The organism is Chloroflexus islandicus (genome assembly GCF_001650695.1).
Taxonomy (GTDB): Bacteria; Chloroflexota; Chloroflexia; order Chloroflexales; family Chloroflexaceae; genus Chloroflexus; species Chloroflexus islandicus.
Genome location: NZ_LWQS01000031.1, coordinates 1 through 57,671 on the forward strand (window position 1 = coordinate 1; position 57,671 = coordinate 57,671).

Consider the following 57,671-nt stretch of genomic DNA (forward strand, 5'->3'; position numbering starts at 1 on the left):
TGCCTGAGCACACCGCTCCCGTGCTCGCAGGGGATTGCTTCGCCGCCGCTGGCGGCTCGCAATGACATGAGGAGAGCGGACTCGTGCCTGAGCACACCGCTCCCGTGCTCGCAGGGGATTGCTTCGCCGCCGCTGGCGGCTCGCAATGACATGAGGAGAGCAGGGGCGCACCCCAATTGTCATTGCGAGGGGGCGCAGCCCCCGAAGCAATCTCCCGCGTCAGCGAGAACCATGCCTGAGCACACCGCTCCCGTGCTCGCGGGGGATTGCTTCGCCGCCGCTGGCGGCTCGCAATGACATGAGGAGAGCAGGGGCGCACCCCAATTGTCATTGCGAGGGGGCGCAGCCCCCGAAGCAATCTCCCGCGTCAGCGAGAACCATGCCTCAAGCTACCGCTCCCGTGCTCGCGGGAGATTGCTTCGCCGCGCATAGCGCGGCTCGCAATGACATGAGGAGCACGGCGGGCGTAGCCCGTTTGTCATTGCGAGAGGGCGCACCCCGTTTGTCATTGCGAGGGAGCGCACCCCGTTTGTCATTGCGAGAGGGCGAAGCCCCCGAAGCAATCTCCCGCTTCAGCGAGAACGATGCCTGAGAACACCTGTCCCGCTCTCGCGGGGGATTGCTTCGCCGCCGCTGGCGGCTCGCAATGACATGAGGAGAGCGGACTCGTGCCTGAGCACACCGCTCCCGTGCTCGCAGGGGATTGCTTCGCCGCCGCTGGCGGCTCGCAATGACATGAGGAGAGCAGGGGCGCACCCCAATTGTCATTGCGAGGGGGCGCAGCCCCCGAAGCAATCTCCCGCGTCAGCGAGAACGATGCCTGAGCACACCGCTCCCGTGCTCGCGGGAGATTGCTTCGCCGCGCATAGCGCGGCTCGCAATGAAGGCGAAATATGCCCCGCTCGTAACCCCCAGACCCATGGTATAGTACAAAAGACAAGCTCTTTACCAAGCCATGCCCCGGTTGCAGCGCCGGGGCATGGATGTTCAAGGGAACGACATCGGCTCAGGTGCGAGGGCATTCTGGCACGTTTGCACCATGACTAGCGATACACCATGAGGGAGAACAGTATATGCAACATATGCAAGGCAAAACGGTCATTGTGACCGGCGCCAATTCGGGGATCGGGTACGTTACGGCGCGCGAACTCGCCAACATGGGGGCGCGGGTGATGATGGTCTGCCGTTCGCAGAGCAAAGGCGAAGCGGCGCGCCAGCAGATGATGAAAGAAGCGCCCAATGCGCCGCCGCCAGAGCTGGTGCTGGCCGATTTCGCCTCGCTGGCTTCGGTGCGCCGCGCTGCCGGCGAGTTGCTCGATCGCTGCCCGCGGATTGATGTCTTGGTCAACAATGCCGGTCTGTTCGTCTCTGAGCCGCTGGCTAGCGCCGACGGCTACGAACTCACCTTTGCCGTTAACCATCTCGCGCCGTTCTTGCTCACCAACCTGCTGCTGGAACGAATCATCGCTAGCGCGCCGGCCCGCATTGTCAATGTCTCATCGTATGCGCACGTCGCCGGCAATGTGAAGATTCCGCAGATCGCCTCGCCGCAGCGTGGGAATATCTCGCAGGCATACGGTGACTCGAAGCTGTGCAACATTCTCTTTACCAACGAACTGGCCCGTCGCTTACAGGGCACCGGCGTCACCGCCAATAGTCTCCATCCGGGAGCAGTGGCCACCAACTTCGCCGCCGATGCGCGGGGTGCATTTGCGTTCTTCTTCCGGCTTATCCGTCCCTTTATGCTCACGCCCGAACAAGGCGCAGCCACGTCGATCTATCTCGCCTCGTCGCCAGAGGTGGAGGGGATGAGTGGGTTGTACTTCGTGCGGAAAAAGCCAGCCAAGACCTCGGCGCGGGCCCAAGATGCGGCGCTGGCGCGCAAGTTGTGGGAGTTCAGCGAGCAATTGGTGCGCGAAAAAGTGGCGGTGGCGTAGGCGCAACGAATTTTACACGCAAAGACGCAGAGGATTTTACACGCAAAGGCGCGAAGGCGCAGAGGGTTGTTTTTGGGAAAAAGCCTCAAGTGCCCATCTGCCTTATCTCACCATGGCGTTTCGGCATTGCACCGGCTCGTGGCGGTTCGGCGAGGCGCTGATGATAGCAAAGGTGCAGAGGATCCTACACGCAAAGACGCAAAGGCGCAGAGGATTTTACACGCAAAGGCGCGAAGGCGCAGAGGGTTGTTTTGGGGAAAGGGTCGCAAGCGCGCTATCAATCCCACGTGGCATTCCATTATCGCTCTTGTTCCAACAACCACCCTTTGCGCCGCTGCGTTCACGGATCTCCTCGTTGCAACGGCAACGCGACCTTCACCGTCGTGCCACGGCCCGGCTCGCTCTGAAAATGCAGGTGGCCGCCGTGGCGGGTCACAATCTCGCGCGAGATGGCCAACCCCAAGCCGGTGCCGCCGCCATCCGGCCACGTGGTAAAGAACGGCTCGCCGAGGCGGGCGATGGTCGCCGCCTCCATGCCAATACCTGTATCGCTGATCGTTACTGTGATAGCGTTGCCATCACTCGCCGTCTGCACCGTCACCGTACCGGCGCCGCGACAGGCATGGACGGCGTTCATTAACAGGTTGAGAAAGACCTGATTCAGTTCACCGGGATGGCAGAGCAACGGCGGCACATCACTGTACTCTTCGCGAATCACAATCCGCGGCCCGCTCACGGCGCGCACCATACGCACCGTGCTGGCGAGACCTTCGTTAACATCAGCGGGAACGAGCTGCGCCTCGTCGGGACGGGCAAACGCGCGCAAGGCGCGCACAATCGCGGCAATCCGCTCGATCCCGATCTGGCTCTCGTGGATGGCGTCGGCCACATCGCGCCAGCTAAGCTCATCGGTGGGAGCAGTGCGCAGCGCGGGCAGCCGTTCGGCCAGAAAGGCGAGGTTGTTTGCAACATAACCTAACGGCGTATTGATCTCGTGGGCCACGCCGGCCACCAACTGGCCGAGCGAGCGCATCTTTTCCGATTGCACCAACTGGGTCTGGGCCGCTTTCAGATCGGCGTGAGCGCGTTCCAGTTGCTTGAGCGCCGATTCGAGCCGTTGGTTCGTTTCAGCGAGCTGAGCCGTCAGCGCCACGGTGGGACCAAGATCGAGACCGAGCGCCACGATACCGGTGATCGCCCCGTCTGCGTCGCGGATCGGCCATGTGGTATAGCCGAGCAACAGCGGCGCAGCGCCGCCGCGGCGGTGAACAAGTTCCCAGTGCTGTACCCCGCCATTATGGATCGTCTGCGCCAGCATCGTCTGCGCTTTGGCAATGCTGAACGGATCGAGCAGTGTAACAAACTGCCGCCCGCACAGTTCGGCAGGAGCCATCCCGAACAACGCCGCGGCAGCAGCATTACAATCGGCGATCCGACCGCTTGGTTCCAACAGGAAAGCGGCATACGGCGCTTGGGTTACGATTGCAGGCAACTCATTCATGGCTCTGCGCAGCCAGCCGGATCCGGTAGAAATTGACGAGATGGCCCATTAATTCGAGCAACATCAGCCGGCCCTCTTCCATATACACCGCGATCCGCTGCGGCGTTTGGCCGCGGCAAAGCTGGCGCAGGGCTTGGGTGTGAATTTCGATCAGATCACGCGGGCCGGCCCACAACAAACCGAGCCGCTCGCTCAAGACCCGCAACCGGTCAGGCATCGAACGTTGGTCGTGCAAACCTCGCTGCTCGGCAGCCAAATCGAGCAGACTGCGATAGGCGGCCACCAAATCGTCGAACGTTTCAGGCGCACTCTGGGCTAGCGGACTGCCGATCGATGAGGTACTGATCGGCGGCGCCTCGCTCTCCCAACTGACCAGCTCGAGCGTCGTCAGGTAATCGGTTTGCAATTGGTCGAGCATCTGGCGTAGCATTGCCATCTGCGCTTGCGCTTCGCGGGCGGCGCGCCGCTCGTTCACCGCCGTCTGATACTCTTGCGCCAACTGCTCAAGCTTCCGGCGCAGGGCGGCAATATCCCATGGCTTGGCCATAAAGCCATGCACCGAACCGAGATTGAGAGCTTCGGCCAGCGCCGCCGGATCAGTGTAGCCGGAAATGATAAAACCGCGCGCATCAGGTTGCAATTCACGCGCCCGCGCCAGCAACTCGACCCCCGACATCGCCGGCATCCGCTGATCGGTGAGAATCACGGCAACTGGCTGCTGCTTGAGAATCTGCAACGCCGTTTCAGCATCGGTGGCCGTGAAGACGGTGAAGCGATCGCGCAATGAACGGGCCAGTGAACTGGTCACATTCGGATCGTCATCGACAATGAGCACTGCCGGGCGGTGTTCGTCACTAGCTTCAGTCATAGCGCGGCTCCTTGTCTATCCGATCGCGTCATACCTTCGTTAATGAGTAAAACATTTCCCCATCAAACGGATGGTAATACAATGGTAATCACAACGGTGTAAGACTAATAAGCGATTTGCATCAAAAGCGAACAATCATAGCCTATTATGCGCAACGCAGGAGCCTTGCTATGAACTGCATTGCTCACAATCGTGATGACGTTCATACTACAGCCGAATCATAGATCCCACCAGAGGATCGGTCAAGCGCACGGGCCCTGCAGATACCATTATCCCATGATAGAATACAGCCGTGCGGATGGTTACACGCACCGGAAAGCCCGATCAATATGCAAAACCACCCCTACAGCGTACTCGTCATTGATGATGATCCAAATGTTCGCGATATTCTCAGCGATTTGCTCAGACGCGAACGGTGTGTGGTACGTACCGCCGCATCAGGGATGAGCGGCATTGCCGCCGCGCACGAAGCTCTGCCTGATCTCATCCTGCTCGATGTGATGATGCCCGATCTCGATGGGTTTTCGGTCTGCCGGATGCTGCGCGACGATCCGCAGACGGCTGAAGTGCCGATTATTATGATTACGGCGCTCGATGATCGGGCCTCACGGCTCGAGGGAGTCAAAGCCGGCGCCGATGAATGCCTCTCGAAACCGGTTGAGCTGAGCGAGTTGCGCTTGCGGGTGCGCACGATGCAGCGCATCAACCGCTACCGGCGCCTGATCGAGGAGCGCGAACGGGCAGCGGCGCACGAGCGCCAGCTTACCGAGCAAGCTAAGCAAGCGGCGCAGGCGATTGCTGAAGCGTATGACCAGACCCTGATCGGCTGGTCGCGCGCGCTCGATTTACGCGATAAAGAGACCGAGGGCCACTCACAACGAGTCGCGCAACTCACGATTGAGATAGCCAAGGCGCTGAATATTCCCCCTGAAGAGCAGATCAACATGTGGCGCGGCGCGATGCTGCACGATATTGGCAAAATTGGCGTGCCCGACTCCATTCTCCATAAACCCGGCCCGCTTACCGCCGAAGAATGGGAGATTATGCGCCGCCATACGACGTATGCGTATGAGTTGCTCTCGCCAATCGCCTATCTCCGTCCGGCTCTCGATATTCCCTATTGCCATCATGAAAAGTGGGACGGCACCGGTTACCCGCGCGGCTTGCGCGGCGAGCAGATTCCACTAGCGGCGCGAATCTTCGCGTTGGTCGATGTGTGGGATGCACTCACAAACGACCGGCCCTACCGTAAGGCGTGGACGCGCGAACAAGCCTGCCACTATATTCGCGAGCAGGCCGGCAAGCATTTTGATCCGAATCTGGTTGATCTCTTCCTCTCGATCGCTGCACCGGACTTAGTCGCTGCTCGTGAGCGGTAGCAGCGGCAATCTATGAGTAAGGGTCGTGATGAGCAACGGGCGGGTTTGGCTCCGCCCGTGCGTGCCTCTCGCCTACTGCTCTGGGGCCAGAAAATCAACCGCTACGTACCCTTCAAGACCGTCGGGCGTGCGCACCGGTCGCCAGAGCCGATCCTCACCGGGGACATCATCACCGATCTGTTCGAGGCGGGTGCCGTCAGGCAAGGTTGCGATCGGTGGGTTAGTACGATTGGGTTGCGGTCGCAGGAACAGCCCTTGCCCGCCGGTATTCACCACGACAAAGAAACGCGGCGCCGGGGGTGGCGCAGGTTGCGGCGCAGCATTGGCGCCCTCATTGCCAAGCAACAGGGTTGATTCACTGGTCGGCTGAGTGATCGCGGTTGGCTGCGGCGCGCCTATCGGCGCTTCCCGCCGATCACCGCGCAACAGCGAGAGCGTCAGCATAAAAATCGCAACAATGAGTACAAAGAGGACAAGGAGATAGATCCACCCACGTGCTTGCAACCACCGCGGCAGATCGTGCCAGACGTTGGTAGTAGTCACGATAGAACCACGACCACCTGCCCGTGGCGGACGCCAGTGCGGATTAGGGGCAGACGCATCTAACCGCTCGGTGCGCGACGTCTCGCGCTGGGATGGCCCTATCTCTGACCGGCGCTCGACTTGGGTAGCGCGCCGTTCGCGCTCTTGACTCATGCCCGTTTCCTCCATCAACCCTGTCTTTACGCCATGATAGCACATCTTGCCGCTGGCATGCGGCAGTTTAACTGCCGCACTCCACAGACGCAACGTGGCTAATGCACTGCGCGCAAATAGGCCAGCAATGGTTGCACATAGGGCAGAATCCCTTTATACGCCAGTATCGACGGTTCGACCTGCTGCAACAGGTTGGCGAGCGCCGCTGCCCATTGCGGATCGGCGGCGAGCTGCGCCAACGGCGCGACATAGGTGCGCACCGTAAACAACACCGCTGGGTGACGGGCAAGGCGTACCAGCGTTTGCCGTTCGACCCGATAGAAGACGCGCTCGCCAGCATTTTCGGCGGTAATCGCCGCCTTTTCGCGATCGAGCGGGCCAAGCCGCGGCGAGAGGTCGAGATCGGGCAACACCACCAATGACCAGTTACGCCGCCAAACCGGACGCGACGGCTGGAGGCGCGCGATCAGTTGGTTAGTTGAATCGGCTAAGCGCTCGCTAAATCGCGGTACTGGGCCGTGGATCGCGGCCATCGGCAATCCCATCTTCTCATCAAGACACCAGCGGTTGGGGAAGCAGAGCTGGCCGGCGATGAGCGGATGGCCGGCGGCTTCGTCAACTGCCAGCAAGAGCAGGTCTTCTTGCACCTGCCGGCCTAGCCAATCGATCGGCCACAGATCGAGTTCGCCGCCGAGCCGGATCGTCGCCGTTTGCCCCAGCAGCCGGTTTTCCCAATACACGTCAGCACCGTGGCGCTGTACCACAAACCACTGCGGATAACTGCGCACCAGTTCGGCCATCCCCCATTCCAATAGCTCCCACTGGGCCGGCAAGCTTTCTGGATACGCTTGCATGTAATAGCGGTGATCGGCCTTCAACAACGCCTGTTTTAACGACAACTCGGCGTGATAGTGGGCAGGATCGACGTGAAACACTGGTGCGCCGTGCAGCGGGTAGGCGTTGACCCGCAAGACCTGCGGCGAGGGTATCACGAATGGATCAAACGGCCATGCTTCAACCATGCATCACCTCGCTCGCCGCCCATGCCGCCAGCGCCCGAATGTGATCAGGTGTTGTCCGGCAACAACCGCCGATCAAGCGCGCCCCAGCATCGTACCACTGGCGGGCCTGCGCCGCGAAATCGTCCACTTCGGCGAGGCCGATCCAGCATTGGCAAACGGGATCATACGCCTCGCCAGAGTTGGGGTAGACAACCACCGGCTTATCAGTGACCGAGCGAATGGCGCGGATCAAATCAGCGATAAAGCGCGGCGCCGTGCAGTTGATGCCAATTGCTGCCACTTGCGGATGGGCAGCGATCTCGGCGGCCACTTCAGTGATCGGCTCGCCGCGCGAGGTGTGTACACCATCGCGGGCGCTGAAGCTGATCCATGCCGTCAACTGGGGAAATTCGGGCAACAATGCCACTAACGCCCGTGCTTCATCCCAGCACGGGATCGTCTCGCAGGCGAAGAGATCGGGTTCGGCATCGGCCAGCGCAGCCATGCGCGGACGATGAAAATCGATCAAGTCGGCCACCGATAAGCCATACTCGCCGCGATATTCCGAACCATCGTGCAGATACGCGCCATACGGGCCAATCGATGCCGCCACCAGTGGGCGGATGCGTCCAATCTGGTTGGCCGGTTCGGCCCAGAAGGCATCGCGAGCGGCGCGGGCCAGCGCCACCGAACGCTGCAAAAGGGCAATCGCCTCGGCTTCGCTTAGGCCGCGCGCCATAAAACCGGGGATGGTTGCTTGATAGCTGGCCGTAATCGCCACATCAGCGCCGGCGGCGAAGTAATCGGCATGCACGGCTTGGATCAAGGCCGGGTTTTCGATCAACACCTTCGCCGACCAGAGCGGATCGGCTAGATCGCAACCGCGCCGTTCGAGTTCGGTCGCCAGCGCGCCGTCGAGGATCAGCAGCGGACGCTGCGCTAACGCATCAGCAATTGGGTTCATAACGGTATCCTTTGTGGATATAAACACGCAAAGACGCGCAGGCGCAGAGATATGTATTCCTATATGCTTTGCGGCTTAGCGCCTTTGCGTTAGCATCCCTTTGCGCCTTGGCGTTCCTGCAACCCGCGCAGCATACAAAACTTCACCACTTCGTGCCACGCCAGCGTCGCACAGAGGAACACCCCCAGCCAGCCATCGCGCCAGCCGCCGAGCTGGATGTAACGGCGGGTAAACTCGCGGGCCGGCGCGCCGATCAGGTTGCGCCAGCGCATGCGCCTGCCGGCGCGGTAGAGCATGGTCGCTTCGGCGAAGGCGTAGCGGGCCTGCTTTTGCCACAACTCATCGAGCCGTTCGATGTTGAGATGCAGCAGATGGCCGCGCAGCGCACCGGTTTCGCCGCGCAGCGTCGCGACTTCGTGGACGGCGACGCGCTCATCGAAATGCGCGGCCTCGCGGCGGAGCAGGCGCAGTTGGTAGTCGGGGTACCAGCCGCCGCCACGCAAACGCTGGCCAAAGAAGAGGTTATAACGCGGGATGCGGTAGCCGGCAATGTGGGCCGGCGGGCCGCGCCGCAGCAGCGTCGCCAACTCAACAAACAATTCTGGCGTCAGCCGTTCATCGGCGTCGATGAAGAGTACCCACTCGCCGCGACAGCGTTGCAGGGCGAAGTTGCGTTGGGCGCTAAAGCCGCGCCATGGCTCGATCAGCACCTGCGCACCGTGCTCAGCGGCGATCGCCGCGGTCGCATCGCGGGTCTGCGCATCGACGATGACCACCACGTCGTCGCTGAGACCGGCGACACTGCGCAGACAGCCGGCGATATGCCGCGCTTCATCGCGGGCGATGATCGCAATTGATAGGCAAGCCATATCAGAATAACGTCCCTTGCTGCGGCCCGCTCTCGTCATCGGGAGGCAGCGCGCGCTCCGGGTAGGGCAACCCGAGATGCTCGTAGGCGCGGCGAGTGGCGACTCGCCCGCGCGGCGTGCGCTGCAAGAAGCCGAGCTGTAACAAGAACGGCTCGTACACGTCTTCGATCGCGTCAACCTCTTCGGCCAGCGCCGCCGCCAGCGTGCTCAGACCGACCGGCCCGCCGTTGAACAACTCGATAATGGCGCGCAGCAGCCGGCGGTCATTCTCATCCAACCCCAACTCGTCGATCTCAAGCTGGGCCAGCGCCGCCCGCGCCACCTCCAGCGTAATCGCGCCGCCGGCCACCACCTGCGCATAATCGCGCACCCGGCGCAAAATCCGGTTCGCGATGCGCGGCGTCCCGCGCGCCCGCCGGCCAATCTCGCGCGCGCCTTCGGGACTGATCGGCACGCCTAAAATCCGCGCCGAACGGCTGACAATCTCGGCCATCGCTTCATCAGAATAGAATACCAAGCGATGCACCGAGACAAACCGGTCGCGCAATGGCGAGGTCAGCAGGGCCAGCCGGGTGGTCGCGCCGATCACGGTGAAGCGGGGCAGGCTAAGGCGCAAACTGCGCGCTCCCGGCCCCTTGCCCACCACCAGATCGAGGGCGAAATCCTCCATCGCCGGGTAGAGCACCTCTTCCACGGCCCGATTCAAGCGATGCACTTCATCAATAAACAGCACATCATGAGCCTGCAAGCTCGTCAAGATCGCCGCCAAATCACCGGCCCGCTCGATCGCCGGCCCGCTGGTAATCTTGATCTTGGCCCCCATCTCGTTGGCGATCACATTGGCCAGCGAGGTCTTGCCCAAGCCCGGCGGCCCGTAGAAGAGGGTATGGTCGAGCGACTCGTTGCGCCCGCGAGCGGCGGCAATTGCAATCCGCAACTGCTCGACGACCTTCTCTTGGCCGATAAACTCGCTCAGCGTGCGCGGGCGCAAGCTCTTCTCGACCTGCTGGTCGTCGCTGTCCGAATGAGGATTCACCAGCCGCTCGGCGCTCATGCCCATCCTTTCACCGCATTGTCGCACAGGTGTACGTATCTGGGCTGATTATACCATTGATTGAAAAAGGTGAATAGGACAGGATAAACCCGGACATATCCCATGAGCCGCTCGCCGATCAGGAATTCTCGTATAATGAGAATAGTTTGTCTTTGCCCAGAGCACCTTACCTGATCGCCTATGCTGATTCACTGGTTCCGGCGCGATCTGCGCCTGCGCGACAATACAGCTCTGCGAGCGGCGGCGGCGCAATCCGGCGGCGCGGTGATCCCGGTCTTTATCTTTGACGACGCGATCATCCGCGGGCGCTTTGCCAGCCCGGCCCGCACCCAATTCTTGCTCGACAGCCTCGCCGCGCTCGACGCCGAACTGCGCGAGTTAGGGTTGCGGTTGGTGCTGCGACGCGGCGAGCCGCTCCCCACCCTGATGGCGCTTTTGCGCGAGAGCGGCGCGCGTGGGGTGACGTGGAACCGCGACTATACGCCTTACGCTATCCAGCGTGACAGCGCGATCAAGCGCGAGCTGCGCGCCGCCGGTTATCTGGCCGAGAGCTACAAAGATGCGGTGATCTTTGAGATGAACGAGGTGGTGACGGCTGCCGGCCAGCCGTACACGGTCTACACGCCCTACGCCAAACGCTGGCGCGCCCGGCTTGAGAGCGAACCGGTGCAGGTGCAAGGCATGCCGGCGCTGGCCGCCATCCCGTTGCCGGCGAGCGACCAACTACCGGCGCTGAACGAACTCTTGCCCGACGCGCCAGCTCGCGTGCCCCGCTTCGCTGCAGGCGAGACGGCAGCCCTCGCTGCCCTCGAACACTTCATCCAACATACCATTGCCAACTACGCCACCGCACGTGACCTCATGGCCGCCGCCGGCACCTCGCGCCTCTCGCCCTACCTGCGCTTTGGCGTCCTCTCACCGCGCCAATGTGTGGTTGCGGCGCGTGCCGCGCCGCCCGGGCCGGGGTCAGAGAGTTGGATCGGCGAGTTGATCTGGCGCGATTTCTACGTGCAGGTGCTCTACCATTTTCCGCACGCGCTGCGCGGCAGCTTTAAGCCGGTCTACGACCAGATTGCGTGGCCGAACGATCCAGACCTCTTTGCCGCATGGAAAGAGGGCCAAACTGGCTACCCGATTGTCGATGCGGCGATGCGCCAGTTGCAACAGGAAGGCTGGATGCACAACCGCGCCCGCATGATTGTGGCGTCGTTCTTGACCAAAGACCTGCTGATCGATTGGCGGTGGGGCGAACGGCACTTCATGCACCTGCTGATCGACGGCGACCCGGCGGCCAATAACGGCGGCTGGCAATGGGCCGCCGGCACCGGCACCGACGCCCAACCCTACTTCCGCATCTTCAACCCGGTCAGCCAAGGGCAAAAATTCGACCCCGACGGCGCGTATGTGCGGCGCTACGTCCCCGAATTGGCCCGCGTACCGGCGCGCTTCATCCACGAACCGCACAAACTGCCGGCAGCCGACCAGATCCGGGCCGGAGTGCGGATCGGGAGCGACTACCCGGCCCCGATCGTCGATCACGCCACCCAGCGCATGCGCGCGCTCGAACTCTACCGCGCCGCCACCCGTCACGACGGCGCCGCTACGGAACAGTATGCTTGACGATCAGACCCGGCTCGAATTTCCGGCCAGTGGTCTGACCGACGTACCGCTGGTCTGGCAACCGCAAGTCGTGCGCTGCGGCGCCGCCGGCCCCGGCGGACGCCCGCTGATGGTGTTGATCGACACCGGCACCGATCCTTCGGCCATCGACCTCACGCTGGCCCGCCGGCTCGATCTCCGCATCGGCGATTTTGCCCTCGGCTCCGACGCCGCCTCTGACGCAGTGCCCTTTACCGAGACGGTGCTGCCGTGGCTGCGCATCGGCGAATTGACGCTGCGCAACCTCTACCTGATGGCGGTTGACCTCAGCCATGCCCCATTCCCGGTGGACATCGTGCTCGGCTACAACGTCCTCCACCAGCTCAACCTAACCATCAACTACGCCACCCAGACCTTGCGCCTCTGCCACCCCGACCTCACCCCGCCGCCACCCGGCTCCAACGGCGCTACCTTGCCGCTGCGCTTCTTCGAGCACTTCCCGGCGATTAGCGCGCGCGTCACCGCGCCGCACCCCGCTGACCTGCTGCTCACCATCGATACCGGCTCGAACAGCGCCCTCACCCTCAGCTATGATCTGGCTGTCGCGCTTGGCCTCAACGCGCCCGCCACTCCCGCTGCCACTGGTCACGGCTTCGCCGCCACCGCGCCAGTCGCGCTCGGTATGGCGGTCGATCTGCAACTCGGGCCATTCCACCTGAGCAACATTGAGGTTGACGTGCCGGCCACCAGTCACGGCGACCTTGGCCGGCGGGGGAGGGCCAACGCTGGCAACCGGCTGCTCAGCCGCTTCCGGCGCGTCACCCTCGACTACCGGCGCGAAGTGTGCATCGTGGACGCTTAAGACGGCGCGAAGGACGCCAAGAACGCAAAGTCTTCAAACGCAAAGCTGCAAAGGACGCCAAGCACGCAAAGTTTTCCAACGCAAAGGCGCGAAGGGAGCAGAGGCACAAAGCGGTTAACGCAAAGCCGCAAAGGACGCCAAGCACGCAAAGTTTTCCAACGCAAAGGCGCAAAGACGCCAAGAACTAGGAGACCAGTTCAAGAGTAGGAAAACGGTACCATTGATAGAGCGTATCAGGAACCGTGATAATAACAAAAGAAACCAAAACCTTTATTTAAGCCTAGCCAATGCTAAGCGTGACATTCCTCACGCCGAGCATCTCGCTGTATGCGAAGCAAGGAAGAATGATTCCACAAGTTATTGCATAGGACAAGCGTAGCTGCGGATACAATCAAGGAATTGCTTATGAACAAACCTTGCTCCGACCCGCGAAAACGCGCTCGAGTGCTGGTCATAAATGACCAGAGTGATATATCGCACTTGATCCAATTTCTTCTTAAACAAGCTCGTGAAGATGAAGTAACAATTGCTTTTAGTGCTCAAGAGGGTATCGACATTGTTCAAACAGAAATTCCCGATCTGATTTTGATCGATATTACGATGCCCAAATTGAGTGGCTTTGACACATGTTCGATGCTTAGGGCAATTCCGGCATTACAACAGACACCCATCCTACTGTTCGACTGCTTGACTATCGAGAGCGTTTATCCTAGCGCCAAACAGGTAGGGGCAACGGGGTTTCTCTCTTTACCATTTGATTACGCTGAATTGCTAGCTGCACGCGATGCCCTCCTGCGCGGGGAAACGTACTATCCGTTGGATGATGCGCGTTAATGGAGGAGTTTTCAATAAAAGCTCATTTCAACAGACAACGATTTGACTTCCCATGCAACACGCGGCTGTTTTTCCGATAATCCCGCCACTATCTTACCAAAACGTCCAAACTCTGTCTCGACCGTCGTAGCCATCATTGCACTACACAAATAAGAGATGAACGTTATGAAGAAAACCCCTCGTACCGGCTGGCTAGCGATCATCGGATGGCTGGTGATGATCGTAGCGGCAGCCTACCCGCTCACCCCAGCCCGCGGCGCAACCGGATATTACGTATCACCCACTGGCAATGACGCCAATCCCGGCACCTTCGCCCAACCGTTCCGCACGATCCAGAAATGCGCCGAGGTTGCGACTGCCGGTGATACATGCTACATCCGCGCCGGCGTGTACCGCGAGACCGTCCGCCCGGCCAACAGCGGCGCAAGCGGCGCGCCGATCACCTTCACCCCGTACAACGGCGAGCGGGTCGTCATCAGCGGCGCCGATCTCTTGACCGGCCCGTGGACGCTACACAGCGGCGCGATTTACCGCACCACGATGCCATGGAACGTCAGCACACGCACGCTGGAAGCTGCTGCCGATAATCAAATCTGGGTTGATGGCGTGATGCTCCCCGAAGCGCGCTGGCCAAACATCCCGGTGGCGCGCGTCACCCGGCTCACCACTCAAGACAACGCCCAAGCCGACACGGCCACGATCAACGGCGAATCTGCCGCAACCTATCACGACACTGATCTATCGGCGTTTGGCGATAACTTTTGGGCCGGCGGGCAAATTACCTTCGGGCCGGGGTATAATAGCATTTACACGACCTGCGATGTCACCACCTCGACCCGCACCTCGGTCTCGTTCCAATGCAACCCCGACCCGGCAGCCAATAACAATGTTGTCAAGTGGGACGACGGGATGCTGCGGCCTAGCACCAAGAATTACTACTATCTGTGGGGTAAACTAGCGGCGCTCGACGCCCCCGGCGAGTGGTTTCGCGCTAGCGATGGCGCCTTGTACCTGTGGCTGCCGAACAACGGCAATCCTAGCCAGCACACCATCGAAGCCAAACGTCGCTTGTGGGCCTTTGATTTGACCGGTCGCTCGCACATTACGCTGGACGGGTTGCAGATCTTTGGCGCAACCATCCGCACCGACACCCAATCACATCACCTTGTGCTACAGAATCTAGAGGTACGCTTCCCGTGGCACGTGCAAAAAGTACCAACTCTGTTTTGGACATCCGGCACGCCGGGGATTGATTTGCGCGGCAATGATAACGTGTTGCGCGATAGCCTGCTGGCGTACAGCGCCGGACGGATGGTGTCGGTATCGGGGTTGCGCAATCTGGTCTCCAACAACGTGATATTCGATGCCAGCTATGCGGCTGGCGATGTGGCAGTCAGCGGGCAGGCATGGCGGCAACAAAATCCCGGCGGCGCCGATAGCAACAACTTCCGGCAGAATACGGTGTTTAACACTGGCCGGATTGCGGTGCAAGCCGACCCCGGCTTGAATATTACGTATAACGACCTCTACAACTCGCACTTGCAAATTGCCGATCTCGGCACCATCTACACGTGGGGCACCGATGGCAAAAACGCGCAGATTGCGTACAACTGGGTACATGACAACTGGGCCGAACTGGACGTAAGCCTGAACTACTTTGGCGGGCACGGCATCTATCTTGATGATGACTCCTACAACTATCTCATCTATCGCAATATTGTCTGGAACACGACCTCGCCGGGCATTTTTACCTTTGGCATCAACGGCACGGTGGTCAGAGAACTTGCCGGCGCGCCGGGCAACCGCTTTATCTACAACAACACGGTAGACGGCGAAATCAAGTCGGCGGCGAAGAGCAACTATAACGGCCAGCCGCAAGTCCTCACCGGTACGGTGTACGTCAATAATATCGGCACGATCCTATCGCTCGATCACCCGCAGCTCACCACCCGCAACAACTTTGAAGGCGATGCGGTGTACATTAATCGCAGCCAGCGGAATTATGCGCTGCGCGCCTCCTCGCCGGCGGTGGATGCCGGCGAGAACCTCGGCAGCCCAGTGATGGATGCGCCGATGCAGCCGGTGAATGCGCCTGATTTAGGAGCGATCGAGTACGGACGCACGCCGTGGGTGGCTGGCGCATTGATCCGCCCGCAAGATCTGGCGGCGCTGCGGGTAGAGTGCTTACCCCAAGCCGATGGCAACACTCGCTGCACAGTGAGCAACCTGCCGATCGGGCGCAAGCTACCGCTCGACTTTGCGATCCGGATTGGCGATGGCGCACCGGTTGCGTGCGCCAACCGCCCCAACTACACCACCCATACCGCCACTGGCGAGTGTATCGTCAGCACCGCTGGGCAAACCGGTACCCAGCCGGTCGCGATCCGGCTCGGCAGTGGCGAGTGGCGTACCGTAACCACCGTTGACCTCCGACCGCTCGATCTCACCCAGATCAACCCGTGGTGGAGCTTCACCGGCGGCGGCGCGCAAGTCGCATTGCGCGGCTGGCGTTTCGCCACCGGCGAGACCGGCTACGCCCGCCCGATTACCATCACCAACACCACCACTGCCCCGCTGTACAACTACCCGGTGCAGGTCACGCTCGACACCGCCGCCTTGATCGCTGCCGGCAAACTGCGTCCCGATTGCGGCGACCTGCGCTTTGCCGACGCATTCGGCTCGCTCGACTATTGGCTTGAAAGCGGCTGCAATACTGCTACCACGCGGGTGTGGGTGAAAGTGCCGCACCTGCCGGTTGGCACGAGTGCGATCACCGTGACCTACGGCAACGCGCTGCGCACCAGCGCCAGCAGCGGCGCCGACACCTTCTTATTCTTCGATGACTTCCAAGACGGTGTGATCAGTCCTTTCTGGAACATTCCGAGCGGCTCATTCTACACCATCGCCGAAACCGGCGGGCAACTGCGCCTGACCGGCCAAACCACCACCGCCAACCAATACAATATCGCCGGCTTCTCGCTCCACACGTGGAAACTGACCCTCCCGCAGGACATAGCGATCGACACCGAGCTGAGCATTGTCGCTGGCCCAGACGGATTTAAGGCGGGGTTAGGAACGATGCTCAACCTGCAAGGATCGGCTAGCGGCGGTAAGAACATCGCCTTCTGGCAAAGCGGCTGGCAAATCGTCGGGAAGAGCACCGTCACCAGCGGCGTCTTCAACCGGCGCACCTTCAGCATTGGACTGACCGGCGCAACCACGCGGACGCTGCGCTGGCGCGAAGAGGGCAATCTGAACACGGTGCTGGCCACGACAACCACGCTAACGCCAACGCTCGGCTTCTTTAGCTACGGGCCAGACACTGTCGCCAGCTTTGACGTGCGGTTCGACAACGTGCGCATCCGGCCCTTCGCCTTCCCTGAACCGCAGGCGACCGCCGGCCCAGAACAGGTGATCGGCGTGCGCGTGCTGATCGGCGACACCCCCTGCCGGGACATCGTGCCAGTCGATGAGACGCTGCTGTACTGCACGGCCCCGCCGCACGCACCGGGATGGGTGGACGTGACGGTCATCAACCCCGACGGCGAACGCGATACCTTGGTCGAGAGTTTTTGGTACGGCGACCAACCGCCCCCCGGCGTTCACCTGTTGTACGTACCGGCAGTGCAGCGCTAGGTCAGCGCCGGCCCAACGCATGTGGAATAGCCGCAAAAAGACGCAACAGGCACAAAACGATCTGGTGTTTTTGGTGGCTATTCCTCATTAAGCCTCCCCCGTTGGGGGTGGGGGTAAGTTTTACCGCAGAGGGCGCTGAGGACGCAGAGGGGTAAGCATCCTGTCATTGAGCGGGCGCGCATCGCCCGCAGCAATCTCCCGCTTCAGCGGAACAGCCTACCTGAAGGGTGTCACTTCCCCTCCCCCAGCGGGGGAGGGGCTAGGGGTGGGGGCAAATTTTACCGCAGAGAGCGCTGAGGCCGCGGAGGGGAGAAGTATCCTGTCATTGCGAGGGCGCGCAGCGCCCGCAGCAATCTCCCGCTTCAGCGGAACAGCCTACCTGAAGGGTGTCACTTCCCCTCCCCCGCTGGGGGAGGGGCTAGGGGTGGGGGCAAATTTTACCGCAGAGAGCACTGAGGCCGCGGAGGGGAGAAGTATCCTGTCATTGCGAGGGCGCGCATCGCCCGCAGCAATCTCCCGCTTCAGCGGAACAGCCTACCTGAAGGGTGTCACTTCCCCTCCCCCAGCGGGGGAGGGGCTAGGGGTGGGGGCAAATTTTACCGCAGAGGGCGCAGAGGACGCAGAGGTGGGAAGCATCCTGTCATTGAGCGGGCGCGCAGCGCCCGCAGCAATCTCCCGCTTCAGCGGAACAGCCTACCTGAAGGGTGTCACTTCCCCTCCCCCAGCGGGGGAGGGGCTAGGGGTGGGGGCAAATTTTACCGCAGAGGGCGCAGAGGACGCAGAGGTGGGAAGCATCCTGTCATTGAGTGGGCGCGCAGCGCCCGCAGCAATCTCCCGCTTCAGCGCAGTACATGCCTGAGGGGATTCCTCGCGCTCTTGGGGGGGATTGCTTCGCCGCCGCTGGCGGCTCGCAATGACAATAGGGGAGTGGGAGATTGCTTCGCCTCGCTGCGCGAGGCTCGCAATATAGATTTAGGATTTTCAGCTATTATGATATATATCAGGTTGGCTACAGAAAGGTTCCTCCATGCCACCATTCCGTTGGCGCTGGCCTTGGCGCTGGCTCCTGTTCTTGCTCACGGGGTGCGGCGGTCTGACACCTCTGCCAACCACCACACCGCCATTACCCCCACGACCGCCGATCGTTTCGCTCGACCGGCTCGCCGGGCAGCCCCTAGCCGGCCCGGCGCCACTGCTGACCCCCGCCAACGCCGCTCAGGCCGTCACACTAGCCACGCTCGGCGGGATTGGCCGGCTGCAGGCGGCTTTCTGGCTCGATGACGGGCGCATCGCCCTTTCCACCAATCTGGGACTGGCCCTCGTTGATCCGGCTACCGGCCAGACCGGCCCGCTCTTTGGTCCAGAACCGCCAGTGCTGGCGATCGGCGCCTTGCCGGGACAACGCCTTCTGCTGCGGAGCCTCGATTCTCAGGCGCCGCTAAAGGAACTGCTGATCTGGGACGTAGCCGCGAATCGGGCCACGTCCGTGCCCATTCCGCTCGCGACGCGCCTGACCATAGCGCCTGACGGTACGCTCTTTGCCCTCCACACTGCCCGCATCGAACAGGTTGGGAGCAACTCGAACGTTAGCGAGGATGGGCGTCTGGTCATCACCGATGCCCAAGGCCGCGAGGTCCGCACGCTGACCGACCGCTCCGCTGGGGCCATCGCTTTCTCGCCTGACGGGCGCCTCCTAGCCATCGGAAGGGCCGACTTCGCCACCCTGCCGCCGAAGCTCAGCATCGCCCTGATTGACCTAGCTTCGGGCGCCACCCGCCAGACCCTCACCGGTATCTCCTATCAGGTCGAACGGCTATGCTTTGTACCCGGCACGCCGCTGCTCATCGTGCAGGAGAATGGCGGCGGAACCAGCCTGTGGGACGTGGAGAGCGGCCAGAAGCTCCGCGATCTGGGAACGCTGGCGGAAATCGCCGTTGCCCCCGATGGAGCGCAGGCAGCGGCGATCAAGGACGCGATCGTGCGCCGCTGGAGCCTGCCAGAGTGGCGCGAGTTACCGCCGCTCTCCGTGCCCGCCGAGGTCGCGCCCGGTCTTGCGGGCGCGTCACTGGCCTTTGCCCCCAATAGCGCGCATCTCATGGCGATTGGCGCCGAGCGACTGGCGGTCTGGGACACAACCGTGCCCGGTGCACCGCCCCTCACGCTCGCCTTTACCGCCGCGTTGCAGCAGGTGACGATTGCCCCCGACGGGGCGACCCTAGCGACGGCGGGTGGCCAAGAAAGCATCCTCTGGGATCTCGCCAGCGGCGAGGCGAGCTGGCGCATCTGGGCCGACCAGCCAGCGTTCGCCTTCACGCCCGATGGCAGCCAGATCCTCGTGCGCGTGCGACCGGCAGCCGAGCCGGGCGATCGTCTTGGCCTGCGCGATATGGCCGGCGACACGCTCAGATTGCTTTCCCTGCCTGCCAACTCGCCTGCGTTTGCGGTATCTCCCACTGGAACCAGTGTCGTCATGGCCGCCTCACAGAGCCTGTTCCTGTATGATCTGACTACCGGCGGGCCAATCTGGGCGATTGACACCCCGCCAACCCTAGGGGGCGCCTTGAGCGGCATGCCGAGTTTTTCGGACCCCATCTTTTCACCCGACGGGCGCTTTGTGGCGATGGGCGCGGATGCCGAAATCCGCGTTTGGGACGCTGCCAATGGAACTCAGCTACGGGTCTTTACCCACAAGAGCGCCTTATCAGGGGTGAATCACGTGGCCTTCGCACCCGACAGCGTCATACTGGCCTCCCTAACCCTCGACAGCGTGATCGTCTGGGACGTGGCGCGTGGCAAGGCCATCCGCACCCTGAAGCTCGACGACCCCGAGCGCCTGCTTCGCCATCTCGCCTTTAGCCCCGACGGAGCGCTGCTGGCCGTAGCCACGAAGCGGAACGCGAGCGTACCGGAGAGCCACGTGCTCCTGTGGGAGATGGCAACCGGCCAAGTGGCGGCAACGCTGACCGGCCATCTTGGTGCGGTCACGTCTGTGGCGTTTGCCCCGGACGGAACGCTCTTAGCCACGGCAGCAACTGATGGCACAGTGCGCCTGTGGGGGGTGCGCCCCTGAACCGCGGTGCTGTGCCGGCGTATGAATATTAAACACATGTAAGGATCGCCCTTGTGGAGAACTACGTAACGTTGCTGCACCGCCACATCTGGAATACCTCGGCGGCATAGGCACCGCGGCATGGGCCGGTTGAAGGTTAGCTATGCAAATCAGATCAGGGCGCAGCCTCTGGCGAGGCGACATAATCTCCCACACTGAGCGGGTGACGAGATACGCGGATGGGTACAGAGAGTATGCTCGCCAGTCGCTGCTAGCGTTCCTAGTTGGGCAGTAGCACGTTCCTATCCAGCCGTAGCGGTACCGAGCGTGATGGTTATTACGGCGTAGCAACGTTTCCAATCTAGCTGGGAATACCTATACCGGAGGAAGACTATGACAAACCGTCGCACGAGTACTTGCCCGGAGCTTGGAGGTAATCGTACCCGCAAATATTCAGTGGATCTAGGGCGTTATACTGCTCTTCATAGTGAAGGACGGCATCTGATTTCCACATGGTTTCAGCGCGCTTGGCAAAAAAGAGATTGCCATAAGGACGAAGCTTTTGAACCTTTTATCTTTACATGGTTTGCATTCAATGGTTGGGCCGCTTGTGTCACCGAGCAAGATACTGATCGTGATATGATCAATGCACTTGCCTTGGATGAAAGAATAAATAGTACATTTACAAGTCTTATAGAAAGCGATACGAAATTCAAACAAATTAGTAATAGATTTTTTGAATTTCTTCCCATTTTTGATGTCAGATCGCTACAAAAGAAAAGAATTCTCCGCTACAACTCAGGCGACCGAAGAAAATTGGTAAATTTCTATCTTGAAAAAGGGGTCACAAAATTCGAACCAAAATGTTGGAAATGTCATCACGATAATAACGAAACGGCTCCAATGGATTGGAGCCATTTCATCACCGCCGTCTATCAAGTGCGGTGTAATCTCTTTCATGGCTGGAAAGCCGCACATTCCGAGATGGATCAAGTCATTGTCCATTCAGCATATCTGTCACTGGCCATGTTTCTTTTCAAGGCGGGTTACATCGACCCATTATGAGCGGATGGTGAACCACCCCTACCGGCCATACCGCGCAGACAGCACCTCAGCCCCCAACCGGCCCAGCAGGCCACGCCCGCCCTCTACCTCCGGATGTCATTCCCCATCCGCCAGCGCGCTGGAAGCACAACTGACAGATGGCGTCCTGCCAAGCCATTGTGATTGCCATTGAGCAACAACGCTGCAATCTGCGCCAAACGTCAAGACAGCTTGGTGTACCATGAGCCATAGGCAATTCAGGCACAATACCTGCGACCAAGCTCAGCATTACATTGCGCACCTGACCGGAAATGAGGCATCATACGGCAGTGCGACGTGATACGTAACACCCATGCGCCACCTGCTCGCCATCTTCATCGCTCTGACTCTGCTCATCCCGGCGGGATCACGGCTGCCGCTCGCGGTAGCGCCAGCCAATCCGCCGCCGATCCGCACGCCAGCCTGCCCGCAGCCGATCTACCCCGATGCGGCGGCCATGCTGGCGGTGTTGCCGCAGGCGAACTACGACTGCACCGAGCAGATCGCAGCGGCGTTGCGGCCACGGATCGAGCCGGAGCATGTGACTGCGCTGTTGGACATCGCCAGCGATGCGACGGTCGATGATCGAACCCGGCGCAATGCGCTGCGTATCTTGGGCCGGTTGGCCGAGAGCGGGCCGGCGACGCGGGCCCGCGAGTTGATGGCGCAGCAGCAGGGTGCCGTGCAGGCAACGGCAATAACGCTGCTTGAGCGCGAACACGATAACTTTCTGCTCCAAGATGCGGTCTGGCTGCTCGATGGCATCTATTACCCAAGCTGGGCCGCGGCGACGGCGCTCGAACAGGTGGCGCTCACGGCTGGCTACGCGCCGGCCTTGCGCTATCGCGCCGCTCGCGCTCGCGCAAGGCTGATCGCCGCCGAACGCGGGCCGCTTAGCGTGGGGGCGCATGAGTTTATCGCGGCGGCGCTAGCCAGCGCCGATCCCGGTGTGCGCACCGCCGCCGCTGAAGCGATCAGTTTTCTGCGTGATGACCAGCTCGGCGAGCGCGCAATGTGGCAGCACGCGGTGGCGGCGGCGCTGGCCGCCGAGCAGCCGTTACAAGTGGCCACCGATAGCGGCGACCCGCGGGGTGCGGCGTTGCTTACCTTCCTTGAGAGTACGCCGACGGTGCTGACTGCGCGGGCAGCGTTGGCTCGCGCCGCCGACCGGCTGGCCGGCGAGTGGGCCGCGGCGCCGCGCTTTACCGCTGTGCGCCAAGCCTACGAGCAACTGGCCTTGCCGGTCGAGGCTACGACACCGACCGTTACGCTCCGCACCGGCCCTGCCGCTGCGACCGATGCTGATATGTTGGCAGCGACGGTGACCAACGCTTATGCGCAGACCCGCCGCTTGCTGGGGCCGGTTGGCGACACGCCAATCCCCGGCGAAGAGCGGATGCCGCTGCGGGTGCTGATCTTTCCCAGCCAAGCCGCGTATCGCGACTACATGCGCGCCTTTACACCCTTTACCGTCGATGTTGATGGCATTTACGACGTGCAGCAGAACACGCTTTACAGCTACCGGCGCGGCGAAGGCCAGACTGCGAATACGCTTGACGCGACGCTGCGGCACGAGACGGCCCATGCCGTCACTGCCGCGTACCTCTTCCCCGGCCAGTGGCTCAGCCCCGGCTACCACGCCGAGCCAAAAGGTTGGTTTGATGAAGGTTTGGCCGAAGTGATGGCTGCGCAGACCCAACCTAAGGGGCCGCTGCAACCGCACCGCCGCCATCTTGCCACGATCTGCGCGCTGCCGCTCAAACCGGCGCTGGCCGATCTGGTAGCCCGCCGCGAGGGGTACGATCAGTACGGGATGTTCGACTACCCGGCGGCATGGGCGCTGATGCACTTCCTGCTCACCGAACGGCCAGCCGCTGCTGCCGCCTTCAGCCATGCGTGGCGCACCCAAACCTACCGCCTGCGCGATTGGCCGCAGTTGGGCGGCTGGCCGGATTGGGCCGCCGCTGAAGCCGATTGGCACGCTGCAATTGACCGGTGGTGCCAGTAAACCTGTAAAGCCGCAGGCTGTGCGGCTCTTGCCGCATCGAGCACCCCAAGCGTACAGCCGCACGCCGGACGGCTCCCCACCCCTTCGTACTCAAGCATATCGGCCCGAGAGATGATACAATAAAAAGAAATGTTCTCGCTATTGAGTTATTGTATGCCAACCATTCTTATCATTGGCCCGTATCGTTTTTTCTTTGTCTCGCTAGATCACGGTGAACCACCGCATATCCACATTCAGCGCGAGCGGTTGGTGGCGAAATTTTGGCTCGATCCAGTTCAGCTTGAAAAGTCGGGAGGCTTCAAAGCCCAAGAACTTAATCGAATTGGCAAGCTCGTACAGCAGCATCAGACGTACCTACTGGAGCGATGGCATGAATACTTTGGCGCATGATTTGCAGCTTGCCCGTGCGCAAGCAGTAAGCGTGACCGAAGATATGTTGGTGATAGAATTGAAGGATGGCCGTAGCATAAGTGTACCTTTGGTATGGTATCCACGTTTATGGTATGGCCAGCAACACGAGCGGGAACACGTCGAAATTATTGGTGACGGCGAATATCTTCACTGGCCTGATCTTGATGAAGACTTGAGCGTCAGCGGTATTCTCGCCGGCCGGCGATCAGCCGAGAGTCCGGAATCGCTGAAGCGGTGGCTAGCTAGCCGTCAGTCGAAGGAGTAACCCGCTTACCCTCGCTATCATGTATTCCAAACCCGACCATGCTCACTGCCCTCAAAACCCGCGCTCGCGCGCTCAAACGCGAAGCCTACGCGCTCGCCATCGCCATGCGCGATCCGCGCACGCCGTGGTACGCCAAAGCATTTGTGGCCTTGGTGATAGCGCATACCTTCAGCCCCATCGACCTCATTCCCGATTTCATCCCGGTCTTGGGGTATCTCGATGATCTCATCATCACGCCATTAGGCATCTTCTTCGCTCTCAAACTGATCCCTCCCGCGGTGATGGCTGAGGCGCGGCAGCAAGCGGCCACCCGTATGGCGCACGAGAAGCCGGTGAGTTGGGCCGGCGCCGTGCTGGTGATTGGCGTCTGGATCATCGCTATCGGCGTGATTGGGTGGATCGTGATAGGCAACTAGTGCGCTCATATCCCAAATGATGCCACCATGACATAGGGCAGACACAGGTGATACTCCCTGATAACGCGATTGCTACCCCCAATCTACCGCCAGCGCCGCGATTATTCGGTCGCCAGCGCCACGTCCATGCTATTCAAGCCCTGCTCAGCGAAACCCGCCTCGTCACGATCACTGGCGCTGGCGGCAGCGGGAAGAGCCATCTGGCCCTGCATATTGCCCACTCGCTGATGGCACGGTTCCCTGATGGGGTCTGGTGGTGCGAGCTTGGGCCAGTCGCTGATCCGTCGTTAGCACCTTATGCCGTCACAACGGCACTGGGCATCACCGAGGTGACGAGTTCGCCGATCACAGCCTTGATCGGGCGGATTGGCTCATTACCGTGCGTGTTGGTTGTCGATGGGTGCGAGCATCTGACCACAGCGATAGCCGGGTTGGTGGAAACGCTCCTGCGCCATTGCCCCGGCTTGCATATCCTCGCCACCAGCTTGCAGCCGCTCGGAGCAGCCGGCGAACAGCTCTATCCATTGCCGCCGCTCCCGCCGCCGCCAGATGACCTTCCGCTCTCCCGGTTGGCCGCTCAGCCGGCAGTAGCCCTCTTTGTTGCCCGCGCAACCGCCGTTGCGCCAGCGTTCCGCCTTACCGCCGAGAATGCCCCGTTGATCGCCTCGCTCTGCCGGCGGCTGGATGGCCTGCCGCTGGCGATTGAGTTGGCTGCGGCGCGTGCCGGGTTGCTGAGCCTCGCCCAACTTGAGCACTATGTGACCGAGAGTCTGGCGGTGTTGGGCAGCGATTCAGATGCTCCGCGCCGCACGCTTACTGCCACCCTGACGTGGGGGTATCGCTTATTGAGTGACGCTGAACAGCACCTGTTCCGGCGGCTGGCCGTCTTTCCGGGCAGCTTTACGCTGGCAGCCGCCGCTGCGATGGCCGGCGCCAGCGAACCGGTTGTGCTCGAAACGCTAGCAGGACTGGTACGCAAGTCGATGGTAGTGGTGAGCAACCTGCCGGCGCAGGGGGTGGCCCGCTATCGCCTGCTCGAACCGGTGCGCCTGTTTGCCCGCGACCGGTTGGATGAAGCTGGCGAGATGGCAATCATGCGCGATCGCCATCTGAGGTGGGTGTTACAACTGGTTGAAGCCGCCAGCGACCAGCCTTTAGGGCCAATCAGCGGCGCTGCCATCGCCCGGCTGGCGGCAGAGTACGATAACCTGCGCGCGGCGCTGCGGTGGGTGATCACTTCCCAGCAAGGGGAAGCCGGGTTACGGCTGATCGTGGCGCTGTTTCGCTTTTGGTTCCAGCGCGGGCCGCTCGGTGAAGCGCGCCATTGGATTGGCGAAATCCTCCGCCTGCCTGCCGCAGCGCCATCTTTGCTCCGCGCTCGCGCTGCCTTTGCCGCCGGTCGCTTGGCCTGCCGGCAGGGTGATGACCACAATGCCCTTGTGTACGGGCGCGAAAGTTTGCAGCTCGCGCAAGCAGCCGGCGACCGCGAAATTGAAGCGCGGGCGCTTGACTTGCTCGGTCTGGTGCATCACGATGTGAACGCTTTCGTGGAAGCTATAAACTACCATCAGGCGGCGCTGGCCATCCGCCGTGAGTTGGGTGATGCGTATGCGATCGCCGTCTCGCTAAACAACCTCGGTCTGGTGCATTTCGACCGGGCTGATTATGATGAGGCCGCCGCCTGTTTTACCGCTGCGCTGGAAGCGGCTGCCCACGCCAATACGTCATTCTTGCCGGCGTGGCAAAATCTGGCCGAGATTGCCTTGGCGCGCGGCGATCACGAGACGGCTGCGGCGCATGCGTACCGGCTGTTGGCACAGGCCGAAGCTGCCGGCGATCAGTTCACAAACGCGATGGCGACCGTCACGCTCGCAGCGGCTGCCTATAACGCCAACGACTTGGCGGCGGCTGCCCGTTTCAGCGCGCAGGCGCTGGCTGCCTTGCGCCGGCTCGATGGGCCGGCGTGGGAGGCCGATACGCTGCGGGTGATGGGTGATCTGGCGGTGACGGAAGGCGATCTGGCCGCAGCCAAGGCGCGGTACACCGAGGCGATGGCGGCATCCGATCGGGCCAATTCGACCCGTGGCCGCGGCATGATACTGGCCCGGCTGGCATGCTTGGCAGTGCAGCAGGGTGAAAGCGGGCTAGCCGTTGCCCACGCGCGCGAGGCGGTGGCATTGTTGGCGCCTACCGGCCATCTCCATCCGCTGATTGAGGCGCTGGAAGCCCTAGCGGTTGCGCTAGCCGCCACCGCTCCGCGCACCGCCGCGACGCTCTTAGCAAGCGCGCAAACCGAACGTGACCGGCGGCGCATCCCGCGCCTGCCGCCATGGCGCGACCTGATTGAGCACATCGCTGCACATGTGGGCGAAACAACCCCAGTCGCGCTGGCGACGGCGGTAGCGCTGGCAATGGAACCAAACCGGGCGACGGCCCCGTCTGATCCCGGCCCGGTGCTGCGCGCGTGCGCGCTTGGCCCGATCCGGGTGAGCATCAATGGCCAGCCAGTGCCAGCCACGGCGTGGACCTACCGCAAAGCGCGTGAATTGTTCTTTTATTTGCTCGACCGCTCGCCGGCAACCAAAGCGGCCATTGGCCTCGCCCTGTGGCCCAACGCTTCGCCAGCCCAATTGCGCAACTACCTGCACCGGAGCTTGCACTTCATCCGCCACGCGCTTGGCAATATGGCCTATATTCGCTTTGCCAACGACGCTTATGCCGTTAACAATGAGTTGCCGTTATGGTACGACGTGGCGCGCTTCGAGCAGTGTATGCGGGAGGTGGCTGGACTTGGCCCGATCGCCAGTTTGACGGCGCCTCAGCGTAGCCAAGCCATCACCTTGCTCAGCGAGGCGACGGCGCTCTGGCGCGGTGAGTTTCTCGCCGATCTTGATGTGGGCGAATGGGCCATCCTGCGCCGCGAAGAGCTGCGCGCCGCTTTTATACAGGCGTTGCTTGATCTCGGTCAGCTCTATCTGATCGAGGCCCAATACGAGCACGCAATCACGACCTATCAACGCGCCGTAGCCGAAGATCCGTATCTCGAACAGGCGCACCGCGACGTGATGCGCTGTCTGGCCCGGCAGGGCAAACGCGCGCAGGCGTTGCGCCAGTACCGCGAACTAGCGGAACTGCTCGACACCGACCTCCAAACCGCCCCCGCCGCCGAAACCACGCTCCTGTATGAGCGCATCCGGCACGGCGATGATGTGTAGCGGGCTTGATCCGGGGCGCGGCAGGTAACTACCGCACGCCACACAAGGTCTGCTAACGAAGCCGGCGGGCTGCTGCCCCCCTCCCCCCCAGTGTCAGTGTAAGCACTTCTGTAAGCACCGGCAGCTATCGTTCTCATAACGACACGTTTTGGATTGATAGCTTCACCGGAGACGACCATGAATTGCCGGTCTTTCATCCTGCTAGGGTTGTTGGGGATCATGATGAGCCTCGTCGCTTGCAGCGGCCAACCGGCCGCACAACCAGCTTCGCTGCCCACGGCTGTACCCACCATCCCAGCCAGCGAACCAACCAGCGCCGCAACCGCGTTGACCATCCCCTGCGCCGAGTTAGTGCCTGCCGCGGAACTCGCACGCCTGATCGGCACCCAACCTGATAGCTTGATGGATACCGTTATGCCGGGATGGACGGCCTGCACGTGGTTTTATACCCCTCCCGGCGCGAGCCAACCAGCCGATTTCATCGTGCAAGCCTACACCGGCGAAGAGGCGATCGTCAAATGGCGGATGGACACCAACCCCGCGAATCGCCGGCCAGAGGTCGTCGTCAATGATCTGAGCGCCTACGTGCCAGAGGGCTACACATGGGTCATCCCCGAAAGCCAATTGCGCGCCGTACAAGCTTGGCAAGACGGTCGCTACATCTTTTTGCGCTTCCCGGCCAATACCCTCGCCTTGAGCAGCGAAGCGCAGATTGCCGATGTGCTGCAAACGCTCTTCGGACGGTTGAAATAGTTCCATATATTTAGAAGTTCTCAGTATTTCCGCCAATAGACGATCTCTGCCATCCTCCACCACGCTTGCCAGCGAGATCGCCTCCATTCACCGGCCTTCCCTCGTTCGCAGAAAGGGAATTCCTTATGGCCCGGCGTGGTCGCTCAACCATCCGCCACTGGTTAGCGTTAATTGTCTTCCTCGTCGCGATAGTCCCAGTCTATGGGCAACCGGCGCCGCCTTCATCAACACTGGCCTCCGTAGGCGCAAATTCGTTCAGCTTGCTTGGCGCCCGCCCCAGCGACCCCTTCCCGCTCGCTTATATCGAGGTGCCGTATACGTGGCGACTGAATAACTTTCCGAACGGCATCACCATTGAGGCGTGGGTGAAACGCGACAACGCCAACCGGAACGAGTCGGTGCTGTGCAACGATTGGGATCGTTCGTATTGCTTACGGTTTATCGGTGGCCGGATCCGTTTTTCGAGCAATGGGTTCGGCAGCGCCATGGATAGTAGTGGCACAGTCCCCACCGGTGTGTGGACGCATATTGCCGTCACGTATAACAGCATCACCGGTCTGCGCGCGATGTACATTAATGGCGTACTCGACAGCACCAGCGTCTATGCCGGCGGCGTCGGCGAGGCCAACCATACGCCGCTCGGCATTGGCGCCGATCTGGCCAACGATTACCTGCAAAACTATTTCGCCGGTCTGATCGACAATGTGCGGCTATGGCAGCGGGCGCTGTCTGGCAGCGAAATCCGCGCCAATATGTTCCGCGAACTCGATCCAGCAACAGCAGATACGGCGCTGTTAGCGGAATGGCGGCTGAATGGCGATGCTGCCGATGCCACCAACCGCTTCAACGGCATCGTTCGCGGCGGTTTCTTCGTCGCTGATGGCGCAATCCCGCGCGACATCCGCATTCCCCAGCGCAACGCCACGCTGAACCTTGATGGCTATTGCACCGCCAGCGAATATCAGGGTGACACACAAGTGATCGTCGCGAACGGCGCGCCGGAAGGAACCCCGCGCACTACTGCCCACCTGCTGCGCACTGCGACCGATCTGTGGATCTGTTTCGAGCAAGTGACAGCGCCAACGTGGTTCGGCGACAACTGGGTTGCGGTTTACCTCGACCCCAACCTGAGCCGCCACGCGCTGGCCCAACCCACCGATTACACGCTGGAATTGCGCAGCGATGGCTCGAAGATTGCCCGCGCCGGCGATGGCAATGGCGGGTACGTTGCCACCGGAACGATCAGCGCGCAATGGGATGGGCAGTATCGCATCATTGACGCTGGCCTCGGCCAGACGCGCACCGCCGAATATCGCATCAGTCTGAGCCTGCTCAATGCCAAGGGCGGCGTCTTTGGGTTGCGGCTGGCGCAAAACTGGATCGGCGGGATCGGCGACGACCGCATCTGGCCGGCGCTGTCGGGGTGGAACCAACCTGTCACGTGGAGTAGCGCCACGCTGGGCAGCCTTGGCGCGCCACGCACCATCACCGGGCGCGTTGTCTACCAGCCGCGCAACGAGTTAGCCCCGCCGATCGGCCTCGGCGGCGTCAAGGTACGGCTGATCGGCAGCGATCTGGGAGGGAGCAGCGCGGTGGTTGCGATCGCGACCAGCCGGCCCAATGGCAGCTTTACGGTGGTGGGGGAAGATGATTTTAGCCAGCACACGCTCGAACTTGATCCGTCAACGCTGCCCAAAGGCCTCATTCCTGTCAAGGCTGAGGCCTACGCACCCGGCAACGTGATTGACCCGCACACCATCGCGCTCGGCGCCGCCGGCCCCGGCGCCTACGACGGCTTTACCTTCGTGCTCAAAGACGCGCTGCCATTGCCAACCGATAACACCGCCAGCCCCTACTTCCTTATCATTGCGCCGCAAGCGGTCATTCAAGCCGGCGCGCTTACCAACTTTGTGAACTTTAAACGCCGCCTCGGTTTTGAGGTCGAAGTGGCGAGCATCGAACAGGCTGGTCAAGGCGCGAGCCCGAACGACATCGCGCTGGTTAAGAATATCCGCAACTTCGCGATCAGCCGGTATCAGGTTTACGGCAATCGCTTTCGTTATCTTATGTTAATTGGCACGAACCAAGTCCTACCCTATGCCCAAGTGGAAGCTGGCGCCGACCGCGACTATTCGCAGGCTGCGCCAGATAACAACTGCCGCAAGCCGCAAGCGACCAGCCCCGGTTCCGGCTGGCGCACCGATTGGTACTACGCCGACTTGACCAGCAACTGGGACACCAACGGCAACGGGTGTCTGGGTGACGGCATCTTCGGTGATCCGGCAGCGCAACAGCGGAACGGCTACACACCAGATAGCCGTAACGTCTTTAATCTCACCGTCGCGGTTGGCCGGATCCCGTTGACCGATCCTCAAAGCGTGAGCCGCGCGCTCGACAATAGCATGGCATTCGAGCAGCGGGCGGCGACCTTCAAAAACCGGACGTTGTCGGCGATGAGTATGATGGACATGCGCGGGCAATGCTGGAAGCAAAACGAAAATGGACAGGGCGGCAGTTATCAGGCGCCTTGCGAGAACGGCACCGACGGCGCGTACACCGGCGAAGCGATGCGCACCGGTTTTCAAACGGCTGCCGGCTTTGCGGTTGATCGCTTGTACGAAAACGAGCCGGTCAACCTCGACGGTATCCCCACCGGCGCATCGGGATTGATGACATCGGATGAGGTCACGCAGCAAAACCTTATCAACTACTTAAACCAAGGCGCAATTCTCTTAGACGACCGATACTCGTATGGCGTCGTCAATCTGGTTGGTCACGGCGACGGCAGTGGCGTTTATCGCACCTACTGGCAGGGTGACCTCTGCGCCAATGGCCGGCTCGACCAGCCGAGCGGGCCGTGCGGCGAATATCCCAACGGCGTCAACGAGGTTGGTTCGACCAAGATGCTCGACTACGATGACATGAACCCGCGCTACGGCAACGCGCCGATCTACGTCGTGGCGGCGTGCAGCACTGGCAATTGGGCTAATCCGGTCAACTTTGGCGCCGAGATGCTCTCCCGGCAAAATGCCACCGCTTGGATGGGAGGGATCGGGGTGTTGCCCTACTCCCCTAGCTGGCAGCAACCCGGCCATGGCGGTATGCAAGACATTAGCGTAAACGTCAACCGGCGCTTGTTGGTTGACCAATTGCGGCTCGGCGACGCTGTGTGGCAAACAATGGCCGCATATATGGCCCAGATCAAGCAGCACCCAACCCCGCACCTGAGCTCGTGGTGGGCCTTCAACTACGACCTCTTCGGCGACCCGACGCTCAGCTACTTTGGCAACGCCGGCGGCGACGCCACCCTTGCCGCGTGGCCAATGTTGCGCGCCAACAGCCGCGGCCTTGGCTATACCACGCTGGTTGGGCCAGCCTTCCCCAAACAGCTTTGGCAGTACGCCGCGCCGGCCAATCTCTCGCTGCCAGTCCGCACCTCGCCGGTCGTAAACCAGTGGGGCGATGCAGTGATTGCCCATAGCTTCGTGGACGTTGTGCGGAACGGCCAGCTTCAGCAACGCTGGGTGTTGAACGCGCCGGCAGTCGGAGCGCCAGCTATCACGACTGATGGCACGATCTATGCGGTCGATCGGCTGGGGTGGCTCTACGCCTTCAATGGCTTCAGCGAACGCTGGCGGCTCAACCTTGGCGCCCCCCCCCTCGCCGGGCCGGTGGTAGGATCAGACGGCTTCATCGCCATGCCGCTCGATGGTGGCGGCGCTAACTCGGCGGTGATGGTCGTGCGGCCCGACGGCCAGCTCTATGCCGTCCATAGCATCGATGGCAAAATCGTGGGCGGGTTGGCAGCAGCACCCAACCGCGTCTACTACGGCACGACGACGACCGGACGAGTCTTCCGGCTCGATCTCTTTTCCCCTGCCTGCGCCGGCGGCCTCATTCGCACCGGCTGCGCCGCCTACTCCAATCCAGCGCCGGCCGCCTACACCACACCGCCGTTGCTCTACGCCAATAGCATCTTTGCCGGGCGCAGCGACGGCACAGTCGTGAAGCTCAACGTTGACACCTTCGCCGTCCAGAGCAGTTTCACCGGCGCTGGCGCAATCAGCAGCGGGCCAACCGCCGGCCCCGGCGGGCAAGTACTGGTTGGCGCCGAGAGCGGCATGCTCTACAGTCTCTCGCTCGGCCTGACCACGCGATGGCAGACCAACCTTGGCGCAGCGGTGCGTAGCTTGCCGGCTGCTTCCGCCGACGCCATCTATGTCGCTAGCGGCGATTGGCTGCACGCCTACCATCCGCATACCGGCGAGTTGCTGTGGAGCCAGTCGCTCGGTAGCGGCGCTAACGGCGGCTCAGCAGCGATCAGCTATGGTCGCGAGATCTATGTGCAGACCGGCCAAGGCCGGGTGATCGCCATTGGCGAAGACTGGCAACCCAAGGTCATCTCCATAGCTGTTGCCCCCATCAAACCATCCGATCCAGCATCGCAACCCTTTATGCGAGTGAGCTGGACGCTAGCCGGCGCGGGCACGGCATCGGTAGCGAGCACCGCTACCGGCTACTTGCTGCAACGCCGCACCGCCGATGGCATCTGGGAAGACCTCGCCATCGTGCCAGCGGGAACGACTGAATGGGATGACACCACCGCTCAACCCGGCGTAGCCTATGCCTACCGGCTACAGGTCTTAGACGCCGCCGGCAACGATTCGGATTTCGTCACCACGCTTGCCGACGCACGCAGCCTACCCCAGCGTCCGGCAGCGCCTACGCTCGCCCCGATAACCCCGCTCAGCGCCGATAGCCTGCGTTTGGCGTGGACGCCGGCTGCCGGCAGCGAGCAGACCACCTACCAGATCGAGCAGAGCGCGACCGCCGCCGGCCCATTTACACCCGTCGCCTCGGTTTCGAGCGAAGCGACCAGCTACACCATCACCGGCTTGAACGCGAACACCACCTATTTCTACCGGATCGTGGCGGTGAACCAAACCGGCGCCAGCGACCCTTCCAATACGGCAGCGGGCACAACCTATGCCCGAACCCTGCCCGCACCGCAAAACGTCACTGCCACCCTGCTTGCCGATGGCTCGGTGCAGGTAACGTGGACAGGCGGGCCGGCGGGGGCGCAGGCGGTGATCGAGGTCAATCCAGCGGGACTCGCCAGCTACGAGACGCTGGGCACAACACCAGCGGCTGGGGCATATACCTACACCCCGGTCAGTCCGGGCAACAACCGTTACCGGGTCAAATTTGTGCAGGGCAACACCGAATCGGCATACGGGGAAACGCCGCTGCGGCTGGCGACGCGCAACTATCCCGCCTTCGAGCGTCGCGTGTACCTGCCAATGACCATCCGGTAAAAACGCAATGGGCCGAGAGTGTGGCAATGAGCCTGCCACACTCTCAGCTCATCAACTGTGCATGTACCCGGTTCAACAAACGATGGCTCAAGCCGCTCCCTCGCAACCCATCGTGCTGGGGAGCGTTTGCACGCCAGCGACGCAGTCTACCTTACTACCATCGGCACATATACCGAACGTTGCTTGATAGCATAGAAGCCGTACTTCGTCTCGCTCCACGTGGTGACGCCGGCTAGCGCCGATTTCGTCTGGGTGAAGAGATAGCCCTCGAAGGACTGGTCATCAGTGAGGTTGGTTGGCGTGTCGTTGAAGTCAATGTACAGCAGGATCTTGTGATCAGGCCCCCACGAACCGGGCAACGGGTACGTCGCCGTGCGGATGAAGCCGCGCACATTGTGCGGCCGGCCATCGCTGCCGGTGTAGCGCCCGCCAATGTTGGGCTGTTGGGCCGCAAAGTTATCGGGCAACGACCACAGCTCTCATTGCCCCTGCCACCCATCATGCACCATACGATAGCGACCGGTGAATTCACTCTTGGCAAACAGAGCCGGCGCCGGAGCTGCGCCGGCCAATTCCATCACCACCCTGTGCTCTTGGTGGCGTAGAAAATGATAACTTTAATCGCTGATCAGCCAAAATAAAATACACAAAACCATCACATAATACCAATTTTTTACAATTAGACCTGCACTGTAAACCGTTGGCACAGACCGCGCCCCTTGCTAGTTACCCACAATGAACAAGCGTAATCGCAGCACCTGCTATCCTGCCCGCTATCTGAAGTCGTTCTCTCATGCACGCCAACCGGCAGCGTCTCAGTAATGAACTGCTCATCGCCTGTAGCGAAGCTTTCGCTTCTTGGTATCGCTTGTTCCGCTGATAATTAGGAAAAACGATCTTCGCTACCAACCGGAGATGGCACTATGACGTGGATGTCTTGGCGGATAACCCATCCTGTGCGCACCCTGATCGGTGGTTTCTTATTTGCTGCTATCTGGCTGATAATTTCCTACAACACGATTATCCAAGATAGTCCGGCGCCGGGATGTGTCAAACGGCTGGCTTTCAGCGAGATAGGTTGGTGCAAAGGCAGGACGGCCATCATCGACCTTGAAGTTACGTCTGCGCCGCGATGTCTCGACATCAAGGTCAATAACTGTCACGGCGGCGTGCTTGAGGTGCGAAACCGATGTAACGAGGTATTTGTGCTCGGTGGCTTTAGCGTTGAGCCTGACAAAGAGAAGACAACGTTCTTCGAGGTCATTACACGGGGAGACGAGTACTTCCTTGCGCCAACATTCGATGCCTTCACGTTCTACATACCTCGTCGCAATATGCTCATCGAGGCGGTTGGCACGCTCGGCGACCAAGCCATCACCGTGCGCTTTACCAAAACAAAGCTGCTGTGTATATGAGCTATCCCAAGGCGAAGCTAGCAGTGCGGTTGCAACCAGCTTCTGTCCGTGGCAGCAACAGCAGCGGGGACTGAACAATACGTTCAGTCCCCGCCAACGTGTGTTCAGCTTACCCTAAGCCGCTCACATCCGCTCACACCCCCGACCGCACCTCGCCGCGCCCATTGATATAGGCGTATGCCATGCGCGGCGTATTCCACGCCAACCCAACCGTACCGTCCGGCGTCAACACAATCACCCCGCCGCGCCCCTCTGGCACCAGCTCACCCAGCAGACGGATCCCGACCTCAGCGGCTTCTTGCGGGCCGATCCCGTCTTCGAGCAGCTCAACCACGCGGCGAGCCAGCGCCACGCGCGTGATCGACTCACCCCAACCGGTGCAAACCGCCGCGCCAGCCGGCGTCGCATACAACCCGCAACCGATCAACGGCGTATCACCCACCCGGCCCGGCAGCTTAAACGGCGTACCGCCGGTCGAATTCGCCGCCACCAGATTGCCGGCCCGGTCAAGCGCAATCGCACCCACGGTATCGTGACCGCTCGCAGGCGGCGGCGGCGGCGCACCCTGCGCCTTCCATTCCAGCCACAACTGCCGTTCGCGTTCGACGATCAGGTCTTCGTTCGCGCAAAACGGCATCCCGACCGCCGCCGCAAACTCCTCGGCGCCGGGACCGACCAGCATCGTCGCCGGGCCGGTGAGCACATGGCGCGCCAGCGTGATCGGATTGCGAATACGGCGCAGACCAGCGACGGAGCCATAGCGCAACGTGCGCCCATCCATCAACGCCGCGTCAAGCTCTACCGTCCCGGTGCTGGTCAACACCGAACCGGTACCGGCATCAAAGATCGGGTCATCTTCCATCACCCGCACCGCCGCCTCAACCGCATCGAGCGCGCTGCCGCCAGCTTGCAAACGCTGCCACCCCGCCGCTCGCGCCGCCTCGCAGCCGGCGACATGGGCCGCCACTTGATCATCAGGGATCGCCCACGCCCCACCGTGAACGATCAACGCCATCAACGAATCGGTTGCCACTATGCACCTTCCATTATTCAAGCAGTATCGCCCCAACCGTGCGCATCGCAAGCGCAGGACAGCTCGCCCCCAGCGGGGGAGAGCTGGAGTGGGGGCAGATAAGATTCACCGCCGAGGGTGCAGAGGACGCAGAGGCGTCATAACGCACAGACGCTAAGCAGATTGAAGAATTGGCCGTAACACCGCTTACACCCCACTTAACGTACCTTTGCGCTCTTTGCGCCCCTCTGCGCCTTTGCGTTCCCCCTCTGCGCTCTTCGCGCCCCTCTGCGCCTTTGCGTTTGAATCCTTTGCGCCTTTGCGGAGCCGGACAGCCGTCCGGCTCTACGGCGCCCCACAAAATCAAAACCGCCGCCCCAAAGGCGGCGGGTCATTGGTGGAGCCAAGGGGATTCGAACCCCTGACCTCAACACTGCCAGTGTTGCGCTCTACCAACTGAGCTATGGCCCCGAGCGTGGTGGAGGTGAGGGGATTCGAACCCCTGACCTCGACAGTGCGATTGTCGCGCTCTACCAACTGAGCTACACCCCCGCTCACACCGCGACATCTTACCACGAACAGCGCCGGATGTCAAACGGCGAAGTGGGGGGGTGGGTAGAAGCTGTACGGCGGGACTAGTGCTCGGCGGGAAAGCGCCTTGGGTTGGGTGGAGATGGAGAAAAGTTAGGTCTACTGCATTAACCATCCTGTGAATTTGGCAGTGCTTATCTTGGCAAATAAATTTATCTGTAGCGAAAACCAACAAAATAATACTAGATACAATCTCTAAATAAGTACACGTTTTGCTTTCGCATAAAAACACCTAACTTTAATAATCTTGACAGCAACATGTCAGCGTGATATGATTACAGAACCATTAGTTATTCATAATTAGTATCAGTCACTAAACATCTAGAATAAGAAAGATATCATGGGCATAAAAATCTTTTCAACCAAGGATTATTTCAACTATTCTTTTGCAGGTATTATATGGTTATCCTGTATCACTGTTATCTTCGTACAAGATCTTATTAGTTATAATCTTTTAGTTGAATCGATTAACAAAATTCCCGCTATCATATTAGTAATTATATCTTTGGTGGTACCTTTTTTACTAGGTTTTATATTAAGTCCATTAGGAAACATTATCACGAAATTAATACGGATCATCTTAAAGGATCCAACTGACTGGGCGCTCGTCTTGAAAGGGCAAACTTATAAAACGAATAAAAGTTGGTACCGGAAAAGAATTTCAGAGCCATCGCGAACGAAAATTCTCAAAAAAATATCAACATTGCAGGAAGGAGAACCAAAGTACAATCCTTTTACCTCGTTAGAAATTACGTTGAGGTAAAAGTAAACGATAATGCACGACGGCTAGCTGATCGCGCTCTTGACTTAGCAAACCTTACTGAAAGCATCATTATTCCTGCACCGCTTTTTGTGTTTTTGGTCACTAGAACACTTACAAATCAATACTTTTTAATATAGATCAGCATTTTATTGTTTTTATTACTATGCTTTCGTTATTATCAACTGCGAGATTATTGGGTAAAGTATATATATCGCACTTTCTTAATTATAGACTAACAAGCCATCTAATCTTCGCCGTCTCTATCATTACAACGTTCTTGACACACAATGGTTGGCATTCTTAAAGTTGCAGATCGCTATCACAGAAATATCGTCCTCTTGAGAAATTTGAGGGATTGCATAAGGAAGAAATAGTTCGGTGTAAAAAGAAACCATCTAGGAGCAGTACCGTATGCAAGCAACCCGTCTCCTTACTGGGGCTGAAGCTGGTCTGTCTGGTGACGAGCAAATTCGGATTGCGTTGCGTGCAATTGTCGCTAAAGGCGGCATAGCACAAATGACTGACCTCTATCAGGCCGTTGAGCAGCATATGGGTGGTGCAAAGCTCTCTGATCAAGGCAAGGCTTCACTGCGTTTCTTCATCAATAAGGTTGCAGTCAAAGCTGGCTATGTTTATCCTGCCGATCCAGCTATACCGGGATGGCGGATTACACCTGAAGGGCGCGAAGCAATTCAGTCAGAGCTGCCAGTGCAAGAGGAAGCTGTCAATGTTGATACAGATCAACCCATCCAAATTCCCTCCAATTCTGTGCGAGGCGCTGCATTTGAACAGTACGTCCTACGGTTGTTAAAGAAACTTTACCCATACCATACTTGGTATCATCAAGGACAACATAAAGGCGCCGAACGCGGACTAGATTTCATTGGCTATCAGGTTGGGATTATCGAGAATCAACCCAAAGTTATTGGCGTACAGGTCAAGTTCCATAGCCCGACCACAGCACCATCTGCACAGGAATGGTCTAAATTTCTAGCAGGATGCTTTGCCCGCCGAGTTGATCAAGCGGTCTTCATTACAAGCGGACGGCTGACAAGTGAACAACGGCGTGAAGCAGGGGAAGCACGGATCTTAGTCATTGAGGGACAGGAGGAAATTACCCGAATCGCGAGCCTCCACCAAATCGAGAAATTTGATCTTTTTGATGAACTAGAAGATCGCGAGCTATTGTAAAAAAGGTTGTCTATATTCACGTTAGCGCCGATCTAATCACTAATCTGGCACGTTTGAGGCCGATTGAGAAACCAAGGAGCATTCACTGGAGAGGAGCACAAAGTGGCAAAGTGATTCAACCTCTAAATACTGCTGAGGGCACTGGCCGTTCAACCATGCATACACCTGACTGAGTTTCGCATTGACCAAATGTTCAGCAACAAAAGGTTGTATTGAAGCTGCTGTATAATAAGTGCTGAAGGCGTTTCGTACCATTATCTTCCGCCAAGCCGCGAAGTCGTGGCCGCTGAAACTGGCGTCAAGGCCCTCGTAGACACCATCCGCCAGCGCGGTCTCTCCTATCGCCTTGGCAAAACGTGGACAACCGATGCCCCCTGCCGTGAGACAGCGCGCACCATCACCCAACGCCAAGCCGAGGGTTGTCTTGCCGTTGAAATGGAAGCGGCGGGGATGATGGCAGTAGCGCAATGTCGAGGGGTACCGTTTGGGCAGGTCTTATACGGCGGCGACGATGCGAGCGGGAGTGTATGGGATCAGCGCGCGTGGCAGTCGAGAGCCGCTATTCGCCAAAGCCTCTTTTGGCTGTGCGCCGATGCGTGTCTGGCGCTTTGACGTGGTTGCCCAACACCACCGGACACTAGCTAAGCATAAGGAACCACTGTGAATCTACCGGAATACGAATATCGCGGCCTCATAGCGGAAGCATGGGATGTGCTGCGTGGCGATACATCGAACTGGGCAGACCGCCATTTCTACCTTGCCGTTATCCGGCAGTACGGCCAACCAGTGCTCGATGTGGGCTGCGGTACTGGACGATTATTGTTAGACTATATGCAGCAAGGGATTGATATTGATGGCGTTGACAATTCGCCAGAGATGTTGGCTATCTGCCGGCATAAAGCAGACCAACTGCACTTACAGCCGGCATTATACGAGCAATATTTGGAATGCTTAGCCCTGCCGCGCAAATATCAGACTATGCTCGTGCCATCAAGTTCATTGCAGTTAATCACTGATTTGGCGGCAGTGGAGCAGGTTATGGCCCGGCTCTATGAACACGTGTTGCCGGGTGGCGTTATTGTCGCCTCCTTCATGACGCTGTGGCAAGCAGGTGAACCGCTTACATCGGAAGAAGAGCAAACCGCCGTTCGGGCAGCGGATGGCGTCGCGTTTCGCCGAGTGGCGCGTACTTGGTTCGATCCGGTGAGCGACTGCGAGCATACAGAGGATGTCTATCAAAAGATCATTGATGGTCATGTGGTTGAGGAAGCCTTGTATCGCCGCTCACCAGCAACCCGCTCGTACAGCCAATCGCAAGCGCGCGCGTTATTTGAACGAGCCGGTTTCCAGCATGTGCGTTTGTTGAGCGGGTTTACAAATGATGCTGCCAAACCGGAAGATCGATTGTTTACAGTGATGGGACACAAGCCGTTGGCTGTATAAAGACGCTGCCCAACATTGCTGGGCAAGCGACAACATCTGCCTCGCTCAAAGGCCAAGCAGTCGTATCATACCCGCACCCAACCCAACCGAATGAGAGACCCCAAGCCGATGCCACATCCACCAGCACCGATCACGATTGTCAACGTTGGCTACCGCTCCACCAACTACTGGGTTATCAGCGCAGGCGCTTCGCGCCTGCTAGTCGATATTGGCTGGCCGGGAACGCTCGGCATGCTGAAGGCGAATCTCAGGCAGATGGGAGTGCCGCTGCACGAACTTCGCTACGCGCTCGCCACCCACTATCACATCGACCACGCCGGCCTTGCCGAAGAACTGAAACGCGCAGGCGTGCCCCTGCTGGTGCTTGATGTTCAGACGCCGGCCATCCCGCTTATGAAACGGTGGACGAAACCAAGCGATCACTACGTTGAGATAACGGAGAACGGCAACGTTGTCATCTCGTTCGCGCAGAGCCGCCAGCTCTTGCGCCAGATGGGCATTGGCGGCGAGATCCTGTCCACACCCGGCCACACTGAGCATTGCGTCTCGCTGCTGCTCGATGATGGTTCAGCGTTTACCGGCGATCTGCCACCGGAAGCGATGGCGTTCGACAATCCCGTCGCGCTCGCGAGCTGGCGCCTCCTCAGATCCAAAGGGGCGCGCCGTGTCTACCCTGCTCACGGCCCGGTGAGGTTGATCGACGTCGAATGAAGTGTTTTATATCTGTCGTCGAGTCCGCGCTTGACCCGCTATGATCCCGCCTTGCGCTGCTCAGCACGAACACGTACAATGGAAAGGCAATGTTTGCAAACACAAAAGATGTTGCGCACGTTAAGCTTAACGCAATGACAGTCCTGACAAGAAACAGGAGCTGAAGCAAGATGCGTGCAATTACCATCACGTTACCCGACGAACAATGGCAGAAATTGCAAGAAATCGCTGTGCAGTTTCAGATCAACCCCGAAGAGTTCCTCCGCATCAGTATCGAAGAGTTGCTGAGTCGACCTGATGAAGCATTCCAACCAGCGTTAGCATATATCTTGCAGAAGAATGCTGAACTCTACCGGCGGCTGGTGTGATGCGTTATCTGGAGATGTATTGTTGCTTGATATAGGCGATCTAATGATAGAAGGGTAAGAGCAACACAATGCACAGCCAGAAGCTTTTGTTTTCAGATCGCAATCTCTATTCTGTTATGGAAGCCCAAAAGGCGAAAATGTTCCAAGAAATCGATACTTATCCTGCCAATCAGTTATTAAACACGAGCATAGATGACTTGGCAAAATACTTTGCCGCTAAATTTGAAATTGTACCTATCAGAATTATAGAAGATCAAATTTCGGTAGATCAACAAGAGACAAAAAGAGATGTAAGTCAAGATCCATTGCGTTTCATCTCAGATCGTGATAGGCCATTCTACATATCTGAAACCCTTATCATTCTTTATATTCCCTTCGAAGGCGAACCTGATATATTCATGTATAGACCTTCTACAATCACCCTTAATCCTCCACGTGGTTTTGTTAATGGCAACACTCTTGAACTATCAATTTTCTGCACTGATCACGATGTCCAATCTGTGAAAAGAGAAATCGACCGCCTCCTTGGCAGTATTAGACAATACTTGATTTGGATCACAAGCGATTTGACATCCTTCAATGCCACACTTAAAGATGTGGCACAGCAGCACATAGAAGTGCGCCGGCAGAAATTACTTAAAGATCAGGGTCTCATCGCTAGTCTGGGGTTTCCTCTCCGTAAGCGTCCCGATACGCCGGCTACTTATGCTGTATCTACGGTACGACGAAAAGCCATACCAAAACCACCACCGGCTCACACAACAGCTTACGTTCCAGAGCCGGCCATTGAGATGGCAGAGTACGAACACATCCTTTCGATCATCCAAAGCACAGCGACTATGCTGGAAAGAAGCCCACAGACATTTCGTGACATGGATGAAGAAAACCTTCGAGATCAATTTCTTGTGCCACTAAATAGCCATTATGAAGGCCAAACAACTGGAGAGACTTTTAATGCTAGTGGAAAAACAGACATTCTGATCAGAGATGGTGATCGAAGCGTTTTTATCGCAGAGTGCAAGATATGGCGAGGCCCAAAGTCATTTAGTAGTGCCATTGATCAGTTGCTTGGCTATGCTACTTGGCGTGACACGAAGACGGCTATTCTTATATTCAATCACAACACGAAACTTTCTGACGTTTTGGCGAAAATACCAAATATTCTGAAGTCCCATTCCAACTGGAAGAGGATGATGGATTTTACAAGCCCCACTGGCTTCCGATGTATACTTGCCCATAAGGACGATCCTAATCGCGAGATAATTCTGACTGTATTGGTTTTTGAGGTTCCCAAGTGATTGGCAGCCTCATGCCGCCCATCCACCAAACTTGTGCTTCAGCCAAAGCAGCTCTTCTGCATTTCGCGACGTAAGTGCAGCGCAAATTATTCGACTGGCTTTCACTTTGCCAAAAGGAGCATTATGAGCACCGTCTTCGTCAATATTGCCCTCAGCCTCGATGGCTATATGGCGCCAGAGAGTATGACCATGGAGAACTGGGATCAGCCTGATGATAAGCATTGGGCGGCAAAGTGGGGCGCGTTGACGAGCTGGATGTTCAATCAACGATACTTCCGCGAAAAGCTCCAGCTTGGTGCAGGGGGAGAGTCCGGCCCTGTCAATGACATGGTTCGCTACACCTTTGAACGCACCGGCGCGTACATTATGGGTAAGCGCATGTTTGAAGGCGGTGAGCGCGGTTGGCCAGAGGAGGCGCCGTTTCACACGCCCGTGTATGTGCTTACGCATGAGCAACGAGCGCCGTGGGTTCGTCCCGGCGGGACGACGTTCTATTTCGTCAATGAAGGCCCTGCACGGGCGCTTGAGCTGGCGCGACAGGCGGCAGGCAGCCGCGACATCCGCATTTCGGGTGGCGCTGATGTTATCCAGCAGTATCTGAATTTGGGCGTCATTGATGAGCTGGAAATCAACCTAGTGCCGGTGTTGTTCGGCGGCGGGAGGCGTTTGTTTGAGAACCTGCGCGAACCCCTGCCGCAATTCCGGATTGATCGAGTGATTGATAGCCCTGTTGCCACGCACGTGCGCTATGTACGCTAGCACGGGTAGCCTCACAATCAGGTGCAACGAAACACTGAACTGGATGCGGGCCGTTCATCATCATAGTAAAGGAAGAAACTTTAGTGGCAGAGATGGTGCTGTTTCATCACGCATTGGGCCTCACTGCCGGCGTGGCCGCCTTCGCCGATGACCTACGCAAGGCCGGGCACATCGTCCATACGCCGGATCTCTTCGCTGGCCATGTCTTCAATGACCTCGCGCAAGGGATGGAGTTTGTGAATAGATTGGGTTTTGCTGAGGTGATAATACGCGGCGAGCGATCTGTGCAAGCGCTGCCGCGCGAGTTAGTCTACGCCGGATTCTCGCTGGGCGTGCTACCGGCCCAAAAGCTGGCCCAAACCCGCTTTGGCGCGCGCGGGGCGCTGTTTGTGAGTGCTTGTGCGCCCGTCGCCGCGTTCGGGCAGGCATGGCCGCCGCACCTGCCGGTTCAAATCCATGCCATGGAGGCCGATCCGATCTTCGTTGGCGACGGCGATAGCGAAGCGGCGCGCGACCTCACTGCCCAAGCCGCTCACGGCGAGCTATTTCTGTATCCGGGTGATCACCATCTGTTTATAGACAGTTCGCTGCTAGGGTATGACGCCGGGGCAACCGCGCTCCTCCTTAGCAGAGTTCTGGCATTTCTCGCGGCGATATAGCACGCGGCTTGCGCGAGTAATGTCGTAGCGAAACGCGCCAATTACCCCATCCGCTCAAAAATATCCATATTCTGTTACAATAGCTGCGTTGCAAAAGGTGCAACTTCGTGGTCGTCGCAGTATATTTTGCAGAGGAGGTGGGTTTGTGGCCGAAACGATCAAGCAACCAAACAGTAACCGGCCATTAGTGCTGATCGGATTACTCGTTACGCAACTGCTGGCGCTGGTCTCAATTCTGTTGATCTGGCTGCCCGGCGCATTTATTTCGGTGGTAGCTGAAAACCCGGAAGGAACGGTGCCGCTGTGGTTAATGGCCTTCTATGGCTACCCGATCTATCCCTTGGCGATGTCGATCGGCGCATGGGTCGCCTACGCGCGCCGCAACGATAAGCTAGCCGCTATTCTGTCTGCTTTGCTGATTCCACCCATTCTGTTGTTTGTGGTGGTCATTTTCCTCAATTGGTAAACTGCCGATAACCCAGTGCGCAGGGTTGGATACAGGGTAGATGTTTGTTCTCCTTGGGCATTTCCCCCGCCCGCCCTGCCGCTAGCGCCCCTCGTTGGGTGTATCACCCCCTTTGCACTATCAGGTTGCTGCTCAATCCGCACGCGCCCTGAAACTGCGCCGCTACTTGGCTTTTCTCTATGAACACGTCAATTCTGTCTTAACCCTTTTTTGTCAAGAAGTTAATTGTCATTCACAAAACTATCCTTTAACTTCGCTCTACCAATTGCAGATAGTGATATGATTCGCATTGAAGAATCATATCCGGCAGCAACATACTACATTCAGTACCAACGATTCTATATTTCAACTACTCAACCTCACAATTCACCCAGCGCAGCCTCACACTTGCATATCGCTCCCAGCATCATGAGGATACACATAGTGCGATAGCACGCAGAGAAGTTTACAACCAGCGCAACGGCGTCGCCAACCGAGCCCATCGTTGCGCGAAAGGAGGATCTGCGATGAAACGCGCATGGTTGATTCTGGCGAGTATCCTCTTTGTCGCGTGCGGCCCAGCCACTACCAGCACTCCCACACCCACCGCCACCCAAGCGCCCGCCAGCACGCCTACCCCCACCGTTATGCCATCACCTACCGCCACGCTCGTGCCAACCGTGACGGCCACCGCTACTCCTACCCCTACTCCAATCGGCGGCACGTTCCCCACCGTTACCAGCACCCCGGCGGAAAAAGGCTACGCCTTCGAGTTTACCCATGAAGTCGCGAGCGGTTTCGCCACGCTCCATGGAGCAGCGCACACCTGCGCCGGCCTCCGCGGGCCGTGGGACGGCACGTTTGAGGTGATGTTCACAGCAGAACGGCTGCAAGCCAGCGGCTCAGGGACATTTCAGTTCACGCTGCCGCCTGACAGTCTTTACGTGTCGGGGACAGCGCCCTATTCCGGCAGTGGCGCCGCCGGTCGCTGTGCGATCGCAGATGTGAGCGGGCCGCTGACGTATGAGTTAACGTTTAGCCCGGATGGCCGTACCGTTGATGTGATCATGGGCAGCACCGGCGCCGAAACCATTACGATCGTGTGTGCTGATATGACCGTGACCATTCCCTTCGCTATCGCGTGGGGGCCTGATCCGCTGACCGTCCCGATCACGCCGTACCAAGATTGCCCGTAGGCATGTTTCCGCAGATTGGTTAACACTGTGGTACGCTATCTTTGAACCAATAGAGCTTTTATGAACGCGATAGCTGGTCAGCATCGCGGAGAAGGCGCTCATGCGAACCATTACTGTCCTTGCCCACATGTCGCTTGATGGCGTTATTCAAGCTCCCGGCGGGCCTGATGAAGACCCAAGCGGCAGTTTTATCTATGGCGGCTGGATTAGAGCTTACGCTGATCCGGTCTTGAGTACAGCACTTCGCCAGCAGATGAGTTTGCCGGTTGATCTGTTGCTCGGGCGGAAAACCTTTGAGATTTGGGCGCCATACTGGCCGCATCACGATCATGTCTGGCCCAATGTTAATCAAGCCACTAAGTACGTTGTCTCATCGACGCTGACCGTGAGCGAGTGGCAGCCAACCGTCTTCATCCACAACGATATTGTTGCCCGTATCAGCCATCTGAAGCAACAGGATGGCCCTGATCTGCACGTTTGGGGAAGTAGTCAGCTTGTGCCGCTCCTCCTTGAGCACGATCTGGTCGATACGTGTTGGCTGATGATCTATCCGTTGGTATTGGGAAGCGGCAAGCGATTGTTTGGCAGGAGCACAAGCCCGATAGCGTTTACTGTCACTGAAAGCCGCCTGACCTATAAGGGAGTCATGATCGTAAGATACGAGCGAGATCGCCGGCTAGCGGTTCCATCTGGCTGATCATCACACGATCAGATGAATTAACGATGCCACATACATCCTCGATCATCGGGGATTGCTTATGGGTGCGCCTTGCTTACGATTGGCCCAACACACTGGAGAGGGTGTTCGCCAATTCCTTGTCACGCTATCAACCTACAAGCTGATACAATCAAGCATGGCGATGATGGCGGGATAACTCGCCGTCGTTTGATCACTACGCCCGATAGATATAGATATTGCGAAGGAGCACGGCATGCCTCAGGCCGCGGCGTTTGGCTGGGGAGCGATCATCGCTGTCCTCGGCGGGTTGATTGGGTTGGGAGGGGCTGAGTTCCGGTTGCCGGTGCTGGCCGGCGTCTTCAAGTATCGCACGTTGCAGGCGATTGTGATTAATCTGGTGGTCAGTTTGGTGACGGTGATCTTTTCGTTTATCTTTCGCACCGGCTTGGTGAATCTTGATCTGATCACTACTCACGTCGATGTGATTCTCAATATTTTGGCCGGTTCGTTGTTGGGTGCCTATGCCGGCGCTAATTTCGCGCTGCGGATTAACGAACGGGCATTAACGCTGGTGGTCGTGAGTTTTTTGTTGGTGTTGAGCTTTATTCTGATCGGCCATACCTTTATCGAAGGGCTGGGCAGCCTGTCCTTGCCCGTTTGGCTGCGCACGATCGTGGGATTTGCGGCTGGGATTGTGATCGGCATCTTTAGCAGTATGCTGGGGGTGGCCGGCGGCGAGATGATTATTCCCACGATTATGCTGGTCTTCGCTATCAGCATCAAGATCGCCGGCACGCTGAGTTTGGCGATTAGCATCCCGACGATTATGATCGGCCTGAGCAAATACTACCGCCAAGGCAAACTCCGTGAACTACGCGCCGAACGCGGCTTTATCGGCTGGATGGCCGCCGGTTCGATTGTTGGCGCGTTGATTGGCAGTGCGCTCTTGCCGTTTGTGCCGAATGCGTTGTTGCACGTGTTGCTAGGCGTGATCTTGTTCGTGTCGGCGCTGAAGTTGTTGTCGCATGGGAAAGCCTAGCGACGGCCCACGTGACCGTCGCTAGGCTGGTGTGAGGTCTACCGGAAGATCACCGGCATAAAGACGCGGTTCGGCCCGTTGAGCGGCAATGGCCCGATCACGCGCGTGTTGCCGGCGGCGTCGCGGGCCGTGATGTAGATGCGGTGCGGGCCGGGTACGCTCAACGCCGCGACGTAGCGCCACTGGTTGCCTTGCAGATCGGCGGCCCCGTTTTCAACCAATCCATCGGGCCGTTCCACCCGCACGGTGATGGCCGTGACCCCCACCGCGTCGGCATACGTGCCGCCGATCAAGACGTTCCCCGCCGGCAGCGACGCGGCGGGGGGCAACAACCCGCCGGTGACGGTTGGCGCCACTGTGTCGATTACGTAGTCGAATTGGCGGGCCGGGCCGCGATTGCCGGCGAGATCGATCGGCGTCAAGCGCACTTGCTGCGCCGCCTGCGCCACTCCGGCGCGGATAGGCAGGGCGTAGCTCCAGTTGTCGTTCTCGTCCACCCACACCTCTTCGCATTGGAAGCCGCGCCCATCCTGCTGGTTGACGCAGATTTCCACTGCCCACGCCGAGCGGTCGTCTTGCACCCGGCCATCGAGCTGCACCGTGCCGATGCTCACCGATCCCATGCCTAAGCGCGCAACGCTGGCGTCGCTCAAGATCAGACGCGGCGCATTCGCATCGACTACCAAAGCAACTGGATCGCTCCAATCGCTGGTTTGGCCGCCGGCATCGGTGGCGCGCACCCGCATCGTCACCGCTGTGCCATCGGCTGGATTGCCGATGTTAACTGCGCACTGCCACTCGCCATCGTCGGGAGTGGGGTCGGCGCAGGTGGTGATCGTGGAGGCAGCCGTACCCACCCGCGTCTCGATCTGAATCTGCGGCACGTCCGATTCGTCCCACGCTACGCCGGACACCGTGACCAGACCGGGTTTCACATAGGCGACCGGATCGGAGATCTCGACATACTCCGGCGGCGCGATGTCAACCGGATGGTCAACGAAGAACCAGTCGAGCGCATCGTCGAAGCCGGTGGTGTCATCGTGGAAGGAGATGTCCACCGTGGCCCAGTCTTCGTCTTCGCCAGCGTCGCGGGCAATCTGGCGATCGACCACACCGGTGAAGGTGGCAGTGCCGCTGGTGTTGGGGGCGATGGTTCCCAAGGTGATGAACTGTTCGTAGTAGGGGATCCCGCCCGATCCAATCACAAGGTTGCCTCCCGGCAGCCGCAGCGCTCCCCAGTTGACGATCCATGCCTGCACGTTGTCGGCTGGCGCTTCCCCGACATTTTCGTAGTGGATCGTGTAGGTGATGGTCTGCCCTTCAAACAACGGCGGATGGGAGTTGTCGATCTCGGCGAGCTGGGTGCTCGCCACGTGGTTGTTGGTGTCGAGGAGCTGGCCCTGCGCGTCGATCAGCTCGTCGGTGAAGATTGAGTAGATCGATCCCACCGGGGTGGCCGTGATGCGGAACCGCACATCAGCCACGACCTGCCCTGCGCCGGGGCACTGGCCGGGGCCGAGATTGGCCCACGCGATCACGTTGGTGAGCGCGATCTGATTGGTGATCGCTTCGCTGCTGCGGCTATTGAGCACCCGCGGACTGGTGAGCGGGTTGTTGGCCGGCATGACTGCCCACGTGCGCAGGCTGTCTTCTTCGGTGGCGTAGGCCAGCATACGCGCCGGCGTCGTGGCCGGGCTCGTGATATTGAGCACCGTAAACGGCAGGTAGGCCTCGAACAGATCGGGTTGGGCAGCGTCAACCCACGCCTGCCATGCGCCGCTTACTGCCACCCACGCTGCGCCGTTCCACCGCAACAGGCTGATGGTCTGCGCGTCATCGACCCGCAGCAGGTAATCGGGGACAAAGCCGTCGGGGAAGCGCAGATCGGGCTGGCCGGCTGGCATCCCTTGCGTATAGACCGCCGGCGCGCCGCCGGTAGCGGTGTCGAGGTAGAGGTATAAATCCTCGCTTGCCCCCCAGATAGCGCCACGCCATGCCACCCGCAGCGCCCGATCGTCCCAGCTCGCATAGAGACGTTGCACATCACGGGTTGCCGCCAGTTCGCTGGCCCGGCGCGCCAAGGCGCTGTTTTGGCCAACCAACGCACACGATCCATCGCGCCAGCCGGTGGCAATCGCCCGTTCCGGCAGCGTCAAGCCGGTTTGCGACACGGCATCAGGCGTGAGCGGCGTGTCGTAGATGATCGGGCCAAAGGTCTGGATACGTTGGTTGCCGTTGGCATCCTGCTGCACCAGATGCGCATAGAGGATGCTGCCTTCGGGCGGCGCCGGCAGATCGTGGCTGCCGGGGCCGGCCCCATACGCGCTGAGAGCGGCCAGATTCGGCTCGCGGTCGGTGCTCCAACCGGCGCGGAAGGTGACTGGGCCGGCGTTGTCGCTGCCGGCTCCCCATTCCATCCGCAAGCCAGCGCCGGCAGTGCGCACGGTATCGCCTTCGTTCAACGTTGCGCCGCCGATCACGCGCAACGTCGCCGTCTGCGCCGCCGGCGGGCGGACATCAACGACCATCGGCTGCGCTGTGGCCGTGATCGTCCGCCCAGCGGCATCGGTCGCCCGCAGATCCATCGTAAATGACCAGTTATCGAGATCGTTGGCCGGCTGGTTGAGCGGCGCCCACCAGCGTCCGCTGATGGCCGGATCGGGAGCGGCAGCGATCCACGTCACGCCATCGAACGAGGCTTGCACGCTCGTGATCACGCCGGTATCGGTCACTTGAATCGGCAGCGCCAGCGTATCGCTCAAGGTATTGGCCGCCGTCAAGACTGCTGTCGCAAAGCCAATCGCCGTAGGAGCCGCCGTATCGACCATGAGCGCGATCTGGCGGGTAGCGAGACGGTTGCTCTGATCGGTGACTTGCACTTCCAGCGCGTAGCGACCCTCTGCTGGCGGCGTCCATGTGGTCGAGAAGGAGCCGGTCAGTTCGCCCGACCACATCTGCTCGAAGATCAAGCTGCTATCCACCAACACTCGCACCCGGCTCAAACCGGCATCGGCCCGCGCATTGCCAGCGATCGTGATCGGATCGAGCGTGGTGCGGACGTTGCCGGTTGGCGAGGTGACGAGTAGATCGACCACCGGCGCGGGTGGCGTGACCGGCTGCGGCGTGCCGCTGCCGGTGCGGCCCAGCGTGTCTTGGGCCGTCGCGGTGCTGGTATAGGTGATATGGCCATTGACCACGTAGGTCACATCGCGCCCGTGCAGCAGCCGCACCTCGTCGCTGAGCCGGCGCCACGCTGGGGGCTGGTAATAGACGAGGGTATCGGTCTGTTCGAGAATCGTGCCACTGGGAGGCGGGCAGACTAGCGTTGCGCTGGCGAGGTTGATGTCGCGGGCTTGGCAGGTGATGGTGGTGCGCGCCAGCGCGCCGCTGCCCTGTTGGGCGACTGTCACTGTCACCTGCGGCGCGCGCAGATCGACCATGCCCCGCCAGACGATCACCCCCGCCGGATCAACGGTGCGATTGCCGAGCGCATCAGTGGCGCGCATGGCGAGCGCATACATCCCGTCGAGCGTGTTCGGGACGGGCAGACTCCACGTGCTTGCGACAGCGCCGGGTGTGGCGAGCGTGACGTTCTGCCACGTGATATCCGCCGCTGCGCGCAGATGCGCGACTTCATCGGCAGCGAGCGCGTAGCCGTACAGATAGACCTCATCGAGCTGGCCAGTGAAGCCACCTAGCCGCGCTTCGGCGGCGGGCAGCGTGCCGGCGGCGCAGGGGGCGCTGGCCACGGCCACGCCATCACCGTAGACGGCTAATGTGGCGCCGTCGTAGGCTAACGCGAGGTGCCGCCAACCCGCGCCGGCCAGCGTAAACGCGAGCGAACAGGCGCCGCTGTTGCCGCGCAGTTGGGCGCTGCTCGTGGTGAGTTCGACATACCCGGCTTGGCCGGCTTGGCCGCGCTCGAACACCCTGCCCGTGCCGTTGATCCACGCCGCGACGCTGAAGCTGTTGCGATCACCGAGCCGGTCAGCGATGGTGAGCGTTTGCGCGCCGCTGAGCGTGATTCCTTGCCCCACCCGGCCACTGGCGATCACCTGCGGGCAATTCGCGCCGCTACACGTCGCGATCAGCGCCGCATCCACCGCGTTGGCGAACGCTTCGCTGCCTGCCGGTTCATCAAACGGCAGCCGCACCGCCGCGCCGGCCAGCGCATCGGCCTGCTCAAGCGGCACCCACGCCGCTGCCAGCGTCTGCACTCCACTCGCCACCGTGCCGGTATCGGTCACGAGACCGGTCAGGGTCAGCGCAGCGGTGACCCGCTCGCCGGGATCGGTTGCCAGCCCAATGGCCGGCGGCGTCGCGTCAAGCCTCAGCAAGGTAGGCCGCTCGACGGTGCGGACATTGCCGGCTAGATCGATGGCGCGCAATGTGACCGTATACACGCCGGTTGGTGGCGTCACCCGGCCATCGATCCCGCCGCCAGTGGTGAGACGGTAGTTGTGCTGCCACGTCCCCCCGGTTGCTGTCACCTCTTGGGCAAGACTCGTCACCGCATCGGTGCTGGCCGGCAATAGCTCAAGCGTGAGTTGTGAACTGCCGCTGGCCGTGTCGTTCAGCGTGCCGGTGAAGGGGAAGACCCAGCCGCCACGGGCATCGAGCAGCGGGCGGACGATGGCGGACGGCACATCGGGAGCCAGCGCCAGCGCCGGCGGGGTGCGATCGACCCGGAACGTGACCGGTGCGCTCGGTGCGCCTTGGTTGCCAGCGGCATCGCGGGCGCGCACGCGCAGGGTATGCGCGCCTTCCGGCAGGCTACCTACATCGATCGTGGCGGCCCACGTCGCTCCCGGCGACACCGCTTGCCACGCGCCACTGTTCAAGCTGATTTCAACCTGCTCGATCGGATTGGTATCGGTAATCACCCCACTCACGACCAGACCGCTATTCACGTTGGCTGCCGGCACATAACTGCCATTGACCAGCGAAAGGATGCTGGCCACCGGCGGCGTGTTGTCAACCACCAACCGTAACGGTACCGGCAACGTCCCGCTATCGATCAAGCCCGACTCTTCACCCACAAGCTGGGCCTGCACCGTCCCGATCTGAGTGCCGCCGCCGCTCAACCCCGCTGGCGCCACAACGCACGGCTGGCTGCTGGCGCACGCCAGCGCCGCGCTGACGCCAGCAGGCGCGTCAACCAGCCACGCAAAGCGTTGCGGACTGCCCAACAGCCGGTTCTGGCCATCAACCGCTTGATAGAGCAGATGGGCGCGATTGGCGATCCGCGCGCCGGCGGCGACCACAAAGTGATCGGCGGCAGCAGCCACGGTTGGGCTCGTCAAACTCGCATCGCCATCCGAGAGCAGCGGCGCCTCATCGAGCGCAGCCGTCCCGGCCAGCAGGCGGCCCATCACTGAGCCGTTGCGCAGATAGACTAGCAAGGCCCTCCCGAAGGCCGTACTGTAGGCCAGCGCCGGTTTGGTCTCATCGCCGGGTGTGGCGGTGATTTGCTCCGGCGCAGTCGCGCCGCCATCGTCGAACCGCACCAGCCAAATATCGCGTTGCGACGCCGCTCCGCGTTCGTAAGCAATCAGATAGTTCGTACCGGCGGCAACGGCTGCCACTGCGCTGCCAGCCTGCGCATTGGTATCGAGCGCCAGCACCGAACCGGCGACCGTGCCATTCGCGGCAACGCGCTGGGCGCGCACCACCCCGCTGTCGAGCCACGCCACCACAAAGCCGTTGCCGTTGCTCGCCACTGCCGGCGCTGTCCCGTTACCGAGCGTCACCGGCGACGCGACCGTCGCGCCGGCCACGCGCGCCATCCGGATCGCGCCGCCACTCTGCCATGCCACCAAACAGGCGCCGCTCTGGCACGCCACCGCCGGTTGCGTCCCGCTAGCCACGTTCAGCGGGGCCGGCAGGCTATTGGGTTGGGCAGCAAAAAACTGCACTTGCCCGCCGCTAGCTGTCACCAGCGCGTAGGGCGCGGCGGCGCCGGGAGCAGCCGCTACCGCGAGCGCGCTCACATCGGCCCCGGCCCGCTCGGCAAAGGCCGGTTGCACCCAGCGCGCCGTCGGGTTGCCGCCCAAACTGTACTGCGCGATCGCGTCGAGCACGAACGGCCCTTCGGGTGTGCCAGCCGGGATGGTCAGATTGGTGACAAAGCTCTGTTCTTGCCCCGGCAGCAACTCGAACGACTGGGCCGGGAAGCTGGTCAGCGGCGTATTCAACCAGACCGCGCCGCGCAGCGGGCGGCCATCGGGCGGCAGATAGCGCAAAGTGACGGTGTAGACTAGCGACTGGCCGGGTCGCACAATAAGATTGTCATCGTTCACAACGGGGAAGACGCCAAGCGGCGCTTGCGGCGCGACCAGCGTCGCCGGCGTACTCGCCAGTTCCGTCGCCGCCAGCGCCGTCAGATTCGGTTGGGCGCTGACCTCAGCCGCCGGCAGCGCGCGGGTGAACAGGCGGGCATGGGCCATCACCCCCACAAACCGTTGCGGGATATACTGGCGATCGCCTAGCCGCAGCTCGTTCTGCGACCAATCGACATCGCCAATCGCGCCGGCCCCATGGTAGGTATGCACTGCCGTACCGTTGAGATAGGTCGTCACCACGCCACGGTTATACGTCACCGTCACGTGCGTCCACTGATTGAGCGGCGCCACTGCACCGGTGTTCATCCAAGTCCAGCCGGGATTGGCGTTGGCAAAGGCCCACTGGATGGTGCCATCAGGGAAGCGCGCTACCTCATACTCGCCTTCGCGGTTGATCAAGATGCCGTTGGTGGTAGCGGTAGGATAGATCCAAACCGCAAAGGTCATCTCATCCGCCATGCGGAATCGCTCATCACTGATGACCAAAAACTGATTGCCATCGAAGCTCGTGCCGGTGCGTCCGGCCACCGTCACCCCAGCGGCGGGACAGGCTCCCGCTGGGCAGCCGAACGCCATCCCGCCAAACGAGTCGGCAAAGGTCGTCGCGAGCGGCCACGCGCCAAGGCGCGAACGCGCCGCCACCGACCCGCTCTGATTGAGCCACGCGGCATCAGAAATGCCATCACCACGCGAATCAGCCGCCAGCGGACTAGTGCGGATCAGCAAGAGCCGCCCGCTCACCGTCACCAACTGGCCGTTCACCTCTTGGGCATCGCTCAGCCCGTCGCCATCGGTGTCAGCACGGGTCGGATCAGTGCCCCAGCGCGCCTCAACCAGATCGCTCAAGCCATCGCCATCAGTATCGGCCAGCCACGGATTAAAACGCATCCCTTCGTTAGCGCGCTGGAGCTCAAAGGCATCGCTCAAACCATCGCCGTCGGCATCCCACGTGCTCTCGTTGGGATCGACTTCGCGGCGGAGGCCATCAAAGTCAGCGTCGGGCAGCGGTGGGAAGGCGATGCTGCCGCCCCAATCCATGCGCACAAACTCATCGAGTGTCGCCGGGAAGACATCGAAGACCACGCTATCGGCCAAGCGCGAGTTATAGCGTTGCACATCATCATACGCGCCGCACCAGAGGATAATGCACCGCTTGTAGGGCAGATTAAAGGCCGTGTTCATCCACAGCGCCGTCGAGCGGTTGATCCCCGCCGGGAAGGAGAAATCGACCGAGCGCGGATATGCGTCTTGGATCGGCGGCCAACTGGGCCAGACTTCGAGATTCTGCTCGTGCGTAGCCACGGACGCCGCGCCAGAGACGCGCTGGCGGGCTTGCCAGTCATTCCACGGGTTGCCAAACCAGCGATTGCCGATCCGGTTCGGATTCCACGCCAGATTCGGGTAAATCGTCGCACTAAAGCGGAGCGGGTTCCACGCGGTCATGCCTGCCGCCGGATTGACCAGTCCCAAGCTCGTGCCGCCTACCGTCGGTCGTACCGTCAAATAGCGCGACTCGTCAACGATAAAGCGCGCGATCTGCTGGAACAGCCACGATGAGAATGAGGTTGCGCGGCCTAAAATCAGCGAGAGTATCACCGACAGCACCGCGTCAAGAATGGTAATGACGGCTACGATGATAAAGCCGACTTTGGGGATAAAGGTTAGCGCCGTCAAGAACACGATCCACGCCACCTGCAAGACGGTCGCGATGATCAGTTGGGCCAGCGCCACGCCTGACAACTGGTTTGAGATCGCTTCGTAGATCGCCAAGCCAATCGTCGCCACAACCAGCACCCCACCCACAAAGATCGTGAGCGCCGCCGAAGCCGCCGTGATCTTCTGCAAGCCGAATTTCGCGATCAAGGCCAGATCGATGCCGTTTTTGACAATCGTCGCCACCGATGAGGTGACGTGGGCAACCAATTCCATGCCGCCGGCCAACAGCCAGCGGTTCAGTTCGGGCGAAAACTGGCCGAGGTGGGCCGTCGCCGCTAAGATCAAGCCAGCTACCAGCGCGCTAGCGATCGCGCCGTAGATGGCATCGCCAGCCTTCGCCTTAAAGCTAGTCATGAACCGGCTCGAAACCGCCCAAGCCGCGGCTGCGCCGCGCACCGCGCTAATCCCCAGCCCCTTCACCACGCCGCCGATCATCTTCAGCACGGAATTGGTATCCGACCCTTGCGCCGGCCCCAGCGCCGCAAGCGCGTGCTTGAGCGCACCGGCCCCTTGGGCAGCCAAAGCGGTATTGATCTGCGCCAGCGAGGCATCAGGAGCGGCAAACCCAACCATCGGACGCTGTTCGCCATTGGCCGCCAACGCCATCACGCCTTGGATGAGCACAGCCAGATAATTGCGCAACAGCACAAGCTGGCCTTCGCGCGTCTCTTCATCGGCGCTGGTTTGCCCGCGATGGCGATCGATAAAGCGTTGCACCATCTGCTCTGGCGACAAGGTGCGCCAATCGCCACCCGAAAACTCATAGCCGGTCATGCTCAGGAAATTGGCGGTCTGCACCAACACCGCGTTCTGGCCGCTGGTCGCCAAATTCATGGTCAAGACGGTATCCGACCACGTGGCATTGCTGCCCAAGCTGTCAAAATTGAGCGCGCGGAAGGTCTCGCTGCGCAGGTGGAGGATCAACGGCTGGGCAGAGGCCGGGATCTGCGCCAGCAGATTGCGGTTGAGCGTAGCCGCGTCACGGGCCATGCTGAGCGTATCGCTGCGGGTATACGCACTGGCGAGGAAGATATTCGGCAAATCCCAACGTTCTTGGGCCGGCACGCTGCCATTGCTCAAACGGTGGAAACGGTTCGCAATCGTTGCCGGCGAGAGATCGGCCCGCGCGCGCATAAAGCTCTGGTTCAGACCGTTCGTCAGGGCCAAGAGCGCGTCATCGCGGGCCACCGCGTCTCCCTGCGCCTGCGGATCGGCCACCACCAACGCGCCGGCCACGCCGTGGTCTTCGCGCACTTGCATGCCGGTCATCAACCATGGCTCATTATCGTACACGTGGATCAGGCCGGGTTGATCGAAGCCATCAACGTCATTCTTCATCTGCACGGCCCACACCAAGCGCACGCGGTGGGCATTGCCCCACGCCGGCGCCCCCCGATAGAGCATCCGGCCCGCAAAAGCCACCCGTTCGCCGGTCTGGCCATCGGTGACAAGGCTGAGCGGCACATACGCGACAATCGTGTTGGCGTCAGACTGGCGCAAAGTAATGCCTTGCGCGCTCAGCAGCGGCGACGAGAGGTTGCCGTTGCCGTTGTCGGTATACGGCGGCAGCGTCGCGAACGAATTGGCCGGGATCGAAATTTCCAGCAACGGCAGCAGTTGGATATCATCGGTCGTGCCGTTGCGATCCTGTACTTGCCCGGCGCTGTCGTTAGGCCAATCAAACCGGCTCTGCGCATACCACAAATGGCGCGCGTTTTGCGGACGCACCTGAATATCAACTGCCACCAACTGGTTGGCCGTCAGATTATCGAAGCGCAGCCAGAGCGCCCGATCGCCGCGAAAGGCGCCGCGATCCGCCGAGTGGGTCAACGGCGAGAGATCGATCCGGTCGGGCACGCCATCGTTATCGTCATCGTAGTCAAACGCATCGGGAATGCCATCGCCATCGCTATCGCGCACCACCAGCAAATTACCGCTCCGGCCCACCTCAAGACTATCGAGCACGCCATCGCGGTTGGTATCTTGCGCTAACGGGTCGAGCCGCCAATCGCGGGAGGCATAGGAGAATCCAACCGCCTCGGCAAAATCGCTCAACCCATCGCCGTCGGTATCGGGGTCGAACGGGTTCGTGCCGAGAAACTGCTCTTGGAAGTCAGTCAAGCCATCGCCATCGCTATCGCGGCCATCATCAACCAACGCCGCTGGCGCGCTAGTGAACGCCGTCGCCGCCTGCGCGGTAAGCGCCGTCAGCCGCGCCGGGCCATCGCCAGCCACCTGCGGATTGGATCCCAGCAACGCCTCTTGCGCATCGCTGAGGCCATCGCCATCGCTATCGACCGTCGCGTGGCCGCGCGCCGCGCTCAACCACA

General features: G+C 60.2%; 38 protein-coding genes and 2 tRNA genes (1 of these 40 running past the window's edge). 28 read left to right on the forward strand and 12 right to left on the reverse strand.

All coding sequences use genetic code 11. The features are described from left to right. The first annotated feature begins 1,073 nt into the window (after positions 1–1,073). On the forward strand, positions 1,074–1,937 hold the full coding sequence (locus A6A03_RS01410; protein ID WP_082908887.1) for an SDR family oxidoreductase: 864 nt from the start codon (positions 1,074–1,076) through the stop codon (positions 1,935–1,937). A gap of 340 nt (positions 1,938–2,277) precedes the next feature. On the opposite strand, the gene A6A03_RS01415 is transcribed toward A6A03_RS01410, so the two are convergent. After that, a complete protein-coding gene (locus A6A03_RS01415) occupies positions 2,278–3,438 on the reverse strand; it encodes a PAS domain-containing sensor histidine kinase (RefSeq protein WP_066782864.1) in 1,161 nt (386 codons plus the stop codon). Beyond that, positions 3,431–4,306 carry a response regulator gene (locus A6A03_RS01420; protein WP_066782866.1) on the reverse strand — a complete coding sequence of 292 codons (876 nt, stop codon included), beginning with the start codon at positions 4,304–4,306 and terminating at the stop codon, positions 3,431–3,433. The genes A6A03_RS01415 and A6A03_RS01420 overlap by 8 nt, the downstream gene beginning before the upstream one ends. Positions 4,307–4,635: 329 nt before the next feature. Between A6A03_RS01420 and A6A03_RS01425 the strand changes: the two genes are divergently transcribed. Further along, complete coding sequence (locus A6A03_RS01425; protein ID WP_066782867.1) at positions 4,636–5,685, forward strand: HD domain-containing phosphohydrolase; 1,050 nt, start codon at positions 4,636–4,638, stop codon at positions 5,683–5,685. Between the two features lie 72 nt (positions 5,686–5,757). Here A6A03_RS01425 and A6A03_RS01430 read toward each other — a convergent pair whose 3' ends face one another. From A6A03_RS01430 to ruvB, 5 genes are all read right to left on the reverse strand, one after another. Then, positions 5,758–6,381, reverse strand: coding sequence for an SH3 domain-containing protein (locus A6A03_RS01430; RefSeq protein ID WP_066782870.1), 624 nt, complete (start codon positions 6,379–6,381; stop codon positions 5,758–5,760). Between the two features lie 98 nt (positions 6,382–6,479). Next, positions 6,480–7,403: a heme-dependent oxidative N-demethylase family protein gene (locus tag A6A03_RS01435; RefSeq protein ID WP_066782871.1), complete on the reverse strand. Its 924-nt coding sequence runs from the start codon at positions 7,401–7,403 to the stop codon at positions 6,480–6,482. Further along, positions 7,396–8,346 (reverse strand): homocysteine S-methyltransferase, encoded by a 951-nt coding sequence (mmuM, locus tag A6A03_RS01440; RefSeq protein WP_066782872.1) that lies wholly within the window; start codon positions 8,344–8,346, stop codon positions 7,396–7,398. The genes A6A03_RS01435 and mmuM overlap by 8 nt, the downstream gene beginning before the upstream one ends. 89 nt (positions 8,347–8,435) lie before the next feature. Then, positions 8,436–9,215, reverse strand: coding sequence for a glycosyltransferase family 2 protein (locus A6A03_RS01445; RefSeq protein WP_066782874.1), 780 nt, complete (start codon positions 9,213–9,215; stop codon positions 8,436–8,438). A gap of 1 nt (position 9,216) precedes the next feature. After that, entirely contained in the window at positions 9,217–10,269 is a 1,053-nt protein-coding gene (gene ruvB / locus A6A03_RS01450) for a Holliday junction branch migration DNA helicase RuvB (RefSeq protein ID WP_066782876.1), read from the reverse strand. 180 nt (positions 10,270–10,449) lie between these two features. On the opposite strand from ruvB, the gene A6A03_RS01455 reads away from it, so the two are divergent. The 13 genes from A6A03_RS01455 to A6A03_RS01510 all read left to right on the forward strand — a co-directional run bounded on the left by A6A03_RS01455 (position 10,450) and on the right by A6A03_RS01510 (position 33,715). After that, positions 10,450–11,889, forward strand: coding sequence for a cryptochrome/photolyase family protein (locus A6A03_RS01455; protein WP_066782878.1), 1,440 nt, complete (start codon positions 10,450–10,452; stop codon positions 11,887–11,889). Beyond that, positions 11,882–12,730 (forward strand): pepsin/retropepsin-like aspartic protease family protein, encoded by an 849-nt coding sequence (locus tag A6A03_RS01460; RefSeq protein ID WP_066782880.1) that lies wholly within the window; start codon positions 11,882–11,884, stop codon positions 12,728–12,730. The genes A6A03_RS01455 and A6A03_RS01460 overlap by 8 nt, the downstream gene beginning before the upstream one ends. 405 nt (positions 12,731–13,135) lie before the next feature. Beyond that, positions 13,136–13,564 (forward strand): response regulator, encoded by a 429-nt coding sequence (locus tag A6A03_RS01465; RefSeq protein WP_066782882.1) that lies wholly within the window; start codon positions 13,136–13,138, stop codon positions 13,562–13,564. Between the two features lie 165 nt (positions 13,565–13,729). Then, entirely contained in the window at positions 13,730–17,200 is a 3,471-nt protein-coding gene (locus tag A6A03_RS01470) for a DUF2341 domain-containing protein (protein WP_066782884.1), read from the forward strand. A 1,027-nt stretch (positions 17,201–18,227) separates the two neighbouring features. After that, the gene (locus tag A6A03_RS01480; protein WP_066782888.1) at positions 18,228–20,270 is read left to right on the forward strand and encodes a WD40 repeat domain-containing protein; all 2,043 of its coding nucleotides are present in this window, start codon (positions 18,228–18,230) and stop codon (positions 20,268–20,270) included. A 372-nt stretch (positions 20,271–20,642) separates the two neighbouring features. Next, complete coding sequence (locus A6A03_RS20235; RefSeq protein ID WP_156525241.1) at positions 20,643–21,314, forward strand: hypothetical protein; 672 nt, start codon at positions 20,643–20,645, stop codon at positions 21,312–21,314. 331 nt (positions 21,315–21,645) lie between these two features. After that, the gene (locus tag A6A03_RS01485) at positions 21,646–23,340 is read left to right on the forward strand and encodes a collagenase (RefSeq protein ID WP_066782890.1); all 1,695 of its coding nucleotides are present in this window, start codon (positions 21,646–21,648) and stop codon (positions 23,338–23,340) included. Between the two features lie 153 nt (positions 23,341–23,493). After that, positions 23,494–23,730, forward strand: coding sequence for a DUF4160 domain-containing protein (locus A6A03_RS19920; RefSeq protein WP_076798205.1), 237 nt, complete (start codon positions 23,494–23,496; stop codon positions 23,728–23,730). Beyond that, positions 23,711–24,016 carry a DUF2442 domain-containing protein gene (locus A6A03_RS01490; protein WP_066782893.1) on the forward strand — a complete coding sequence of 102 codons (306 nt, stop codon included), beginning with the start codon at positions 23,711–23,713 and terminating at the stop codon, positions 24,014–24,016. The genes A6A03_RS19920 and A6A03_RS01490 overlap by 20 nt, the downstream gene beginning before the upstream one ends. A 38-nt stretch (positions 24,017–24,054) precedes the next feature. Continuing rightward, positions 24,055–24,432 carry a YkvA family protein gene (locus A6A03_RS01495; protein WP_066782895.1) on the forward strand — a complete coding sequence of 126 codons (378 nt, stop codon included), beginning with the start codon at positions 24,055–24,057 and terminating at the stop codon, positions 24,430–24,432. Positions 24,433–24,479: 47 nt separating this feature from the next. Next, complete coding sequence (locus A6A03_RS01500; protein ID WP_066782897.1) at positions 24,480–27,647, forward strand: BTAD domain-containing putative transcriptional regulator; 3,168 nt, start codon at positions 24,480–24,482, stop codon at positions 27,645–27,647. A gap of 177 nt (positions 27,648–27,824) precedes the next feature. Then, the gene (locus A6A03_RS01505) at positions 27,825–28,400 is read left to right on the forward strand and encodes a DUF3558 domain-containing protein (RefSeq protein ID WP_066782899.1); all 576 of its coding nucleotides are present in this window, start codon (positions 27,825–27,827) and stop codon (positions 28,398–28,400) included. Positions 28,401–28,525: 125 nt separating this feature from the next. Next, positions 28,526–33,715, forward strand: coding sequence for a C25 family cysteine peptidase (locus tag A6A03_RS01510; RefSeq protein ID WP_066782901.1), 5,190 nt, complete (start codon positions 28,526–28,528; stop codon positions 33,713–33,715). 146 nt (positions 33,716–33,861) lie between these two features. On the opposite strand, the gene A6A03_RS01515 is transcribed toward A6A03_RS01510, so the two are convergent. Continuing rightward, positions 33,862–34,182, reverse strand: coding sequence for a hypothetical protein (locus tag A6A03_RS01515; protein ID WP_066782903.1), 321 nt, complete (start codon positions 34,180–34,182; stop codon positions 33,862–33,864). Positions 34,183–34,638: 456 nt separating this feature from the next. On the opposite strand from A6A03_RS01515, the gene A6A03_RS01520 reads away from it, so the two are divergent. After that, complete coding sequence (locus A6A03_RS01520; protein ID WP_066782905.1) at positions 34,639–35,130, forward strand: hypothetical protein; 492 nt, start codon at positions 34,639–34,641, stop codon at positions 35,128–35,130. Positions 35,131–35,263: 133 nt separating this feature from the next. Here A6A03_RS01520 and A6A03_RS01525 read toward each other — a convergent pair whose 3' ends face one another. From A6A03_RS01525 to A6A03_RS01535, 3 genes are all read right to left on the reverse strand, one after another. After that, on the reverse strand, positions 35,264–36,145 hold the full coding sequence (locus A6A03_RS01525) for an isoaspartyl peptidase/L-asparaginase family protein (protein ID WP_066783010.1): 882 nt from the start codon (positions 36,143–36,145) through the stop codon (positions 35,264–35,266). Positions 36,146–36,537: 392 nt separating this feature from the next. Continuing rightward, positions 36,538–36,613: transfer RNA gene (locus A6A03_RS01530), tRNA-Ala, on the reverse strand. A gap of 5 nt (positions 36,614–36,618) precedes the next feature. Then, positions 36,619–36,694: transfer RNA gene (locus tag A6A03_RS01535), tRNA-Ala, on the reverse strand. Positions 36,695–37,907: 1,213 nt separating this feature from the next. Between A6A03_RS01535 and A6A03_RS01540 the strand changes: the two genes are divergently transcribed. The 12 genes from A6A03_RS01540 to A6A03_RS01595 all read left to right on the forward strand — a co-directional run bounded on the left by A6A03_RS01540 (position 37,908) and on the right by A6A03_RS01595 (position 47,284). Continuing rightward, entirely contained in the window at positions 37,908–38,687 is a 780-nt protein-coding gene (locus A6A03_RS01540; protein ID WP_066782908.1) for a restriction endonuclease, read from the forward strand. 228 nt (positions 38,688–38,915) lie between these two features. Beyond that, on the forward strand, positions 38,916–39,299 hold the full coding sequence (locus A6A03_RS01545; protein WP_281181252.1) for a phosphorylase family protein: 384 nt from the start codon (positions 38,916–38,918) through the stop codon (positions 39,297–39,299). A 48-nt stretch (positions 39,300–39,347) separates the two neighbouring features. Further along, positions 39,348–40,130 (forward strand): class I SAM-dependent methyltransferase, encoded by a 783-nt coding sequence (locus A6A03_RS01550; RefSeq protein ID WP_066782912.1) that lies wholly within the window; start codon positions 39,348–39,350, stop codon positions 40,128–40,130. A gap of 108 nt (positions 40,131–40,238) precedes the next feature. Beyond that, positions 40,239–40,841 carry an MBL fold metallo-hydrolase gene (locus A6A03_RS01555; protein ID WP_066782914.1) on the forward strand — a complete coding sequence of 201 codons (603 nt, stop codon included), beginning with the start codon at positions 40,239–40,241 and terminating at the stop codon, positions 40,839–40,841. A gap of 170 nt (positions 40,842–41,011) precedes the next feature. Beyond that, complete coding sequence (locus A6A03_RS01560; protein ID WP_066782917.1) at positions 41,012–41,209, forward strand: DNA-binding protein; 198 nt, start codon at positions 41,012–41,014, stop codon at positions 41,207–41,209. 68 nt (positions 41,210–41,277) lie between these two features. Then, a complete protein-coding gene (locus A6A03_RS01565; RefSeq protein WP_082908890.1) occupies positions 41,278–42,507 on the forward strand; it encodes a hypothetical protein in 1,230 nt (409 codons plus the stop codon). A 123-nt stretch (positions 42,508–42,630) separates the two neighbouring features. Further along, positions 42,631–43,266: a dihydrofolate reductase family protein gene (locus A6A03_RS01570; RefSeq protein ID WP_066782919.1), complete on the forward strand. Its 636-nt coding sequence runs from the start codon at positions 42,631–42,633 to the stop codon at positions 43,264–43,266. Between the two features lie 92 nt (positions 43,267–43,358). Continuing rightward, on the forward strand, positions 43,359–43,925 hold the full coding sequence (locus A6A03_RS01575) for a dienelactone hydrolase family protein (protein WP_245668757.1): 567 nt from the start codon (positions 43,359–43,361) through the stop codon (positions 43,923–43,925). Positions 43,926–44,070: 145 nt separating this feature from the next. Continuing rightward, positions 44,071–44,391, forward strand: coding sequence for a hypothetical protein (locus A6A03_RS01580; protein WP_066782922.1), 321 nt, complete (start codon positions 44,071–44,073; stop codon positions 44,389–44,391). Positions 44,392–44,897: 506 nt separating this feature from the next. After that, positions 44,898–45,566: a hypothetical protein gene (locus tag A6A03_RS01585; RefSeq protein WP_066782924.1), complete on the forward strand. Its 669-nt coding sequence runs from the start codon at positions 44,898–44,900 to the stop codon at positions 45,564–45,566. Between the two features lie 100 nt (positions 45,567–45,666). Next, complete coding sequence (locus A6A03_RS01590; protein WP_066782926.1) at positions 45,667–46,263, forward strand: dihydrofolate reductase family protein; 597 nt, start codon at positions 45,667–45,669, stop codon at positions 46,261–46,263. 235 nt (positions 46,264–46,498) lie between these two features. Then, entirely contained in the window at positions 46,499–47,284 is a 786-nt protein-coding gene (locus A6A03_RS01595; protein ID WP_066782928.1) for a sulfite exporter TauE/SafE family protein, read from the forward strand. Between the two features lie 38 nt (positions 47,285–47,322). On the opposite strand, the gene A6A03_RS01600 is transcribed toward A6A03_RS01595, so the two are convergent. Further along, positions 47,323–57,671, reverse strand: partial view of a LamG-like jellyroll fold domain-containing protein gene (locus A6A03_RS01600; RefSeq protein ID WP_066782930.1) — the 3' portion only. The gene runs 1,120 nt beyond the window's last position; the window shows 10,349 of its 11,469 coding nt (coding positions 1,121–11,469); its start codon lies beyond the right edge, outside the window; it ends in the stop codon at positions 47,323–47,325.

Bases quoted from the DNA above. Each gene is read 5' to 3' on its own strand.
- A6A03_RS01410 (WP_082908887.1), top strand. From the start codon at position 1,074: ATGCAACATATGCAAGGCAAAACGGTCATTGTGACCGGCGCCAATTCG.
- A6A03_RS01415 (WP_066782864.1), bottom strand. From the start codon at position 3,438: ATGAATGAGTTGCCTGCAATCGTAACCCAAGCGCCGTATGCCGCTTTC.
- A6A03_RS01420 (WP_066782866.1), bottom strand. From the start codon at position 4,306: ATGACTGAAGCTAGTGACGAACACCGCCCGGCAGTGCTCATTGTCGAT.
- A6A03_RS01425 (WP_066782867.1), top strand. From the start codon at position 4,636: ATGCAAAACCACCCCTACAGCGTACTCGTCATTGATGATGATCCAAAT.
- A6A03_RS01430 (WP_066782870.1), bottom strand. From the start codon at position 6,381: ATGAGTCAAGAGCGCGAACGGCGCGCTACCCAAGTCGAGCGCCGGTCA.
- A6A03_RS01435 (WP_066782871.1), bottom strand. From the start codon at position 7,403: ATGGTTGAAGCATGGCCGTTTGATCCATTCGTGATACCCTCGCCGCAG.
- mmuM (WP_066782872.1), bottom strand. From the start codon at position 8,346: ATGAACCCAATTGCTGATGCGTTAGCGCAGCGTCCGCTGCTGATCCTC.
- A6A03_RS01445 (WP_066782874.1), bottom strand. From the start codon at position 9,215: ATGGCTTGCCTATCAATTGCGATCATCGCCCGCGATGAAGCGCGGCAT.
- ruvB (WP_066782876.1), bottom strand. From the start codon at position 10,269: ATGAGCGCCGAGCGGCTGGTGAATCCTCATTCGGACAGCGACGACCAG.
- A6A03_RS01455 (WP_066782878.1), top strand. From the start codon at position 10,450: ATGCTGATTCACTGGTTCCGGCGCGATCTGCGCCTGCGCGACAATACA.
- A6A03_RS01460 (WP_066782880.1), top strand. From the start codon at position 11,882: ATGCTTGACGATCAGACCCGGCTCGAATTTCCGGCCAGTGGTCTGACC.
- A6A03_RS01465 (WP_066782882.1), top strand. From the start codon at position 13,136: ATGAACAAACCTTGCTCCGACCCGCGAAAACGCGCTCGAGTGCTGGTC.
- A6A03_RS01470 (WP_066782884.1), top strand. From the start codon at position 13,730: ATGAAGAAAACCCCTCGTACCGGCTGGCTAGCGATCATCGGATGGCTG.
- A6A03_RS01480 (WP_066782888.1), top strand. From the start codon at position 18,228: ATGCCACCATTCCGTTGGCGCTGGCCTTGGCGCTGGCTCCTGTTCTTG.
- A6A03_RS20235 (WP_156525241.1), top strand. From the start codon at position 20,643: ATGACAAACCGTCGCACGAGTACTTGCCCGGAGCTTGGAGGTAATCGT.
- A6A03_RS01485 (WP_066782890.1), top strand. From the start codon at position 21,646: ATGCGCCACCTGCTCGCCATCTTCATCGCTCTGACTCTGCTCATCCCG.
- A6A03_RS19920 (WP_076798205.1), top strand. From the start codon at position 23,494: ATGCCAACCATTCTTATCATTGGCCCGTATCGTTTTTTCTTTGTCTCG.
- A6A03_RS01490 (WP_066782893.1), top strand. From the start codon at position 23,711: ATGAATACTTTGGCGCATGATTTGCAGCTTGCCCGTGCGCAAGCAGTA.
- A6A03_RS01495 (WP_066782895.1), top strand. From the start codon at position 24,055: ATGCTCACTGCCCTCAAAACCCGCGCTCGCGCGCTCAAACGCGAAGCC.
- A6A03_RS01505 (WP_066782899.1), top strand. From the start codon at position 27,825: ATGAATTGCCGGTCTTTCATCCTGCTAGGGTTGTTGGGGATCATGATG.
- A6A03_RS01510 (WP_066782901.1), top strand. From the start codon at position 28,526: ATGGCCCGGCGTGGTCGCTCAACCATCCGCCACTGGTTAGCGTTAATT.
- A6A03_RS01520 (WP_066782905.1), top strand. From the start codon at position 34,639: ATGACGTGGATGTCTTGGCGGATAACCCATCCTGTGCGCACCCTGATC.
- A6A03_RS01525 (WP_066783010.1), bottom strand. From the start codon at position 36,145: ATGGCGTTGATCGTTCACGGTGGGGCGTGGGCGATCCCTGATGATCAA.
- A6A03_RS01540 (WP_066782908.1), top strand. From the start codon at position 37,908: ATGCAAGCAACCCGTCTCCTTACTGGGGCTGAAGCTGGTCTGTCTGGT.
- A6A03_RS01555 (WP_066782914.1), top strand. From the start codon at position 40,239: ATGCCACATCCACCAGCACCGATCACGATTGTCAACGTTGGCTACCGC.
- A6A03_RS01560 (WP_066782917.1), top strand. From the start codon at position 41,012: ATGCGTGCAATTACCATCACGTTACCCGACGAACAATGGCAGAAATTG.
- A6A03_RS01565 (WP_082908890.1), top strand. From the start codon at position 41,278: ATGCACAGCCAGAAGCTTTTGTTTTCAGATCGCAATCTCTATTCTGTT.
- A6A03_RS01570 (WP_066782919.1), top strand. From the start codon at position 42,631: ATGAGCACCGTCTTCGTCAATATTGCCCTCAGCCTCGATGGCTATATG.
- A6A03_RS01575 (WP_245668757.1), top strand. From the start codon at position 43,359: ATGGTGCTGTTTCATCACGCATTGGGCCTCACTGCCGGCGTGGCCGCC.
- A6A03_RS01585 (WP_066782924.1), top strand. From the start codon at position 44,898: ATGAAACGCGCATGGTTGATTCTGGCGAGTATCCTCTTTGTCGCGTGC.
- A6A03_RS01590 (WP_066782926.1), top strand. From the start codon at position 45,667: ATGCGAACCATTACTGTCCTTGCCCACATGTCGCTTGATGGCGTTATT.
- A6A03_RS01595 (WP_066782928.1), top strand. From the start codon at position 46,499: ATGCCTCAGGCCGCGGCGTTTGGCTGGGGAGCGATCATCGCTGTCCTC.